This window comes from Yeosuana marina (genome assembly GCF_011762485.1).
GTDB lineage: Bacteria > Bacteroidota > Bacteroidia > Flavobacteriales > Flavobacteriaceae > Yeosuana > Yeosuana marina.
Genome location: NZ_JAAKGI010000026.1, coordinates 1 through 57,671, shown reverse-complemented (window position 1 = coordinate 57,671; position 57,671 = coordinate 1). Strand labels below are relative to the sequence as shown.

Sequence of the window (57,671 nt, the reverse complement as noted above, 5' to 3'; positions counted from 1 at the left end):
ATCAAAAAAAGAGAAAGTTGACACTAAAAAATTATCATTAGAATTATTTAAATCGGGTAAATCTATTGAAGAGATAGCTAATGAACGAGACTTAAATGAAAACACTATTTTTGGTCATTTAGCCAGTTTTATTCCTTCAGGAGAGGTGAAGATTACAGATTTAATGTCTAAAAAACATTATAATGAATTAAAAAAAATGATTCCAAGTAAGACCTTCGATAATCTATCTGATTTAAAACATCAGTTAGATGAGAAATATTCTTATGGTGAATTACGTTTAGTTCTTGAAGATTTAAGTAAGTAAACCCAATCTCTCAAAATACTTCTCACACAGATTTTTTTGTTTACATAAACGGGCTTGATTAAATAAGCTAAATAAACTGTATCTTTATTCTAATTAACAATAAAATCAAATTATGGAACAAAATTTAAAAAACCATAGCCGTTTGGTGCTTGGTTACCATTTAGTGCTCTCAGTAGCGACGATTGCATTATTAATTGGTTCAATAATAAATGTAGTGCATTCAACGAAGGAGAATTTATATTCTGCTACGCTCCTAGTTTTAGTTGCTGTAATCTTGTTACTAATGTTTGTTTTTCTTAGAACGTTTCCATTAAAAGCTCAAGATCGAGCTATTAGAGCAGAAGAAAAATTGCGTTATTTTATTTTAACAGGAAAGGCGTTAAGTAGTAAATTAACAACTAGACAAATTATTGGTTTACGCTTTGCTTCTGATGAAGAGTTGGTGGCTTTGGCTGATAAGGCAGAAAAAGAAAATCTATCAGAAAAAGCTATTAAACTGGAAATAAAGAATTGGAAGGCTGATACTTATAGAGTTTAAGTTAAAAAAAAATCCAACTAATAGTTGGATTTTTTTATTTATATAAGAAATTTCAAGTTATCTATAATAATGCGCAGAGATTGAAATTAAATTTAATCTCGAATGATACTTCTTGAAATGACAATTTTTTGAATTTCAGAAGTACCTTCATAAATCTGCGTAATTTTTGCATCTCGCATCAGTCGTTCTACATGATAATCTTTTACAAAACCATTTCCGCCATGAATTTGAACCGCTTCCACTGTATGCTCCATCGCAACTTTCGAGGCATATAATTTTGCAACAGCACTCGATACATCGTAATTATTGCCTTGATCTTTATCCCAAGCTGCTTTCATCACTAAATGGCGAGCCGCTGTAATGTCTGTATACATATCAGCTAACTTAAAAGCGATAGCTTGATGATTAGATATTTCAGTTCCAAAGGCTTTTCGTTCTTTAGAGTATTTCATAGCTAATTCGTAAGCACCTTGAGCAATTCCTAAGGCTTGAGCTGCAATTCCTATTCTTCCGCCAGACAATGTTTTCATGGCAAATCTAAATCCAAAACCATCGTCACCAATACGATTTTCTTTAGGCACTTTAACATCATTAAATTGAAGTGTATGCGTATCGCTACCACGAATTCCTAACTTATTTTCTTTAGGGCCTATATGAAACCCTTCCATTCCTTTTTCAAGAATAAATGCATTAATTCCATGAGAACCTTTATCTCTATCAGTTTGAGCCATCACTAAGTAAACATCAGCACGACCTCCATTGGTAATCCAATTTTTTGTGCCATTAAGCAAATAATAATCGCCTTTATCAATGGCAGTTGTTTTTTGGGAAGTAGCATCACTACCTGCTTCTGGTTCACTTAAACAAAAAGCACCTATAAACTCACCTGTTGCTAATTTGGGTAAGTATTTTTCTTTTTGAGCCTCACTTCCATAGGCTTCAATACCATAACAGACTAAAGAATTGTTAACAGATACTATAACCGAAGCCGAAGCATCTATTTTAGATAATTCTTCCATAATAAGAACATACGATATGGCATCCATACCGCTTCCACCATATTTCGGATCAACCATAACTCCCAAAAAGCCTAATGCGCCCATTTTTTTAACCAATTGATCTGGGAAATGCTGTTTTTCGTCTCTTTCTATAACGCCTGGTAGTAATTCGTTTTGTGCAAAATCACGAGCAGCGTCGCGAATCATTTTATGTTCTTCAGTAAGATTAAAATCCATAATAAAAAATAAACTGTTGATTTAATAAAAAATGTAAACAAATATAGGTTTTTAATAATATATTTTCAATAATGATTGTTATTTTTGTTGAATATGATAAAATCTGAATATAAGGTTATCGGTGTGATGTCTGGGACGTCATTAGATGGTATTGATTTAGTTTATACGTCTTTCACATTGGATACGAAATGGCATTTTGAAATTATATTTGGAGACACTGTTTCCTATGATTCAGCTTGGTTGCAAAAACTAAAAGATTTGGTTTTATTTTCAGAAACCGAGTTGAAACAAATAGATATAGATTATACAGCATATCTAGCAGATGTCATTAATGACTTTATAGTTAAATACGACATTAAGGATATTGATGCTGTTTGTTCACATGGGCATACCGCATTACATCAGCCACATAAGCAAATAACATATCAAATTGGTAATTTACCTAGTTTGTCGTCATTGCTGCAACAAACCGTTGTTTGTGATTTTAGAGTTCAAGATGTTAAACTAGGAGGACAAGGAGCACCGTTAGTTCCTATTGGAGATGCGTTGCTGTTTTCAGAATTTGATTATTGTTTAAATTTAGGTGGGTTTGCTAATATGTCTACAAGTACAAATAATAGACGTGTTGCTTATGATATTTGTCCTGTAAATATTGTTTTGAATTATTATGTTAGACAATTAAATCTTGATTACGATGATGAGGGTAAAATTGCAGCATCAGGGGCTATAAATCAGGAATTACTTAAAGAATTAAATGATTTAGATTTTTATAAAGAGCCCTATCCAAAATCTTTAGGTTTAGAATGGGTGTATGAAAATGTTATTCCAAAAATAGATTCATACAAACTTGAAACAAATAATATTTTAAGAACATTTGTTGAACATGTCGCTATTCAAATCTCAAAAGAGATAGGTTATAAACATAATGCAACTGTTCTTGTAACTGGCGGCGGTGTGCATAATACGTTGGTAATTAATAAGATAAAAGAGCATACAAATAATACAATTTGTATTCCAACGAAAACGGTTATTGAATTTAAAGAAGCATTAATTTTTGCTTTTTTAGGTGTTTTAAAACTTAGAAATGAAGTTAATTGCCTACAATCTGTTACAGGAGCTTCAAAAGACCATAGTTCCGGTAATATATTTCTTCCTTAAAAATAGCAAAAAAATAATCTTAAAGATTTTTAGTTTTTTATATTTGTTACTTTAATGATTTAACATTTTTATTATGAATCAGCTTTAGCTACGCTTATATCTAACCACAAATTTTTAATGCAAACTAAAAAAGAATCATAATTATATAGAGATGAAAAATTTATTAAAAAAATTCGAAAACAAAGAACCAGAAATAGTATTCAACTGGAAAGATTCTAAAACAGAAGCAGAAGGATGGGTTGTTATTAATTCACTTAGAGGAGGTGCCGCTGGTGGTGGAACGCGCATGAGAAAAGGTCTTGATATGAATGAAGTTTTGTCATTGGCTAAAACAATGGAAATTAAATTTACAGTCTCAGGTCCAGCAATAGGTGGTGCTAAATCTGGAATTAATTTTGATCCAAATGACCCTAGGAAGATAGAGGTGTTAGAACGTTGGTATAGTGCCGTATCACCTTTACTTAAAAGCTATTATGGTACGGGAGGAGATTTAAATGTTGATGAGATTCATGAAGTCATTCCTATTACAGAAGAAAGTGGAGTTTGGCATCCTCAAGAAGGAGTTTTTAATGGCCATTTTAAACCAACAGAAGCAGATAAAATTAATAGAATAGGGCAATTGAGACAAGGAGTTATTAAAGTCATTGAAAATCCGCTTTACTCACCTAGTGTTTCAAGAAAATATACTGTAGCAGACATGATAACAGGTTTTGGTGTGGCTGAAGCAGTTAAGCAATATTATCATATTTACGGCGGTAACATTGAAGGTAAAAAAGCGATTATACAAGGATTTGGAAATGTAGGTGCTGCCGCTGCTTTTTACCTATCTCAAATGGGAGCTAAAATTGTTGGAATTGTAGATGCTGTTGGTGGTTTAATAAATGAAGAAGGTTTTACATTTGAAGAAATAAGACGTTTATTTTTGGCAAAAACAGGAAACACATTGGTAAGTGATCATTTAGTTCCATTTGAAGAGATTAATAAAAGGATATGGTCATTGAATGCAGAGATATTTGCACCTTGTGCCGCGTCAAGATTGGTAACTATTAATCAAATAGATGAACTTATTGATAGCGGTTTAGAAGTTATTTCATGTGGTGCTAATGTTCCTTTTGCCGATAAAGAAATTTTCTTTGGACCTATAATGGAACATACAGATAATCGGGTTAGTTTAATACCAGATTTTATATCAAATTGTGGAATGGCTCGAGTTTTTGCGTACTTTATGGAACGAAAAGTACAGATGACAGATGAAGCTATTTTTAATGATACATCAAATATAATTAGAGAAGCCTTAGAAAAAGTATATAACAAAAAACAAAGTAAAACAGCAATTAGCGAAACGGCATTTGAAATCGCTTTAGATCAACTTATTTAAATAAAATTTATGGAAGCAGCAATTATTTTGGTATTTGTAATGGGGTATTTAGCCATTACTTTAGAGCACAGTTTAAAAATAGATAAACTTATCCCTGCATTAGTTATGATGGCTATTTGCTGGGCACTTATAGCTCTAGGAATAGAAAGCTTCCCCCAGTGGTTTGATTCTGCCAATCATACGCTAATGGAAGGCTTTGCTTCTTTTACGGGAGCAGAAAAGATGGAGCTTATGGAGGAAACTCTATTACACCATCTTGGTAAGACATCTGAAATATTAGTGTTCCTTTTGGGTGCCATGACTATTGTTGAGATTATTGATTATTTTGATGGATTTTCAACCATAAAGGATTTTGTTAGAACAAAAAGCAAAACAAAAATCTTGTGGGTGTTCTCTATTTTGGCGTTTTTCTTATCTGCCATTATTGATAACCTTACAGCAACCATAGTACTAATTTCCATTTTACAAAAAATAGTTAAAGATAGAAATGTACGCCTTTATTATGCTGGACTAATTATAATTGCTGCTAATGCTGGAGGTGCCTGGTCACCAATTGGAGATGTTACCACAACCATGTTGTGGATTGGTAAAAAAGTAACAACAAGTCATTTAATTGGTTATTTATTTGTTCCATCATTTTTATGTATGGCAATACCTTCCTTAATAGCATCCTTTTTACCAATCTTTAAAGGTGATTTGGAGATAGAAGAAGAGATAGAAGAGAAAAAGAAATCAAAATTTAGTGCTACGATGTTATATCTTGGTTTGGGTGCTATCGTATTTGTTCCTGTCTTCAAGATGATAACACACTTACCTCCATATGTAGGAATGATGTTATCATTAGGTGTTGTAGCTACTTTTGCTGAAATTTACAGTAGTTCTAAATTTAGTATGTCAGATTTTGATTCTGGAGAGAGTGATGCTCATGCTTTACATAGTCCTGTACATCATTCATTATCAAAAATTGAATTACCAAGCATCTTATTCTTCCTTGGTATTTTAATGGCTGTTGCAGCTTTAGAATCGTTAGGTATATTATTTGAGTTTGCATCAACATTGCAGGAAAATATGCCTTTGCTTGGTACAGAAACGCATTATGCTTATGAAGCGCATACAGTGTCAGATTTAGTAATTTTATTGCTAGGTGTAGGGTCTGCCGTTATTGATAATGTGCCTTTGGTAGCCGCTAGTTTAGGAATGTTTTCAGAGCCAATAGATAATGAGTTATGGCATTTTGTAGCCTATTCTGCTGGAACAGGAGGAAGTATGCTAATCATTGGTTCTGCAGCCGGAGTTGTTGCTATGGGTATGGAAAAAATTAATTTTTTCTGGTATCTTAAAAAAATATCTTGGATGGCATTAATAGGATTCCTTGTAGGTGCTGCTGCATTTATGGTAACCAGAACTTTATTTTAATTATACTTTAGCAATAAAAGTAGCGTTATATAATCGCTAAGAAACAAAATACTATATGTTAAATACCTTATTACAAAGCACCCAAGAAGGAGCAGACCTGCTTGCAAATGCAGAACCAGTCGAAAAATCACTTTCAATTATAGAATTAATTAGTAGCGGAGGAGTTGCTGGTCAATTAATAATAGCTGTTTTATTTTTAATGCTTGTTTTAGCAACATACATTTATTTTGAAAGGTTGTTTGCTATTAAAGCGGCATCAAAAATAGACTCTAATTTTATGAATCAAATAAAAGACCATGTCAGTAATGGAAAAATTGATTCAGCTCAAATACTTTGTGCCCAAGTAAATTCGCCTGTATCTAGGTTAATAGGAAAAGGAATTTCTAGAATAGGAAAGCCTTTAGCTGATATTAATACAGCATTGGAAAATGCAGGTAGATTAGAGATTTATGGCTTAGAAAAAAACGTAAGTATGTTGGCTACTATTTCTGGTGCAGGTCCTATGATTGGGTTTCTTGGAACAGTAATTGGAATGATTTTAGCCATATTCGAACTCGCAAATGCTGGAGGTACTATACAAATGGATGTTTTGGCAAGTGGACTTTATACCGCTATGACCACAACCGTTGCAGGATTAATAGTGGGAATTGTTGCTTTTATGGCTTATAACCATTTGGTTGTAAAAACAGATAAAGTTGTGTATCAAATGGAAGCGAACTCACTGGAATTTCTTGATCATTTAAACGAGCCATCCTAGTATGAATATTAGAGGAAGAAATAAAGTGTCGCCAGAATTCAATATGTCGTCTATGACAGATATTGTGTTTCTGTTACTTATATTTTTTATGATAGCTTCTACTTTGGTTTCTACGAGTGCTATTGATATTTTATTACCAAAAGCAAGTGGTAAAACAGAGAACAAAAAATCTGTAGCGGTTAGTATCAAGAAAGACTTAACATATTATATTAATGAAAAGCGTGTAGGCGAAAGTGTTTTGGAATCAGAATTGATTGCTGCACTTTCTTCTGAAGAAAAACCTACCGTAGTGTTACGTGCCGAGAAATCCGTGCCTGTAGAAAATGTTGTAAAAGTTATGGATATTGCTAATAGGAACAAGTTTAAGGTGATTTTGGCAGTGAGACCAAATGATTAATTCATAGAAATATTTTATTATTAATCTTAGATAAAATGACTTTAACTAAAGTTTGGGTGCTAAACGAAATCTTTATGGTGCACCTGAAAACTAAAGAATAATACCAAATACTGGATGAAATACTTTGAGACCAAGCATGAAAGGAATTCTGCTAAATTAACAACACTTATCATGGTTATATTGATTTTGTTGTTATTTGTAGTAGGAGCGCCTTATATGGATCCACCAATAGAGTATGGTGTGGCCGTAAATTTTGGTACGTCAGATTTTGGCAAGGGAACAGTTCAGCCATTAAAACCAATAAAATCTGAACCAAAGAAAATCAACGAACCTCCTCAACCAGAAGTTTCAAAACCAGAACCTACAAAGGCTTCAGAAGCCAAAGAGGAGGTGTTAACTCAAGAAAATGAAGAAGCTATTGCTATAAAAAAACAAAAACAGGCAGAAGCAAAAGAGAAGGCTATTGCAGATGCAAAAGCAAAAGCTGAATCAGAAAGAATCGCTAAAGAAAAGCGAGAGCAAGAAGAAAAAAAGAAAAAACTGGATGCTTTAATAGGTGGCGTTAGTAAATCTGAAGGAACTGCAACTGGAGGAGAAGGAAATGATAAAATAGCTGGTGATAAGGGGCAATTAGATGGAGATCCGTATGCACCCAGTTATTTTGGTTCAGGTGGATCAGGAAGTGGTGGTGTTGGTTATGGATTAAATGGACGAGGAAAAGCAACCTATCAAAAAATGAAGCAAGATTGCAATGAGTCCGGACTCGTTATAGTAAAAATAATTGTTAACAATAACGGTAATGTTATTGACGCAGAGCCTGGAGTAAAAGGCACTACTAATACAGCACCTTGCTTGTTGGAACCAGCAAAAAAAATCGCATTATCCCATAAATGGCGACCAGATCCTAATGCCCCAGCAAAACAAATTGGTTTTGTAAAAGTTAATTTCCAATTAGGACAATAAGAAATGACATATCAAGATACTTTAAATTGGATGTTTTCTCAACTCCCAATGTATCAACGGCAGGGAAAAACGGCTTTTAAAAACGATTTATCTAATACGATAAAATTAGCCGAATATTTAAATTTTCCAGAACAGCATTTTAAATCTATTCATGTGGCAGGAACCAATGGGAAAGGCTCCACAAGTCATATGCTTGCTTCAGTGTTAATGGAAGCAGGTTATAAAGTTGGACTCTATACATCCCCACATTTAAAAGACTTTAGAGAACGAATTAAAATTAATGGAAAACCTGTTAGTAAGCAGTTTGTTATAAATTTTATAAAGACAAATAAAGTTTTTTTTGAAAACCAGAGTTTATCGTTTTTTGAAATGACGGTAGGGATGGCATTTGATTATTTTTCAAAGCAGCAGATAGATATTGCAGTTATTGAAGTTGGTTTAGGAGGACGACTCGATTCTACCAATATTATTACTCCAGAAATTTCGGTAATTACCAACATAGGATTAGATCACACACAGTTTTTAGGGGATACTTTGGAGAAGATAGCTTTTGAGAAAGCCGGAATTATAAAGCCAAAAGTACCGGTGGTTATAGGAGAAACCCAAACAGAGACTACCCATGTTTTTAGGAATATTGCTAAAAGGAATGCTTCTAAAATAACCTTTGCAGATAAAGAAGTTACAGACGTTTTTAAAAGTGATTTACAAGGAAGTTATCAATTAAAGAATATCATAACGGTATTACAAACAATCAAAGAACTTCAACAAAAAGGGTATAAAATTTCCAAAAAGCAGATTCAAGACGGGTTATTACATGTTGTTAAGAATACCGGATTATTGGGGCGTTGGCAACAGATACATTCAAACCCTAAAGTTATTTGCGATACGGCACATAATAAAGATGGATTAGCGTATGTTATGAAACAAGTTTCAGAAGAAGATTTTGAAACCTTACATATCGTGTTTGGTGTTGTTAATGATAAAGATTTAGTATCTATTATGCATTTATTACCCAAAAAGGCAATTTATTATTTCTGTAAACCTAATATACCACGTGGTTTAGATGCTCATATTTTAAAGGATGATATGAATAAACATGGCTTTCAAGGTGATGCTTATCATTCAGTAAATGAGGCGTATAAGGAAGCTTTGAGTAGGGCGAACACTCATGATTTTATATTTGTTGGCGGAAGCACATTCGTAGTTGCAGAAATAATTTAATTTTTTGCATAAAAAGTTTTTGCAGATTGAAAATCTAGATTATATTTGCAGTCCAATTATGAGGGCAATTAGCTCAGTTGGTTCAGAGCATCTCGTTTACACCGAGAGGGTCGGGGGTTCGAATCCCTCATTGCCCACAAAATCCTAAAGTAATTTGCTTTAGGATTTTTTAATTTTAAGATGTTTTTAGTTGTCTTAAAACCATCAAAAGGGTCATTAACTCAGTTGGTTTAGAGTGTTACCTTGACAGGGTAGAAGTCACTGGTTCGAATCCAGTATGACCCACTTGTTAGAAATATATTTATTATTTTTTATATATTACCGATTATTTTAATCTGTTTATATGATTGTTGATAATATAAAAAGTATATATAAAGACATTTTCAAATCTTATGACAATCCTTCTCTTGAAGATCACATCAATAAGATTATTGAATTAGATGCTTACTTACCTTATAGTAGTACTTTTTTTTGCATTACTAATACACAGAACCTTACTTTTGAATATATAAGTAAAAATATGTTTTCGTGCTTAGGTTTAGATGAAGGCTTAATGAAGACACAAGGGATGCGCTATTTTTGGAGTAGAATGCATCCTGAAGATGTCGAGCACTGGCTGAATGCTTTGAATGAATTGATGAATTTCACTTTAACTGAAATTACATTTGAAGAACGAAAGAGAATGAGCTACACGTGGAACTATAGGATTAAAAATGCTCATAATGTTTATGTAAATGTTATACAAAACACAACACCTTTAGAATTTGATTTGCACGACAAACCAATTATTGGATTAGCACATTATACAGTTTTAGATTCGAAAATTAATTTACAAGTATCTGCGACAGCGAAGCTTTTAAATGAAAATAAAGAATATGAAACCAAGTATTTTAATAATTTTTCTCAGAAGTTATTATCGGATGGATTGAGTAACCGAGAACGTGATGTGGTAAGACTTTTAATTTTAAATCTTTCTAGTAAAGATATTGCCGAAAGACTTAATATAAGCTCAAATACAGTAGATACACATCGAAGAAATATTTTAAAAAAGCTTAATATTTCTTCTACAGGTGAGCTTATAGGAATGATTAGAACTAATAATTTCTTTGTGTTTTAATACTAAATCAACATCAAAATATTATATAATTTCTTAAAATACTCAAATTGAGTATTGCATGGATTTAAAAAGTTAAGCAACTTTACGGTGCTATTAAATTAATTCTTTGGGAGAATGAAATTAGTGTCCAAACAAAATTGTTTGGGCACTTTTTTTTGAACGTTTATCTCTTTCAAACACTTAATTTACCCTCTTATTTCACGTCTCATAAATAAATAATAAGATATTGCAAAGCAAACAATGGTAGCTGCAAAAAGACCTGTTAATTGAGGCCATACAACAATAAGACTTTCTCTTAAAGGCAATGCTGAAGGGAGAGCTCCATACATTTGGCTCATAGAAAGCGACCCCAAACTTCTGACAGATGGCACCAATAAGGTTGTCGTGGCATCAGAAAATAATTGACTCGGAACAATGCCCATAAATCCCATTATTACTCTTTTATAGCTTTCTAACTGTAAGGGGTTTGAAACATGACTTGGCATCAGAACTTTAGCAACAATATTGACTAAAATTTGGTAAAAAATCGTGAAAAACAACCAAACAGCTATAGATGTTAAAGCCGAGGTTGCTGCTTGTTTGAATTTGATTGAAAATATGATAGATAAATTCAACCAGAACGATACATATAAGATGCTTAAGGCTGTAAATGCTAAAATTCTTAAAAACTCCTCTGGACTAGGGGTTAAACCAGTAATTAAAATACCAGAGCCAACAAACAAAAGGCTTAAGCTTATAAACAAAGTACTTATAGTAATAATTGCAGCAGTAAATTTGGCATTGATTAAATAATCACGATGAATAGGTTGTGCCATAATACGCACTAACGACCCGTTATTCATTTCTGAATTTACGGCGTCAAATCCTAGACTAATCCCTAAAAGAGGACCTAAAAAACCAATAAAAACATGGAAAGGAGGTAAAGTATGATCGGTTACCGTAAGCAATTTTAAAAAGGCAAAGGAATGATTAGGGTCTTTCAGGTTGTTTAGGGCTTCTTGTAAATTGCCAATGGATGTGTAAAGTGATCCAAAGCAGGTAAAAACAATTAAAGCCAAAAGAACAATAAACCGCCAACTGTGTATGTGGTCAGATATTTCCTTTTGTACCATTATCCAAAAAGGACTGGTTTCTTTTTCTTTGAGTTCCTTTTTAAAAAGCACATCTAAAAAAGAACTTTCTTTAATATATAATAAGGGATTATGCAGTCTGTTTAAGGTTTTCATTTGTAGTCTCAAAATAACGTTGATATATATCATCTAAGCCAAACTCGATTTTGTTTAAATGAACGATATTAAAATTGGCTTCAATTAGCGTTTTCGCAATAATGCTAGTGACGTCTTCTGTGCAAGTAATTACAAGTTTTTCTTTCTTTATGTCTATAGATTTAACTTCTTGTAAGTCTTTTAGCAATTTCTGTATAGATGTTAAATTTTTCTCATGACTCTCAAGCAATTGCACTTCAACCATATAAGGGGTTTCGTAAAACAATGTTTTTGATAGTGTAGGAATATCACCTTCAGCTATTAGTTTGCCACCTACAAAGAGGCCAACGCGGTCGCATACTTGTTGTACCTGATGAAGGTGATGTGATGATAATAAGACAGTCAAGTGATTTTCTTTACTTAATTGACTAATTAATAACAAAAAATCTTTAACACCACTAGGGTCGATACCAAGTGTCGGTTCATCTAAAACAATAATTTCTGGATCTTTAATAAGTACATCGGCTAATCCTAAACGTTGTTTCATACCTCTTGAATAGGTGCCCACTTTATTGTTTTTTACCTTTGTTAGACCTACTCTTTCAAGGAGTTGTTCGGCTTTTCGCTTGGCATTTTGTTCAGGTATTCCATTCAATCGAGCCACATATATAAGGTTTTCTAACCCTGTTCTGTTATCATAAAAGCCGAGAGTATCTGGTAAGTATCCAACTTTTTTTTTCACTTCAATAGGATTAGAAGTCGCATCAAAACCACAAACTAAAGCATTCCCATTATTTGGTTCTGTTAAACCCAACATCATTAAAATTGTGGTTGATTTTCCAGCGCCATTGGGTCCTAACAGACCAAAAATTTCTCCCTTTTGTATTTGAAGGGTTAAGCAGTCTACCGCTTTGAAATCTCCATACTTTTTAGTGAGATTTTTTAAACTTATAATTGGTTCCATGGCTATCTTCGTCCGTATTTTCTAATCAGGAAATAAACACTACTTAATGCCATTAAAATAATTAAAATACCAAGCCATCCTGATAGAACAGAAGCATGAACGGTTATCCTAAACACCTTGTCTGTTGATGCATCTTGGGATCTTACGTTTATTTTTGTTTCATAATCACCAGATAAAGCTTTATTGTCTACATCAATTGTAGCCTCTACTTCTTTAATTTTTCCAGCATCTAAATGAGATACGTCTTTAGGATTAAACGTAACAGTCCAGTTTGCCGGCGTTTGGGCTTTTAGTTTAATATTGTTTAGAGGTGTAGAGCCAGTATTTTTAACTAATACTTTTAATTTTTTATTATCACCAGCAGTAACATCGGTGCTTAATAATCCTGTAGGCGTGTCCAAATCAATACTGTAGGTACCTGTTATAACAGTTTCAAGTTCCAAACGAGCTACATTATTATCTGCATTTGCCAGAATTGGTATTTTATAAGTGCCCGATTTAATATAGCTTGGTGGATTGACATCAATCGTAATGTTCTCTGTTTTATTTGCTTCGATGTTTAAAGAAGAAACCTGCTTACCAACAGATTTAAAAACCACATTCCATCCAGGAGGAGCAAGTGCTTTTAAGGCATACACTTGACTTTCAGCGGTGCCATTTCTTAGAGTAGCATTATAGGTGAAGGTTGAATTTGAAGCCCCTTCTATGTTATATTGTTTAGAGGCAAATTCAGTTTGGTAAGTTCCTTCTTTAGAAACAATGATTGTTAATGGGAGTGTTGTGTATCCTTCAGCAAGAATCTTAAAATGGTAAGCCCCTTTGTTAACCTTTAAAGGAACATTGACATTTAAAGTTAGTTTTTCTTCTTTTTTAGGAAGTGTAGAAACCTGTTCAACAAGCCATCCTCCAGATTTAAGTTCATAACTCCAGTCTTCTGGTAGTCCTAAAACTTTAATGTTCGATGTTTTAATACTATTGCTATTATTGATGACTTGAACCGAATAGTTAATAGTTTTTCCAGGAGGAGCCACTATTTTTGTGAAAGGTGTATACAACGATACACTTTGAGCTTGTGCATTTGTTGGGAAAAGAATGTAAAGAACTAAAAAACTAAAACACACACGAAACAGACGTTTTGTACATACTAACATAATTTGGTTTGAATAAAGATTAATATTAATAGTTAGGTACATTGTAAAAATGCGGAAACCAAGCTAATTAAAAAATCAATTGTGAAATCTTAAAAAAATTTTAAAAAATAATTTTTAACATTTTTAGAATTTCAACAAGAAAAAATATATGTAGTATTTTTTTTAAGTAGTTGAATTTTAAAATATTATGATATAAATCGATAGGTTATAGATTTTAATATTTTTAAAAGAAGAGTCTGTATTCATATGGAGTTTTTAACAGGCTCTTAACACGATGAAAATCTGAAGAATCAAATTTATGATTTTAGATGAAGATTTTTTTTGTTTTATAGAATATCCATAATTCTTTCTAAAGCCATACCCCGAGACCCTTTAATTAAAAGCGTAGAATTTTTAATATTAGATAGGAGAAAATTTGCTTTAAAGTCTTCAAAAGATTCGAATTTAGTTGTGTTTTCTGATTGAGCTTTTATCTTGTAAAAATTACTTCCAATTAATACAATTTGGTTAAAAGGCATTTTTGATGCTAAATCCGCTATATATTGGTGTTCTTTTGGAGCATCTTCGCCTAGTTCAAACATATCACCAAGGATTGCTATCTTGTCTCCTGATTGTTTTTCAAAATTTTCTAAAGCTGCTTTCATGCTTGTAGGATTGGCATTGTAAGCGTCCAGAATAATTTTGTTAGACGCTTTTATTAAAACTTGAGATCGATTATTAGAAGGTACATAACTTTCAATACCTTCTTTAATATCCCTAAGTTGTACTTTAAAAAAGGCGCCAATAGTAATTGCAATAGCAATATTAGTGAAATTATAAGAACCTATTAATTGACTCTTTATAATTTGATTTTGATAGTTAATGAAAACATATGGTTGCGCTTCAATAAAGTGAATCTCTACATCAAAATCTGATGTATTTCCAAATTTATAAGTCTTAGCCTTTTTTGATTTTTCAATTTGAATAGGGTCTAATCCGTTTATAAATGCAAGTTTGTCATACTCTATTAAGTGCGTATATAATTCAGACTTTCCTTTAATAATACCTTCTACACCTCCAAAACCTTCAAGATGAGCTTTGCCGTAATTTGTTATCAATCCGTAATCTGGTTTTACAATGTTGGATAAAAACTCAATTTCTTTCTGGTGATTAGCTCCCATTTCTACAATGCCTAATTCTGTCTCTTTAGTCATAGACAACAAAGTTAAAGGCACTCCAATATGATTGTTTAAGTTTCCTTTTGTAGCCGATGTTTTATATTTTTTGGATAGAACAGCATTGATAAGTTCTTTCGTGGTTGTTTTTCCGTTACTTCCTGTAAGAGCTATAATAGGAGTTTTTAAATACTCTCTATGAAAAGTAGCTAATTGCTGGAGTGTTTCCAAGACATTACTAACCAATATAGTTTTTGATGAATGCATATATTCTTTTTCATCAATTACAACATATTTTGCACCTTGTTTGATTGCTTGTTCAGCATAGGTGTTGCCGTTAAAATTTTCGCCTTTTAAAGCAAAAAACATGGCGTTAGGTGTTATTTTTCTAGTATCTGTTGAGGCTGATGAGCATTTTAAAAAACGGGCGTGTAATTCTTTTATTTTCATAAATTAAAAGTATTAAAAAAGTCCTAACTAATGCTAGGACTTTTTTAATATATCAAGAATTATTTTAACTCTTTGTTTTGTTTTTTTCTTTTGATTTTGAACCTACTCTTGACATAGCACATCTAAAACCAATGTAATCTGTTGCCATATCTTGAGGGAAATAACGTCTTTGAGCTGGATCTAACCAATATTCTCTGTCTTTCCAAGAACCACCTTTATAAACTCGTACTTTGTCATTAATTAAAGATGTTCTGTTGTTGTTTTGATCGTACTCTCTAATAAGTTGTCCAGTAGAATCTCTTGAAACCATATTTCGTGGTGAATTATACATGTCTTTAGTAGTTGAACCTTGCTTATTGCCAGATTCATCATCGTTAAAACTTGTATCAAACTTACGAGATGAACGTCTGTCACCATCTCTAAAGTTTATTTCATCACTTTTATCAAAATTGGTTCTTAAATAAGTTTCGTTTTCATCAACTGGTACTTGCATTATCTCACCAGGTAAGTTTCTAGCAATTAATTTTCCGTTAGATAATGTGTCATAAACGATATCTTCTGCTGTGACAATTTTTACACTACCATCATCATTAATTGCATTTTTTGTGTACACATTTCCGCGATAGTAATTAAAATCATTAAACTCATCATCAATAATAGGTCTATATACGTCAGCTACCCATTCCGAAACGTTTCCAGCCATATCATACAGTCCAAAATCATTTGGCGCATAAGATTTTACTTTGTTTGTTATATCAGCACCATCATCAGACCAACCTGCAATTCCGCCATAATCACCTTTACCTTGCTTAAAGTTAGCTAATTGATCACCACGATTTTTTCGTTTTCCAGATCGTGTATATTGTCCTTCCCATGGGTATTTTTTACGGCCACGATATAAGTTGTAACTACGTATTTCGCTCATGCCTAAAGCAGCATATTCCCATTCTGTTTCAGTTGGTAGTCTGTACTTTGGAGAAATAATACCGGTTTCTCTGGTTGCATAAATATTAGTTTCGTTGCCATCTGCATCAACCTGAACGTTTCTTTTGTTACGACCATCACCATTAATAATCTCTTCATTACCTCCATAAGTTAATGTTGGAGCATTAATGTATGTATCTGTACTAAACGTTGATTCAGCATTTACATCTGTTATTCTGGCATCTCTTTTTAAATACCCCGCTTTTTCTAAATAAAGTTCGTTAACACGGTCTGATCTCCAGTTAGAGAATTCAACAGCTTGAATCCAACTTACACCAACTACTGGATATTCCGCATAACCAGGGTGACGTAAATAGTTTTCAGTCATTACTTCATTAAAGCCTAAACGATTTCTCCAAACTAATGTATCTGGTAACGCACCATTATAGATAGCTCTGAAATTTTCGTCTGTTGGCGGGTATACACGTTTTATCCAGTCTAGGTATTCGGTATACATCATATTTGTAACCTCAGTTTCATCCATATAGAATGACTGAACGTGTTGCTGATTTGGCGTGTTATTCCAATCGTGCATTACATCATCTTGAACTCGTCCTTTTGTAAAAGTTCCTCCTTCAATAAAAACTAATCCAGGAGATGTTTCTTGTTCTTGAAAGTTGGTGTTATATTGAAAACCACCCTCTTTGCTGTTAATTTGCCATCCTGTAGCTCTAGAACTATTCTTTGAACTTGTTGATTTTTTACAACTAATTGTGGCTAAAGATAACGTCAGGACTATTAAAGTCTTGAATGCTAATACTCTTTTCATATCCATATGTTTAAGTAAGCTAATATGTTTTGGTGGTGCAATATAAGAATTAAACCCAATACTGCAAGCGATTTTTCACATTTTCATCAAAAAAAAGTGTATTTCACCCTATTTTTTTAACATTACAACGATGATTTTGCTGTTTTTCGCTGTTCTTTTGTGGTATAATAACGCTTATTTTGGAGAAATATTATTGTATTTTTGAATCAGTTTTCAAATTTGTTATTTTATTTAATAATATGAATAAATTTATAACGTTTATCTAGTCAATGAAAGAGAGATTTTTACTTTTTACCTTTTTTATATCGTTTTTTGTCTTTTCACAACAAAAAAGATATGATATTGTTTGGGAAGCTTCTCAAACCATATCAACAGGAAATTATTCAATGAAGATTCCTGCGTTTAATAAAGATAATTTAAGTTATAATTTGGATCAAGGCTTGCTATTTGTTGCTCAATGGGAGGAAAATAGTTATATAGATGAAACAAATGTAGTTTTAAGTGATATAACGTATTCTAATATTTCGGTTAGTGAGCTACAGGATTTAGATTTAAAAACAATTCCAAATAAATTAACTTATAGTTTAAAAAATTCTAAGGCTAGAAATAAACAATTCGCTTTTTTTCAATTATCTCCTATTATTAAGGATGTAAATAGCGGTTATAAAAAAGTGATAGGGTTTACTATAAATTATAAAACAGCTGCTTTTAGCAACAAATTATCTTCAAGTAAAGCCAGTAATTCAACAAGTGGGATTACAAATTCAGTATTAAATTCAGGAGAATGGTATCGTTTTTATGTTGATACAACAGGTGTTTTTAAACTTTCAAAAAGCTTTTTAAAGCAATTAGGCGTTAATGTTGATAAGGTTAATCCAAGAAATATTAAGCTTTTTGGTAATGGGGGGGATATGATACCTTATTCCAATAGCATCTCTTATCCGTTGGATATTCAAGAAAATGCCATAGAATTTATTGGTGAAGAAGACGGTGTTTTTAATAATGATGATTATATATTGTTTTATGCCAAAGGTCCGAAAGGCTATCAAGCAGACAGTAATACAAACATTAATTGTTATACAGATAAAACCTATTATTATATTAATGTAAGTTCTGGGCCTGGTAAACGTATTCAGTCATTTGTTCAGCCAACAGGTCCTGTTGATATGACTATAAATACATATCAAGATTATAAGTTTCACGAACGTGATGACTATAATATAGCTTCATTGGGCAGGCGCTGGTTTGGAGATCGATTTGATATTGAAAATAACAAAACATTCACATTTGATTTTCCTGGTATCATTACAAATGAACCTATAAATCTTAAGGTTTACACCGCTGTAGCATCTTCTAGCCAAAGTTCTATGAGTGTTAGTGTAAACGGGAATAATGTAACAACATTATCAATAGCAGCGGCCTCTGCACCCATTGTCGCAAATGGTGCATCATATATTGGGAACGTAACTGTAGGATCTCCAACTATTACGGTGAATCTTAATTTTGATAATTCTGGCAATCCTAGTGCGCTAGCGTATTTAGATTATATTTCTATTGAAGCGACTAGAGCCTTAAATTTTTTGGGAGAGCAATTTCAGTTTAAAAATAATAATGTTGCTTTAACCTCTGGTATTGGTCAATATACTATTACTAATGCAACAGGAGTGTCTGAAGTTTGGGATGTCACCGATATTTATAATGTCTCAAATGCTTTAAATTCTGAAGGGCAAGCTAATTTTAGTTTTACAGCACCGCTAGGAACCTTAAGGAATTATGTGGCTGTAACATCGTCAGATTATTTTGAGCCTCAAAAAGATTCTAATACCTCCGTGGCTAATCAAAATATAAAAGGAACTATTTTTTTAAATAGTCAAGGACAATTTCAAGATGTAGATTATATTATTGTTGCTCCAAATGCGATGTTAAGCGAAGCAGAACGTTTGGCACAAATTGATAGAAATCAATACAACCTAAATGTAAAAGTAGTTGGGTTAAATCAAATTTACAACGAATTTAGTACAGGTAATCAAGATGTAGGCGCTATTCGGAATCTAATTAAATATGTTTATGATAACGCCAGCACACCTGAAAACAGAGTAAAATATGTTTGTTTGTTTGGTGATGGCTCCTTTGATTATAAAGATAGAATTCAAAATAATACCAATATAATGCCTTCATGGTATGCCTATAACAGCTTTAGTTTAACAAATTCTTTTGTGTCTGATGATTTTTACGGAATGATGGATACCAATGAAGGAACCATGGCTAATAGTGACAAATTGGATATTGCTGTTGGTAGAATATTAGCCGATACGCCACAACGAGCCAAAGAACTAGTTGATAAAATAGAATCCTACTATAACAAAGAATCTTATGGTAGTTGGAGGAATAATTTTGTCGTTGTTTCAGATGATGTGGATCAAGATTGGGAGGGCATTTTAGAACAAACGACCGATAATGTTGGTAATTTGGTTACCCAGAATAAACCGTTTATGAATGTTGTAAAAATTCATTCAGATGCATACAAACAAGAATCCTCTGCAGGAGGGAATACCTATCCTCAAGTTACCGAAGCTATGATAAATGCCATTGATAACGGAACTTTGGTTATTAATTACTTTGGCCATGGTGGTGAAGATGGTTTGGCAAGTGAACGAATCTTAACAAAGCCAAACATAGAAGATCTTAGAAACTCTTACAAGCTTAATTGCTTTGTTACAGTAACTTGCGAATTCACCAGATTTGATAATCCTTTGAGAGAAACTGCTGGAGAGTTTGCCTACTGGAATAAACAAGCAGGAGCTATTGGTTTGATAACCACAACGAGACAGATTTTTGTTACCACAGGAATTTCCTTTAATAATGCGTTGGGACAATATCTATTTTCATATAATACTAATGGCGCCTATCAAGATGGTGAGTATCCTTCAATGGCTGAAGCGTTGAGGTTAACAAAAATTGATCCTGCAATTTCAGGAATCAGTCAAAGGCGTTTAGTATTTTTTATTGGAGACCCAGCCATGAAATTAGCATTTCCTAAACCTAATATCAGATTAACACAATTAAATGATGTGCCTATTGGTCAAGCTACAGATACTCTAAAAGCCTTAAGCCATATTAAGTTAGCAGGAGAAGTAACAGATGTTAATGGCAACCTTTTAAGTAATTACAACGGTAAGCTTTCAACAACTATTTACGATAAGCAAATAGACAGACAAACTTTGGCTAATGATGGAACAAGGTTAAATGGTCAACTTATAAAACTAGATTTCACAACACTTGGAGAGATTATATTTAGAGGGCAAGCATCAGTTAAAAATGGAGCTTTTGAATTTGATTTCGTGGTTCCTAAAGATATTGGTATTCCAGTTGGATTTGGAAAAGTAAGTTTTTATGCTAAAGACGACCAAGTTCTTGAAGATCAAACAGGTTACAATATTAATGCTGTTAAAATAGGAGGCGTTAATGAAAATGCTGAAACTGATGATATTGGTCCGGTCATTTCTTTGTATATGAATGATGAAAACTTTGTTTCTGGTGGAATAACCAATGAATCTCCAACATTAATAGTAAAGCTTGAAGATACTAACGGAATTAATACAGCTAGCGGTATAGGGCATGATATTGTTGCTATTATTGATGGTGATGAAACTAATCCTTATATATTGAATGATTACTATCAAACAGAATTGGACAATTATCAAAAGGGAGTCGTTAGTTTCCCTTTTAGGGATTTATCGCCCGGGCTTCATACATTAACCCTAAAAGCATGGGATGTTTATAATAACTCATCAACAGCCGAAATTCAATTTATTGTATATGATAAAGATCAGGAGTTGGTTATAAATAATGTATTAAACTATCCAAATCCCTTTGTTAATTATACAGAATTTTGGTTTAATCACAATAGTTCAGCCCCTTTAGACGTTTCAATACAAATATTCACGGTCTCAGGAAAATTAGTTAGAACCTTAAATGGTCAAACTAGTGCGGGAGCAACTATAACAAGTTCGCTTTCAAGAGATATTGTCTGGGATGGAAGAGATGATTTTGGAGATAAAATAGGAAAAGGAGTATATATTTATAAGTTGACAGTGTATTCTAAGTTACTAAACAAAAAAGTAGAGAAAATTGAAAAGCTTGTAATACTTTAAAATAATTTATATTTGTTAAACTAAATAGACTAGATGAAGACCACGTTATTATCTATATCAATCTTTTTTTTGATTGTGAAAGTAAACGCTCAAACAACAATAATCCCTAATTCTAATGATAGTAGAGTTATTACAACAGGAATTCCTTTTTTGTTAATTTCTTCCGATGCGCGAGCGGCAGGTATGGCCGATATGGGAGTTGCTACTTCTGTTGATGCTTTTTCTCAGCAGTGGAATTCTTCTAAATATGCTTTTTCTGAGGCTAAATCTGGAATAGGTGTGAGTTATACGCCTTATTTGAGCAAATTAGTAAATGATATTTTTTTAGGAAGCTTTACGTATTTTAATCGATTAGATGAGAAGAGTGCTTTTGGGACCAGTTTAAGGTATTTTTCGTTAGGTGAAATTGAATTTGTTGATAATGAAACAGACACACCGAGAATACAAAAACCAAGTGAACTTTCTCTTGATATATCCTATGCGTTACGTTTATCAGATCAATTTGCTATGTCTGTTGCCATGCGTTATTTACGTTCCGATTTACGAATTCAAGGTCTGGGTGGAGATGTGTCACCTGCAAATACATTTGGTGTAGATATTTCTGGATATTATCAATCTGAAGAAGAGGCTTATACCGATTTTAATGGACGTTGGAGACTAGGATTTGCCATTCAAAATTTAGGTCCAAAATTTAAATACGATCAGGGAGGATTAGATAATTTCCAACCAACTAATTTAAGATTAGGAGCAGGGTTTGATTTTATTTTTGATAATTATAACAAAGTAGCTGTGACAGCAGAAGTTGCTAAGTTATTAGTGCCAACGCCTCCAATTTATGGAAATGAATATAATTATACGGATAATAATTCAAATGGTACTTATGATGAAGGAGTTGATGACTTGGTTGGCTATCCAAATAGTCCAGTTAATGATGAGCCTATAATTATTAAAGGTAAAGACCCAAATGTGGACTTTTTATCTGGTGTTTTTCAATCTTTTGGTGATGCGCCAGGCGGTTTTAGCGAAGAGTTAAAAGAATTCACATGGGCTTTAAGTGCAGAATATACTTATGAAGATTCATTTGCTTTTAGAGCAGGATATTTCAATGAGAGTGAAGAAAAAGGGGCTAGAAAATTTTTGTCTTTAGGAGCAGGATTTAAATATAATGTTGTCAATATAGATTTATCATATTTATTTTCTGCCTCTAAAATACAGAGCCCTTTAGAAAATACGTTACGATTTTCACTAACCTTTAATATTGGAGCTGGAGAGTATAACGAATATTAATTAACTATTAAACGTTAAATAAAAACTATTGCTCTCATGGAGGCAATAGTTTTTTTGTCTAAAATTGTTTCTTAACTTTATAGGTTAGAATAGGAAATAAAATACATGCGAAAAAATTTTAAAAAACAGCTAGAATGTTTCTCAAGAGCATTTCATCTGACCTATAAAAACACAAATTAACAGATGAAAGAAGTAAAAATTGAATCGACACTTTATCTTTATGATACTCTCGATGAATTACCAAAGGATGTTGTTTTATTAATGAATAAGGCTATTGAAGCTAGAGAACGTGCGTATGCTCCCTACTCAAACTTTTATGTAGGAGCCGCTTTACTTTTAGATAATAACAAAATTATTACTGGTAATAATCAAGAAAACGCATCATATCCATCAGGGTTGTGTGCGGAGCGTACTGCAATATTTTATGCTGGATCTAAATATCCCAATGCTAAAGTGATAAGAATGGCTATTTCAGCAGGTTCTAAAAATAACCAAACAACAAGCCCTATTCCACCTTGCGGTTCATGCAGACAAGCTATTGCAGAATATGAAATAAAACAAGAGACCCCTATTGAGATTTATTTTATGGGTGAAGTAGGTAAAATTGCAAAATCAAATTCTTTAGCAAATTTATTACCCTTAGTATTTGATAAAAAAGTTCTCTAGTTTTATAAGAAATCTAATAAATTTTGATAGAAGCAGCCTCTTAATTTTTTTGATATGACATTATTTTTGATCAAAATTATTAAAAATTCAATGTTGAAGGTCTACACCTTTTTTTTAAATATTTTTTAGACTTTAATTAATTAAGACTTTTTCAATAGGAGACAAAGTATTACTTTTGTACTCTTTATAAGTAAAACATAAAATAGTCAATGCAAAAAATCACTAAAAATACATATCTTAAATGGTATGAGGACATGCTGTTCTGGAGAAAATTTGAGGACAAGTTGGCAGCTGTATATATCCAACAAAAGGTAAGAGGGTTTCTTCATTTATACAATGGTCAAGAGGCTGTATTAGCTGGTGCTTTACACGCTATGGATTTGACTAAAGACAAGATGATAACCGCTTATAGAAATCATGTACAACCAATAGGAATGGGTGTAGATCCTAAACGTATTATGGCTGAACTATATGGAAAGGCAACAGGTACCTCTCAAGGTTTAGGTGGCTCTATGCATATATTTTCTAAAGAACACCGCTTTTTTGGTGGTCATGGTATTGTAGGAGGACAAATTCCGTTGGGTGCTGGTATGGCATTTGGAGATAAATACCATGGTAGCGATGCTGTTACTTTATGTTGTTTTGGAGATGGCGCTGCTCGTCAGGGTTCTTTGCATGAAACGTTTAATTTAGCAATGTTATGGAATCTACCTGTTGTATTTGTTTGCGAAAACAATGGATATGCTATGGGTACTTCTGTTGCTAGAACGGCAAATCATACTGATATATGGAAATTAGGAAAAGGATATGAAATGCCTTGCGGACCAGTTGATGGTATGAATCCTGTAAAAGTTGCTGAAGCTTTTGATGAAGCCATCCAAAGAGCACGTCGTGGAGAAGGGCCAACATTTTTAGAGTTAAAAACATATCGTTACAGAGGGCATTCAATGAGTGATGCGCAGCATTATAGAACTAAAGATGAGGTTGAAGAGTACAAGAAAATTGACCCTATTACTCAAGTAAAGGATGTGATATTAGAAAAGAAATATGCGACTGAAGATGATTTAAAAGTTATTGACAAACGCGTTAAGAGTTTAGTTGCAGAATGCGAAAAATTTGCAGAAGAATCACCATTCCCAGACAAAAGCGTCATGTACGATGTGGTTTATGAGCAAGAAGATTACCCATTTATAAAACATAAATTATAAACTATGGCTATAGTAGTAAATATGCCGCGTTTAAGCGACACCATGGAAGAAGGAACTGTTGCCACTTGGTTAAAGAAAGTTGGTGATAAGGTTGAAGAAGGAGATATATTAGCAGAAATTGAAACCGATAAAGCTACCATGGAGTTTGAATCTTTTAACGAAGGAACCTTACTTCATATTGGAGTTCAAGAAGGAGAGACAACCAAAGTAGATGAACTTTTAGCAATTATTGGAGAGGAAGGTGAAGATATTTCAGATTTAGTTAACGGATCATCTTCTACTGAAACAAAAAAAGAAGAATCAAAAGAAGTTGCTCAAGAACCTACAGAATCTAAAGAAAAAACAACTGCGGATGTTGATTTACCTGAAGGTGTTATTGTTGTAACAATGCCGCGTTTGAGTGACACTATGGAAGAGGGAACTGTTGCTAAATGGCTTAAAAAAGTTGGTGATGAGGTTTCTGAAGGTGATATTTTAGCAGAAATAGAAACCGATAAGGCAACTATGGAGTTTGAATCGTTCCAATCTGGTACCTTACTACAAATAGGATTAAAGGAAGGTGAATCTGCAAAAGTAGATTCTCTATTAGCTATTATTGGTCCTGCAGGAACAGATGTTTCAGGAGTTGCTGCTAATTTTAATAAATCTGTAGATAAAATAGAAGAAGCTCCTAAGAAAGCTGAAGCTCCAAAAGCAGAAACACCAAAAGTTTCTGATACTCCAAAGCAGGAGACTCCTAAAGCATCAAAACCTGTTGCTTCGGTATCTTCAAACGGACGATTATTTGCATCTCCTTTAGCTAAAAAAATAGCAGAGGAGAAGGGTATTGATTTATCACAGGTTCAAGGATCTGGAGATAACGGACGTATTGTAAAGTCCGATGTTGAGAATTTTGTGCCAGCCGCTTCTTCAGCTGCATCTGTTGGTAAATTTGTACCAATGGGTCAAGAAGATTTTGAGGATATAACAAACTCACAAATGCGTAAAGCCATAGCAAAAGCATTAACAAATTCTAAATTTTCTGCCCCTCACTATTATTTAAGTGTGGAGTTTGATATGGATAATGCTATAGCGTTTCGTGCTCAGTTTAATACCATTCCAGATACCAAAATATCTTATAATGATATGATTGTTAAAGCATGTGCTTTAGCATTAAAACAGCACCCACAAGTAAATTCACAATGGTTTCCAGATAAAATGCGCTTAAATCACCACGTGCATATTGGTGTGGCAGTTGCCGTTCCAGATGGATTGGTTGTGCCTGTTGTTAAGTTTGCAAATGAGCAAAGTTTACCACAAATTGGTGCTGCTGTTAAGGATTTAGCTGGTAAAGCAAGAAATAAAAAATTAACGCCAGCTGATATGGAAGGTAGTACATTTACCGTTTCGAATTTAGGAATGTTTGGTATAGATACTTTTACATCAATCATTAATCAACCTAATTCAGCAATTCTTTCTGTTGGAAATATTGTTGAAAAACCGGTGGTTAAAAATGGTCAGATTGTAGTTGGTAATACTATGAAATTATCGTTAGCTTGCGATCATAGAACAGTAGATGGAGCAACTGGGGCCCAATTTCTTCAAACATTAAAAGGATATATTGAAAATCCTGTAACTATGTTAGTGTAAAATGAAATTTTGAGGTTATCACGATTTTAGTACTTAATAAATTTTTTAAAAACTGTTTCATAATAATAAATGAAGCAGTTTTTTTATGTAATAGTTTAAACCTCTACGGTATTAAAAACTAAGCCGTTATACTTTTATTTTGATTTTGACTACTTTTTTTTGTGCTTTAACTATTAATTTTTAATCAAAGAATCTATTTTATTAATTTTGAATACAGATTTATATATTCTTAAAAAAAATCAAGTTTTTTTGAGAAAAATTAAATTTTAAATATTTTAATTAATTAATTTCATCCCTCACCCTCATGGAAAATGGTTATGTCATTTTAGGAATTGTAGCATTACTCTTCATATGTATGTATGGTTATGCATATGCGTCTGTCGTTTTAGAAAAAATTCAAGAAAAAAAGTTAAAAAAAATTGAACTTAAAAAAGAACAATTATTACTTGAAGAAAAAATTCTAAAACAAAAAAGTAGAGAAGAGAAAATCGGACAATTAAACAAGCGTAGTCAAGAAATTAAGCTTGAATTAGAAAGATTGGAGCAAAAAAAGCAAGAAAGAGAAATGAAAAATCTCAAAATAAGTTAGAGAGATTTCTTGTGAATTACTTTACCAGGCTAAGGCAATAAATTTAAATTTTGTTAGTGGTAAATTAGCGCTTTAAATCTTATAACTTATAGAATAGAGTTGCACTTTTTTTTTGGAATTTCACGATGCATGTAAGGTTATAATTATATAATATTTTACGAATATTTTTTAGTTTTAAAAAAATATGAACCCGTACTAATTTTTAGTATGGGTTTTTTTTATTGGAAATTATTTAGTTAATTGCTTGACGAACAATGGTGTAAAAGTATTTTATGGTAGGGTTTTTTTAGGGTTAATTGTATTACATAAAGCATATAAACTCTTGAAAAATCCAAACACAGATATATTGTCGTACATAAGTTAACCCAAATTAAAACTAACCATTGAATAAACAGATACATAGTGCTTATATAGCCTTAATGGTATTAATTATTTTAGTTGTTACTGCCTACCTTAGTTATATAGGCTACACATATTATAATACCCCTTTAGAAGAACGCTTTTATCATCCAGAACACAAGTGGTTTAAACCCAGCGGAGTCTATGGTCATGGCTTAGGTATTGTAGGAACACTTCTTATCCTTTTTGGCGTAACAATCTACATAGCCAGAAAGCGATATAATTTTTTATCAAAAATAATTCGTTTAAAATATTTATTAGAGTTTCATATTTTTTTATGCACTTTGGGCCCTATCATGATTTTATTTCATACGGCTTTTAAATTTGGAGGGATTGTGTCTATTGCATTTTGGAGCATGGTAGCGGTTGTTTTAAGTGGTGTGGTAGGACGGTTTATTTATATTCAAATACCAAGAACACTTGAAGGAAGAGAACTAACTCTTAACGAAGTAAAAGGTTTAAAAACCGATTTGGCCACAACGATACAGGATGAGATTGAAGTGGATGACCAAACCAAACAAGTTATTCTCAATATTTCAAATGCAGAAAAACCATCTTCCAAGGATGTTAGAAAACTTAAAAGAGAACTTAAAAGGAAAAATTTCCCAAAAGAGGATAGGCATTACATTTTAAAATTGGTAAAGGATGATATGTCTTTATCCAAAAAGATAGATAGACTATTACTCATGCAAAAGCTTTTTAAATACTGGCATGTAGCACACTTACCGTTTGCATTAATTATGCTTGTAATTGTGGTCATTCATGTTGGAGTTACGTTGGCTTTTGGTTATAAATGGATATTCTAATGGAAGATGAAGTATTTTTAGAACAAGTTATTGTGTATGGTATAGTCTTCTTACTATGTGCCATTGTGATTTTTTTCTATACACGGAAAAAACGAGTTAAGTCTGAAGATGTTGAAAAAAAAGTTCACATAGCCAAAGAAGAAGGCTTGTTTGAACCTGTGTCTTTATATCCTCACATCGATTTAAAATCCTGTATAGGAAGCGCAGCATGTGTAGCAGATTGTCCTGAAAAGGATATTTTAGGAATTGTTGATGGCGTTGCTACAGTTATAAATACAGCTAATTGTATTGGTCATGGGGCATGTTTTCATGCCTGTCCAGTTGAAGCTATTTCTCTTAGAATAGGAACAGAAACAAGAGGTGTCGACTTACCTCATGTTAATCAAAATTTTGAAACTAACACAAAGGGAATTTATATAGCAGGTGAACTTGGAGGCATGGGACTTATAAAAAATAGTGTTGAGCAAGGTCAGCAAGCCATAGATAGTATTGTTAAAAGTAAGAAACCATCAAAACCTAATGTTATTGACGTACTTATTGTTGGAGCAGGGCCAGCAGGAATTTCGGCAACGCTCGCTGCTAAAAAACATGGATTAACCAGTGTTACTCTAGAACAAGATTCGCTTGGAGGAACTGTTTATACCTTTCCTAGATCAAAAATTGTCATGACCGCACCAATGGATTTGCCTCTTTATGGTAAAGCCAAGTTATACGATACTTCAAAAGATGAATTATTACAACTGTGGAAAAAAGTTATAACAGAGCATGATATAAAAATAACAGAAAACACAAAGGTCGAGCAAATTATTCCTATTGAAAATGATACGTTTAAAGTTATAACTTTAATGGGGGACGAATATATTTGTAATCATATATTATTAGCTATAGGTAGACGCGGAACCCCAAGAAAACTTAATGTACCTGGAGAAGAATCAACCAAAGTGGCTTATAGACTTTTAGAACCAGAAAGAATAAAAAATAAAAAAGTTTTAGTAGTTGGAGGTGGGGATTCTGCTATTGAAACTGTTCTATTATTAAAGGATGAAAATGAAGCTATTTTATCCTATAGAAAAGACAAGTTTTCAAGGTTAAAACCGAAAAATAAAGAAAAAATAGAACAAGCTATTAATGATAAAAGCGTTAAGGTTATTTATAACTCAAATCTTGTGTCCATTCATGACGATCATGTCATGATTACGATAAATGAAAATGATCAACCAGAAAAGTTAGATAATGATTTGGTGTACATTTTTGCAGGTGGAGAATTACCAACAGGATTTTTACAAAAGTCTGGTGTTAATATTACCAAGCGTTTTGGTTACGTTATGAAAAGGCACGATTAGTTAATATGAAGATATTTCTTAAAAATAGCATTCTTTTATTTCTGTTCCTTTCGGTAATATGTGGTTACGGACAAATATCTCCTGGAGATTTGTCTCAAGCTCATGCCAAACTAGAAGGGATGACTAATTGTACCCAATGCCATGAAATAGGGGAAAAAGTACAGGATAGTAAATGTTTAGAATGCCATAAAGAAATACAGTCTCTTATAAATAATAAAAAAGGTTTGCACGCCAATCCTACTGTTATTAAAAAGGATTGCTTTCAGTGCCATAGTGACCATAACGGGCGCAAGTTTGAAATGGCTCGTTTTGATCAAGATAATTTTAAGCATGACGATACAGGTTATAAACTTGAGGGAAAACACAATACAATTGATTGTAATCAATGCCATAAACCAGACTTTATTGAAGACTCAGAGATTAGAAAGAGAACCAATACCTTTTTAGGGTTAAATCAAGAGTGTTTAACTTGTCACGATGATTTTCATCAAAATACACTTCCAAAAGATTGTAAACAATGCCATGATTTTGAGTCTTTTAAACCTGCTTCAAAGTTTAACCATGATAAAGCAGATTTTAAACTACTTGGTAAGCACGTTGAAGTTGATTGTATTAAATGTCATAAAAAAACAACACGTAACGGGGAAGATTTTCAAGAGTTTACAGGGATTGCTTTTCAAGACTGTAAGTCCTGTCATGAAGATCCTCATGAGAGTAAGCTTCCAGGAGATTGTAAATCCTGCCATACAGAGACCGACTTTAAATTATTTAATGGTCAAACTACCTTTGATCACAGTACTACAAATTTCACGTTAAAAGGAAAACACGCTGAGGTTGATTGTTTTGCTTGTCATAAAGAAACAACTAATCCTCTTTTAGTGTTTCAAGACAATCTTAGAATAAAAGAAAATAATTGTGTGAAATGCCATAAAGACCAACATGAGGGTAAATTTGGATTAGACTGTGCCAAGTGCCACAATGAAACGAGTTTTTTTGCGTTAAAAAGTATGAAGTCTTTTAATCATGATTTGACGGATTACCCTTTGGAAGGCAAGCATTTACAGGTAGATTGTAAGCAATGTCATAAAGGAAGATATACAAAAGCCATAGACTTTTCAGCATGTAATAAGTGTCATGTTGATTATCATAAAGGAGAATTTAAGGAAAATGGGATTGTTCCAGATTGTGTTACTTGTCATTCCTTACAAGAAGGATTTGATTATAGTCTGTTTACACTTGAAAAGCATCAAGAAACAGAATTTCCTTTAAAAGGAGCTCATGTAGCAACACCGTGTTTTGCATGTCATGTAAGTGAAAAAGAAGAACGATGGACATTTACAAATTTAGGATCCGATTGTAAGGATTGTCATAATGATATTCACGATGGATTTATTAGTAAAAAGTTTTATCCAGATAATGATTGTAAAACGTGTCATATCAATGAAAGTTGGTCTAAAATAAACAGTTTTGACCATAACAAGACAAAATTTAGATTGGATGGGAAACATACAGAAGTTGATTGTAGAGCATGTCATTTCATCGAAAAGTCTGATAATAATGTAGTTACAATTCAAAAATTTGCTAATTTGGACACCAAATGTGAGTCTTGCCATGAAAATAAACATGGAGATACCTTTGCAATAGAAGGGGTCACAGACTGTAAAAGGTGCCACGTTACAAGTAGTTGGTTTCCTGAAAATTTTGATCATAATACTACCAATTTCCCTCTTGAAGGTAGACATGCCGAAATAGATTGCAAAGCTTGTCATATAAGCGAAACTATAAACGGAAAAGCTCAAGTAATATATAAATTAAACAAGTTTGAATGCGTAGACTGTCACTCATAATAGGTTTATTTTTAATAGTCGTCATGCCAATTATGGCACAATCACCAGCGCAATCGCCACATGGTGACGATTTTAAAATAAACTGTAATCAATGTCACAACCCCTCAGGTTGGGAGTTGGATATTTATTTAATGAGATTTGATCACAATAAAAAAACCAATTTTAAATTAGAAGGTGCTCATACGCAAACAGATTGTAAAGCATGTCATGAAAGTTTAGTTTTTAATCAAGCTCCTGATCAATGTGCTTCTTGCCATAAGGATATTCATAGTATGTCTGTAGGGAATGATTGCGCTCAATGCCATACTACAAATACTTGGATTGTTAATAATATACCTGAGATACACGAAGAAAACGGGTTTCCGTTAATTGGGTCTCATGGAGGGTTAAGTTGTAATGAATGCCATACGTCTGAAACTAGTATACGATTCGATAGAATTGGTAATGATTGTATTAGTTGTCACAAACAAGATTATGATGCAACACAAAGTCCGAATCATAGTGAATTAGGATTTTCAACGGATTGTATTGAATGCCATACACCTTTAGGAACAGGTTGGGATTCTCAAAATATCAATCATGACTTTTTCCCATTAACGCAAGGGCATGATATTCAGGATTGCAAACAGTGTCATAAAACAAATAATTATTCCGATGCATCACCAGAATGTATAAGTTGTCACCAAACAGATTTTAATAATACTCAAAATCCTAATCATTCAAGTGTTGGTTTTTCAACCGATTGTGCATCATGTCATACTACGAATCCAGGATGGACACCAGCAAACATCAATCATGACTTTTTTCCATTAACTATGGGGCATGATATACAAGATTGTAAAGAATGTCATAAAACAGATAATTATGCCGATGCCGATCCTAATTGTGTAAGTTGTCATCAAACGGATTATGACAATACTCAGAACCCAATACACAGAGATACGGGATTTTCAACCGATTGTGTATTGTGTCACACTACAAATCCGGGATGGACACCAGCGAACATTAATCATGACTTTTTCCCATTAACTATGGGTCATGATATTCAGGATTGTAAACAGTGTCATAAAACTGATAACTATGCAGATGCCGATCCTAATTGTGTAAGTTGTCATCAAACGGATTATGACAATACTCAGAACCCAATACACAGAGATACAGGATTTTCAACCGATTGTGCATCATGTCATACTACAAATCCGGGATGGACACCAGCAAACATCAATCATGACTTTTTCCCATTAACTATGGGTCATGATATACAAGATTGCAAAGAGTGTCATAAAACTAATAACTATGCAGATGCCGATCCTAATTGTGTAAGTTGTCATCAAACGGATTATGATAATACTCAAAATCCAATACATAGAGATGCTGGTTTTTCAACGGACTGTGTAACATGTCACACCACAAATCCAGGATGGACACCAGCAAACATAAATCATGACTTTTTCCCATTGACTTTGGGTCATGATATACAGGATTGTAAACAATGTCATAAAACAAACAATTATGCAGATGCCGATCCTAATTGTGTAAGTTGTCATCAAACGGATTATGATAATACTCAAAATCCAATACATAGAGATGCTGGTTTTTCAACGGACTGTGTAACATGTCACACCACAAATCCAGGATGGACGCCAGCAACTATTAATCATGACTTTTTCCCATTAACTATGGGTCATGATATACAGGATTGTAAACAGTGCCATAAAACTAATAATTATGCTGATGCCGATCCAAATTGTGTAAGTTGTCACCAAACAGATTATAATAATACAAATAATCCAAATCATAGCACAAATGGATTTTCAACAGATTGTGCGTCGTGTCACACCACAAATCCAGGATGGACGCCAGCAACTATCAATCATGACTTTTTCCCGTTAACCTTAGGCCATGATATTCAAGACTGTAAACAATGTCATACTACAAATAGCTATGCAGATGCATCGCCAGAGTGTATAAGTTGTCATCAAACGGACTATAATAATACTAATGATCCAAATCATCAAGCAGCTCACTTCCCAACCGATTGTTCAACCTGTCATACAACAAACCCTAATTGGAAACCTGCTCAATTTGATCATGATGGGCAATATTTTCCAATTTACTCAGGAAAACACAGGCAAGGGGAAGCTTGGAATGACTGTGTGGAATGCCATACTAATCCTAATGATTATTCAAGTTTTTCTTGTATTACTTGTCATGAGCATAGTAATAAAAATGATGTAGATAACAAGCATAGAGGTGAAAATGGATATGTTTATGAAAGTAACGCATGTTATGAATGTCATCCAAACGGAAGAGGATAAGGAGAAACACTACCATGAGATATAAGTTTTATTTTATTTCCATATTATATATGGTATTGTCGGGTAGTGCATTAGCCCAAGATAATCTTCAAACAATCATAGGAAAAGTGACCTTTGTCACGTCTAAAAATGCCTATGTAAAATTTGATAATACGACTGTCATTAAAATTGGAGACACGCTTCAAGCACCTAATAAACAAAAATGTTTGGTGGTTACAAATAAGTCGTCAAACTCGGTAGTTTGTCTTAAAATAAATGATTGTCAGGTTAATAAAGATGATAAAATTTCATATGTGTATGAATTTGAAACAACAAATAAAGTTTTAGAGACTGAAGAGATTCAAGAAAATATAGGCATTAGTTTTAATGATTCTATACAAGCTATTGAAGATACCTCTAAGAAAACCAATTATGTAGAAGAAATTACAGGACGTTTATCAGCGGCCAGTTACAGCAATTTTTCTAAAATTAGGGATGATAATCACAGATTGATGACTCGGTTTTCTTTAGAAGCTAATCACATCAATAATTCTAGAGTTTCAGTAGAGACGTATCTTAATTACAGGCAAAACATCTATCCCAAGGACACCACTAGAAACTTAAATAATAGTGATTTAAACGTGTATAATTTAGCTGTAAAGTATGATGTAGATTCAACGCTATCCATAACTGCTGGCAGAAAAATTAATTATAAAATATCATCGCTCGGTGCTATTGATGGTTTACAAGCAGAAAAGTTCTTTGGAAACAGTTATGTTGGTGTACTCGCAGGATTCAGACCAGATATTTATGATTATGGACTAAATACCAATTTGTTACAGTACGGTGGTTACGTAGGACAACTCACAGATCATGAAAATTTTCGTTCTCAAACAACCTTAGGTTTTGCCGAACAAAAAAATAATAATGAAATTGACAGGCGTTTTACATATCTGCAGCATTCAAGTACTATTTTTAAAAAACTAAATGTGTTTTCAACTTTAGAGGTTGATTTATATAATAAGGTCAATGACTCGGTTAAGGATAATTTACGGATTACTAACTTGTATGTGTCTGGTCGTTACCGTTTTAACAGTAAATTAAATGTAGCATTGTCCTATGATTCCAGAAAGCGGATTATTTATTACAAAACCTACGAAACGGATATTGAGCAACTATTGGATGAAGATATTGCTAGACAAGGATTAAGAGCTAGGTTAAATATAAAACCTTTTAAGTATGTATTTACAGGGTTTAGTTATAGCAAAAGATTCCAAAGCGATAGTCAAAACAAATCTGATAATATGTATGGTTATGTCAGTTTTTCAAAGTTACCGATAGATGGTCGGTTGTCTTTAACATATAATTCCAATGCCTCTAATTATTTAAAAAGTAATATTGTATCTCTTAGGTATTCAAGAGAATTTTGGGATAGCAGGTTAAGTACCGATATTTATTATAGATTTGTAAATTATAAATATGAAACAAATGTGCCTGATTTTAATCAGCATTATCTCGGTGCCTATTTATCATATTATATTGATAGATCATTTACCATTAGTTTTTCGGGTGAAGTATCAAAATATAATGACGAAACAAATTATAGAGTAAACACTCAAATTATTAAACGCTTTTTTAGAAGCAGAAAAAAGAAATAAATTATGAAACTTAAAATTGTAGTAGCAGCACTTGTTACAGTTGTTTTTATTGGATGTAAAAATGAACCTAAAGTTATTCCCATAACTTCTAATACTGAAAATTCACCTAATGCACCAAGCGTGTTTTCTAATTCAGATTCCTCAGGAACTGATCAAGCAATGTCTAATGAATTTCATTCAGTAGTTGTCAATGAAATTCTTCCAACATCAAAATATGTATATCTTAAAGTGACTGAAGGAGCAGATAATTACTGGATTGCTACTCGGAGTATGGATGCAAAGGTTGGAGAGACCTATTATTACAAAGGAGGACTTTTAAAAACTAATTTTGAAAGTAAAGAATATAATAGAGTATTTGATAAAGTGTATTTAGTAGGAAGTTTAGTTTCTGCCAATCATGCAAGTATGGCAAAATCAGGAATGACTGGAGATTTAGCGAGCGCACCACAAAATGATGTGCAAAAAGAAGATATACCTATGCATGCTGAAAAAATAGTGCAACATAAAGGTTCTATAAAAATAGCCGAATTGGTTAATAATCCTAAAAAATATGAAGGCAAAACAGTTCAGTTAGATGGTATTTGTACTAAAATAAATGCTGGAATTATGGATAGAAATTGGATACATATTAAAGACGGAAGTAAGGATGATTATGATTTAGTTGTTACGTCTGATGATTACGTGCCAGAAGGAGCAGAATTTACTATTAAAGCGGTCGTTGTGTTAAATAAGGATTTTGGTGCAGGTTATAAATATGATATTATTTTAGAACAGGGAACTCTTGTAAAATAGCAATATCAATACTTGTAAAAAAGAGCATGAACTTCACGAAGTTTATGCTCTTTTATATTTCAAAGGTTTTTATGTTATGATATAACCTTGTATTTACGCTTTTTTAAATACGCTAAGGCAGTAATTGCAATTATACACGCAACTACAATATACACCCAACTTGGTATAGGAATAGGATCTCCTGTTGCATAAGAGTGTAATCCCGACAAATAATAATTCACACCATAGTATGTCATGATAACTGTGGCTAAACCAAAAATGGTAGAAACATTATAAACAAATAGCCCTGTTAATTTCGGAATGATTCGCATGTGTAGAATAAAGGCATATACTAAAATGGTTACCAGAGCCCATGTCTCTTTAGCATCCCAACCCCAGTAACGACCCCAAGATTCATTGGCCCAAACACCACCTAAATAAGTTCCTATGCTTACCATTATCAAGCCGCCAGTTATCGTTAATTCGCTTATATAAGACATTTCAGTTATGATGGTTTTTACACGTTCTTTATTTTTGGATGTAGTGAAAATCATTAATGACAAATTAATTAATCCAATAATGGCACCTAACATTAAAAACCCGTAGCTACCAGCCTCTAACGACACGTGGATTGTTAGCCAATACGATTTTAAAACCGGAACCAAAGGCGTAATTTCAGGATCTAAAAAACTCAACATAGATACTAACAGAATAGTAGCTGCCAAAACCATTGTTGCTGCCAAACCACCAAAGGATTTTCGTGTAAAAAGAATACCAGCTAAGGTGGTTGTCCATGCAATGTAGATCATAGATTCATAGCCATTACTCCATGGCGCTCTTCCTGAGATATACCATCGTAAGCCTAATCCTAGGGTGTGGAATACAAATCCTGTTATAACTAAAGCAAATAAGACTTTATAAATAGTTTTTAATTTGATTCTGGGTTTAAAAACCGATAAGAATAAGAAGAATAAAAAGGCTATACCTAATAAAAAATAAAGTAAAGCTAACCTGTTGAAAATATTTAGTTTGTTTAACAATATTTCAGCATTAATTTTAGCTGCACTAGGCATAATCTCACCACCGTTTTTAAATTGATAATCTTTTAATTCCGCTAGCAATCTATTGGCATCACCATAATTTTTAGTGTCAATACCTTTTTTAAGTGCCATGGTGTACGAACTGAAAAAGTCTGATGCTATTTGGCTATCATGCCCGTTTCCGTGACTGTGATTGGAAATCCAGGTATTGTTTTCATCGTTAGTAACAGGGATTATTTTTAGCATGCCACCAGAAAACATCATATTTAAAATATTTAGACGCTCATCAACTTTCAACAATTCCTTTTCATAAACACCTCTGTCTTTCGGAATTAAATCATATACACGGCTTACTTCATCTCTTAATTTGTAATTGCCATTGGTGTCAAAAAAGTCTTGGTAAGAGGCATAGCTGCCCGTAACCCCAATTTTATTTAATAAATCTTGATGTTTTCCTAGTTTTATAATTTTTTCACCATACCAATCTTGACTATTAACAAAAATACTTAGCAAGATTTGATCGGCGTTGAGCCCTTTGTAACTCTCTTTTTTGTAAATTTTTCGCATTAATTCTCTTGATAGTGTATGTACAGGTTTCATTCTGCCTTTATAATCTTGAACCACCAGTTTACTAAAAGCCTCAGCATGTTCTGCACTCACCGCCGAATGCGTAATATGCGATATTTGATTTTGAGATTGTACTAATTGTGAGGTCATTAAAAAACCTAAAACAAACATAAATGTAGAACTTGAAGCTCTTATTTTTTTAATTTTCTTAATGACTTGATGAAACCTTGTCTTTTTACTGAATAAGGTCCAAATCATACCTGCAGTGAGCAAGATATAACCTAAATAAGATATTGTTGTTCCCCAAAAATCATGATTAACACTTAAATAAGTTCCTTTTTCATCTTTATCAAATGACGACTGAAAAAAGCGATACCCACCATAATTTAAAATATTATTCATGAAAATTCTGAAATCCATGTTTACACTATTATTGCTATCCATTAAAGTAACTTCACTAGCATACGAAGAAGCGCTTTGAGTACCTGGATATTTGTCTAGAATGAATTTATTAAGTTTAATATAAAATGGTAAATAGATATCTTTTGAACCATACGATATGGCCAGATTTAAATCATTAAAGTTTAACAGTTGAGGTCTGCCTGGGTTGCCTTTAGCACCATAAACAATGGTTTCTTGTGTATCTCCATTTACTGTAACATCAAGGACTAATGCAGTTATACTTTCATTTTTAACTTTCGTACTTTCAGATTCCATTTTAGCAACCCCTTTAGGATTAAATTCGGGAAATACAACATTGTTAATACCATTGGAGTATAGCGCACGTAATTTTAATGATTGGTAGGAGCCTGAAGGATAAATGGTATCGCGAGTTTGCGTAGCCATAACCATTTGTGAATATGTGGTATTAGTTTTAAAAGATAAGGAATCACCTTTAAACAGAATGTTAAAGGCATTCGGTACCTCCTGATCATTGAAGTTGTATAGGATATTGTTTATACGTTTACTTTCTCCTTCGCTAATAAAATATTCTTCTCTACCATTCATGCCCGAAACCACTATTTTAAGGGAGGGCTTTCCATCAATGCTAGCTTGTAGTACTTGTTTTGGGTTTGGAATAAAATCTTTAACCTCTACTTCGATTAAATCGTTATCAATAATATATGATTCTTTAAAATAATTATTGCCTAGCGATGCAAATAATACGTCTTCATCAAAGTTGTAGGTTTGATTATTTTTGGTTACCCGAAATTTCAAATACGTGTTAGAAGATAAAAAATTATTTGAAGAATTATTTTCTCGAATATGCATGATACCTTCATAGCCAAAATAACGTGTAACTCCTGCACCGATTAAAATGATAATGATTGCAGCATGAAATATGACTAAGGGCCATTTTTTTTGTTGAATCATTCTAAATTTAAAGATGTTTACAAGAATAGAGATTCCAAAAAGAATCAGTAGCAATTCAAACCACCACGATTTAAAAATCACTTTTTGCGCAGCACTTGTTCCAAAATCATTTTCAACAAAGGTTGCAATGGCTATAGCAGCAGCAAATAGCAAGATATATAATCCGGCAGCTCTAGTATTAAATAAGTAGCTTGTAAATTTTTTAAGAAATTTAAAAAGTCTTTTCATAAAAAGGGAATAAAAGTAAAGCTTAAAAATAAAATTATTATTTAGTTATAATATATATTACTTCAATAAATCGATTAACTACTAACAAATTGATTAATAATACTCTATAAAACGTTTCATTCTTAATTTAGTATATAAAAATTAATTATTTATAAAAACAGATTTATAAGTCTATGCACATGACTTTTATCATAAAAAACCTCTATTAAATTTATTACATTGTTAGATTAACTAATTCTTTTCAATATGTCAAAGACTGAAAGTATTTTTCTTCAAAAATTAGATATTCTTAAACAATCGGAATATTTAAAAAATGATGCTATTCAAGCACAAAAGACGTATACTAGCTATTCAAGTCAATATTTTAATGCAAGCGAAGATCAAAAAGCGTGGATGGATAAAAATTCTGATTATATTTTGAATAAAATCAGGACACTAGAAAAAAAATATTGGTAATTGTAAGAAGTTTTTCTTAAAAGACCCATAATTATAAATTTATAATTATGGGTCTTTTAACTGTTAAATACAGAAAATTTATAGTAGTTTAAGTAACATTTTTATTATATTCTATACACATTCAACAAGTAAATAAAACGAATAACAAACCCTATTTAAAAGAGGGTTTTTATAACCTTTGAGTAAAAGAATTGTTTTATTTTTGAACTATACAATTACAATTAAATAAAAAGACAAATACATTACAGATTTGTAAACCCCAATTATCTTAAGTTTTTTTATGACTAAATATGTTTACTTCATTCTTTTTTATTTAGGCTTATCTTTAAATTTATTTTCACAAGAAATAAATATAGAGACTGAGTTTTCTCAGGACGGGGCTTTATATGAAAATATTGATAATTTTTCCAATCCATTAGTTGAATTTGAAAATCATGAGAAATGTATTGTTATTGATTATTTAGGTAAGGATAAATACAAAATAAAGTATAAAGAGTGGGAAGGTTTTGTCGATTCACAATATTTAGTGGTCACTGAAGACATGATGGATTTGTTTTATGCTTATCAAGAAAAACAAAGAATAGAGGCTTTAAAACAAGAAGAAGATAGAAGACGTAAAATACAGGAAATTGTAAGAAAGAATCGAGGGTTTGAAGAGAGAACACAACATGAGGATTCCATAGCTAAAGTAGTAGAAGAGAAAAAGAAACAACAAGAACTTCAGGAACAAGCTAAAAGGAAAAAGATAATACAAGATTCTATAGCTAAAGTTGAAGAATCAGAGAAGAAACAGCAAGACTTAGAGGCGTTAGCTAGACGAAATCAAGAATATCTCATGGAAACAAGACGTAAAGACTCAATTGCCAAAGCGGCAGAAGAGCAAAAACGTCAACAAGAGCTTCAAGAGTTGGTAAGAAAGAACGAAGAATACATTAAAACTAAGAGACGAGAGGATTCTATAGCTAAAGTTTTAGAAGAGAAAAAACGTCAACAAAAACTTGAGGAGCTAGCTAGACGAAATCAAGAGTATCTAAAGGAAAAGGGACGTCAAGATTCCATTGCCATGGTAGTAGAAGAGCAAAAGAAGCAACAAGAGCTTCAGGAACAGGCTATAAGAGAAAAGCAACGACAAGATTCCATTTCTAGCGTTAAAGAATCAGAAATGAAACAACAAGAACTTGAGGAGCTAGCTAGACGAAATCAAGATTATTTAAAGGAAAAACGACGTAAAGACTCAATTGCCAAAGTAGTAGAAGAGCAAAAGAAACAACAAGAGCTTGAAGAACTGGCAAGAAAAAACGAAGAGTACATAAAAACTAAGAGGCTAGAGGACTCTTTAGCTAAAGTTTCACAAGATAAAAAACGTCAGCAAGAATTACAAGAGGCATTAAGAAAGAACGAAGAAGCGAGAGAGGAAAAACAACGACAAGATTCTATAGTTAAAGTTAAAGAAGAAGCACAAAAGAAGCAACAAGAACTTCAAGAGCTTGCAAGAAGAAATCAAGAGTACCTTAATGCCAAAAGAAGTGAAGATTCTATAGCCAAGATTAAAGAAGAAGCAAAGAAACAACAGGAGCTTGAAGAACTGGCAAGAAAGAACGAAGAGTACATAAAAACTAAGAGGCTAGAGGACTCTTTAGCTAAAGTTTCACAAGAGAAAAAACGTCAGCAAGAATTACAAGAGGCTTTAAGAAAGAACGAAGAAGCGAGAGAGAAAAAACAACGACAAGATTCTATAGTTAAAGTTAGAGAAGAAGCAGAAAGGAAGCAACAAGAACTTCAGGAGCTTGCAAGAAGAAATCAAGAGTACCTTAATGCCAAAAGAAGTGAAGATTCTATAGTCAAGATTAAAGAAGAAGTAAAGAAACAACAAGAATTAGCAAGAAAGAAAAAAGAGGCTAAGATTGAACAGCAACGAGTAGATTCCATTTCTAGAGTCAAAGAAGAACAAAAGAAGCAACAAGAACTTCAAGAGCTTGCAAGAAGAAACCAAGAGTATCTTAATGCCAAGAGACGAGAGGATTCTATAGATAAAGTAAAAGAAGCAGAAAAGAAGCAACAAGAACTTCTGGAACAGGCTATAAGAGAAAAGCAACGACAAGATTCAATTTCTAGAGTTAAAGAATCAGAGAAGAAACAGCAAGAATTAGAGGAGTTAGCTAGACGAAATCAAGAATATCTCAAGGAAATAAGACGAAAGGACTCGATTGCCAAAGCGGCAGAAGAACAAAAGAAGCAACAAGAGCTTCAAGAGTTGGCAAGAAAGAACGAAGAATACATAAACGCTAAGAGGCTAGAGGACTCTTTAGCTAAAGTTTCAGAAGAGAAAAAACATCAGCAAGAATTACAAGAGGCTTTGAGAAAGAACGAAGAAGAGAAAAGAGAAAAACAACGTCAAGACTCTATTGCCAAAGTAGTAGATGAGCAAAAGCATCAACAAGAGCATCAAGAATTAGTTAGACAAAATCAAGAGGACATAAATGCAAAAAAACATGAGGACTCTATTGCTAAAGTTTTAGAAGAGAAGAAGACGCCAGAATCAGATACAACGGGCCTTCGTAATACATGTAATTATAGCATGAATGAATTTGATGATATTGACAATGTCAAGATCATTAGAACCATTCCCTATAAAGTGAATGATAACCTTACTATTGAGTTATATAAACAAGGACAGCGTGAGTATGTGTTTTTTAATTTAGAACAAGATTTGGGTTGTGTAAGTTATCTTTCAAACAATAGATCTTATGTTAGAGTGAAGCTTGAAAATAATCAAGTAGTAACTTTTTATCATTCTTGGGATATTGATTGTGGTAACTTTAAATTGAAAGGAAAGTTATCCAGTTCGCAAATAGCCATATTAAAAAAATCACCAATTAAATCATTAAAATTTAGAGGCACGAAATATCCCTTTGAAATAAATAGTGTTAAATACAAAGAATTTTTTATTGATAAATTACATTGTCTTGATTGATACTCTACGTAAGAACAAAGACCATAAAACACCTTTTATAATAAAAAATAAAAACGTGTCATTCATTGGGGTCTGGTTCTCCATTAAATAATACTTAACTTGAAGAATTACTACAAACAAACAAGCAATAAAAGAATAAAATTGATTTTAAGCTTTTAAAATCGTTTCAATAGCTTGTAATTCTTCCGATGAGAATTCAAGATTGTTTTGGATACCAACCGCATCCGTAATATGTGACACTTTACTTGCTCCAATAATAACAGAAGTCACTCTTTTATCTCTTAAAACCCATGCTAATGCCAATTGAGACATTTTTTGTCCTCTTTTTTTAGCGATTTCGTTTAAAGCGATTACTTTGCCAATGTTTTTTTCGTTAATATCTGCTGAGGTTAAGAAACTATTTGGTTTTGATGCTCTTGAACCTTCTGGAATACCATTTAAATACTTATCGGTTAAAAGCCCTTGAAACAACGGACTAAAAACAACCGAACCAACGCCGTGGTCTTCCAAAACATCTAATAGGCCATCTTCTATCCATCTATTAAACATGCTGTAAGATGGTTGATGTACTAAACAAGGCGTTCCTAATTCTTTTAAAATTTCGAAGGCTTTTTTAGATTGTTCTGGGCTGTAGGATGAAATTCCGGCGTATAGTGCTTTTCCAGATCGCACAATTTGGTCTAAAGCCCTCATGGTTTCTTCAACAGGTGTACTAGGGTCTGGTCTATGGCTATAGAAAATATCTACATATTCTAATCCCATACGTTTTAAACTTTGGTCGCAACTTGCAATTAAATATTTTCGAGAACCAAAATCACCATAAGGTCCCGGCCACATGCCCCAGCCAGCTTTAGATGTAATAATCATTTCGTCTCTGTAAGCTTTTAAGTCGGTGTTTAATACCTTTCCGAAATTTTCTTCAGCTGAACCTGCTGGTGGTCCGTAATTGTTTGCTAAATCGAAGTGTGTAATTCCTAAATCGAAGGCTTTAAGAATCATTTCTCGTCCATTTTCAAAAACATCAATACCTCCAAAGTTATGCCATAAACCTAGTGAAACTAAAGGTAAATTTATACCGCTTTTTCCACAACGGTTGTATTGCATCGTATCGTATCGTTTTTCGTCTGCTATGTAACTCATGTTATTCTGTTTTAGTTTATATTATTTTTATATTAGATTGATTTAAAAATCAACACTGTTTTTTGCGGTGACGTCTCTAAACCAAAGTGCCGATTTTTTCGGGATGCGTTCTAATGTTTTAAAATCAACGTAATGTAAACCAAAACGCATTTTATAGCCAGAAGCCCACTCAAAATTATCCATAAACGACCAGGCAAAATAGCCTTTAAGTTTAACACCTTCGCTTATGGCTTCTTGACAGGATTCTAAATAGTGCTTATAAAAGTTTAATCGCTCTTGGTCATCAACTTCACCATTAATCAATTCATCCGAGTAAGAACATCCATTTTCAGTAATATAGATATTTGGATTGTCATACCTGTCTTTTATCCAATGTAACATTTTTTTACATCCCCAAGGAACTACAGCCCATTGCATGAGTGTGACTTTCCATTCTGGGTCTAAAGATAAATCAACATCTTGGTCTTCAGAAATACCACCATTACCATACACATTAGTGTCTTTATTGGTTCCATCTGAATGGGCAGCATACATAGTTGTATAATGGTTAAGGCCGAAGAAATCGGACGTTCCTTTAATCATTACCTTTTCTTCTTTAGAGAATTTCGGTAATCTATCACCCAAACGCTCTTTCATAACCTGTGGATAATCACCTTTGTAGATAGGATCTGCGAACCAAGCCAAGAAAAATTCAAGAGCTCTTTCTGCGGCATCTTTATCTTCTTGACTATCTGTTAGTGGCTCTCTCCAATCACAATTATTAGTAATACCAATTCGTCCATTTTGATGGGCATAGCTATTTCTAAAAATTTGTACTGCTTTGGCATGAGCCAAAATTAAATGGTGTGCTGCTAAATAAGGTTCGGAAGTTGATATTCTTCCTGGAGCAAAAACGCCTTGTCCATAACCTAAAATAGCTACCACCCATGATTCGTTCAAAGTAATCCAGTTTTTAACACGATCACCAAAACGTTCAAAACAAACATTTGCATAGTTTGCAAAATAATCAGTAATATTTTTTCCCAGCCAACCATCATCCTCAAGCTGAAGCGCCAAAGGTAAATCCCAATGATATAAAGTCACCCAAGGTGTAATATCAGCTTCAAGTAAGTTGTCAATTAATTCATTATAAAAAGCAATACCTGCTTCGTTAATAGTGTCTTTTCCCGTAGGCATAATTCTAGCCCATGCTATAGAAAATCGATAAGCTTTAACACCCATGTTTTTCATTAACTGGATATCTTCTCTAAATTTATGATAATGGTCACAAGCAATTTCTCCTGTTTCGCCATTAAAAGTCTTACCTGGAATACTTGAAAAGGCATCCCATATAGATGGTCCTTTGCCATCAGCAGCTGCTGCTCCTTCAATTTGGTAAGATGAGGTTGCAGTACCCCAGATAAAATCGTTTGGAAATGTTTTCATTTTATATAAATACAATTTTTAATCTGTTAGTTGTGCTTTTCTCTTAGCGTTTAAATCGGATGTTATGAGATCCATTTTTTCTTTATCAAGAGGATAGAGCATCATGATACCTGCGGCTCCGAATGCTATAACAGCAGGAATCCAACTCATAAGCATAATTATACCAGGAATGGCACCTTCAATGGCTGCGGCATCCTGACCACTATAATTAAATGAAGATAACACAAAGCCGATGATAGCACCCGCAATACCGCCGCCAAATTTGGTTGCAAGTGACCCTGCCGAATATATTAAACCAGTGGCGCGTCTTCCGTTTTTCCATTCGGAAAAATCGGCTGCATCACCTAACATAACAAATAATAGGGTAGGGAACATGGCTGATGCGGCTTCAGAAATAATACCTATTGTAAAAATAGCTGTAGTATCCTGAGGACCACAAAATATAAACAAGCAGTTTACGGCTGCAGAAAATATTAAAGCGTAAATAAACAACTTCTTTTTACCCCATTTTTTACCTAAAGGAGCTACTAGCATGGCACCGCCTATAGATGCTAACGTTAACGCAATCATAAAGCTGGCAGCCAATAATTCTTTATGTAAATAGTGTGCAAAGTAAATAACTACCATACCTTGTTTTATCGCCGTGTAAATATTAAACAATAAACCAATAACCAATAAAACGGCCCAAGGTTTATTTTTAAATAGTTGTTTTAAATCTTTCTTAATATCACTTTCTTGATTTTTAGGTGGTAGAACACGTTCTTTAGTTGATAAAAAGGTTATAATCATAAAAATAGCTAAAAACACGGATAGTAAATACATGGATTGACTATAGCCTTTTTTCTGATTAATAATTGTGATATTTTCGGGCGTAAGATTTTTAAAATTAGAAACTATAAAATGATAATCTTTATTAGCTTCCATTTGGAAACTCTTTGTTGCTGTTGGTTCGTTGTCTTTAACTGTAGTGTCTGCATATTCAAACTTCCCTAAGCCTTCATCTAGTTTTATTCGCGCACTTTCAACATTTAAAGGGGCAGATACAGTAACTTCATAGTTTGAAGAGTTTGGAATGTCAGTTACATGAATTTTAGGGTTTACATTTCCGAAGAAAACAACTAAATACAAAAGTGCTCCTTGAACGAGCATTCCACCGGCGAAAGCACCAACCATACGGTAAGAGCCTAAACTTGTTCGTTCTTTATCATCGCCTGTCATTACCGCCATAAGGGCGCCATAAGGAATATTATTGGCTGTATAAATAAGTGTAAAAAGTATGTAGGTTATATAGGCATATACGATTTTACCTTGCTCACCTAATTCTGGAGCTGTAAATAACAGCGATAAAATAAGTGCTAATGGCACTGCTGTCCATAGAATCCAAGGTCTGAATTTACCATATTTTGAATTAGACCTATCACCAATAACACCCATTAAGACATCACTGATACCATCACTAGATCTGGCAACTAACATTAATAAACCAACAGAAACTGGGTCTATACCAAAAACGTCTGTATAAAAAATAAACAAGAAGGTAGAAACACCTCGCCATGCTATATTTGCTGCGCCATCTCCTAGTGCGTAGCCTATTTTTTCTTTTACTGAAAGCTTAGTGTTTGTAATCATTTTTTAGTTTTTGCGTTTTAAGAATTTTGATTAATCTACAATTTCAAATTTTACTTTTTGGTCATTTACAATAACAAAGTAATCACCGGTTTCTAAATGGTTGTTTCCAAAACTGTCGACGTAACTTAAATCACGCATAGGATCTATTTCAAAACGATAGGCTACTTTTTCTCCAGATTTGATTAATTTTTTCTCAAAGAATTGAAGCTCTTTCATAGGTCTGGAAATATTGGCGACAGGATCGTTTATGAACCACAACACGGTTTCTTTGCCATCTCTGTTACCGGAGTTTGTGACATCTACTTCGGCTATTAAATGTTCATTCTTTTTAATTTGAGTTGCCGATAATTTAATGTCACTATAATCATAAGTTGTGTAGCTTAAACCATCACCAAACCAATATAAAGGATCTCTGGGAATATCTTGATAGTGCCCTAATTTTGGTCTTGCAGATTGTCGCATATTATAATAAATAGGAATCTGGCCAGTTGTTTGTGGGAAGGTTATTGATAATTTCCCTGAAGGATTGTGTCTGCCAGATAAAATACCAGCAACGGCAGAACCAGCCATTGTGCCTGGTTGCCATATTTCTACTATCGCATCAGCTATTTTATTTAATCGGATAAGCTCTAATGGTCGCCCACTGGATAGCATTAAAATAATAGGTTTTTTAGCTTTTAGTAATTCTACAACCAAATCTTCCTGAATTTTAGGTAAGGCAATGGTTGAACGTGATCCATTTTCACCACTCCAATGTTTTTTTTCACCTAAGAAAATAATGACAGCGTCTGATTTTCTTGCGGCTTCAAGAGCATCTTTAAATCCGTTTCGGTCCTCGCCATCAAAATCACATCCTAAGGCATAATTTAAAGTTGCTTTATCTTTAAATTCTTTTTCCAAACCTTCGTAAATAGTTTCAACATTTTTAGGTTGTCCTTTGCCCTCCCAAGAGCCCATAATATTTATGGAATCTTTAACCATAGGACCAATAATGGCTAAGCTTTTATATTTTGAAGTAATTGGCAATGTTTCTTTTTCGTTTTTTAACAACACCATGGATTCTGAGGCTAATTCTTCAGCAGCTTTTAGATATTCTGGTAATAGGTACCGTTTTTCCTCAGGGACCACATCTACGTAAGGGTTTTCAAAAAGCCCTAATTTCATTTTCACACGAAGAATTCTTCTAACGGCTTCATCAATAGCTGTCATAGGAACTTTGCCTTCGGCGACCAATTCTGGTAAATAATCAACATAAACATTATCAACCATATCCATTTCAACACCTGCTAAAAAGGATTTCATTCCAGCTTCTTTTTTGTCTTTAGCAACACCTTGTTCTACTAAATTACGAACAGAACCCCAATCTGAAATCACAAAGCCATCATGTCCCCATTTGTTTTTTAAAACCTCTGTTAAGGTATAATGATTAGCAGATGCAGGCACACCTGTGATGTCATTAAACCCACTCATTACAGTAGCTGCTCCTGCCTTAATACCCGCTTCAAACGGTGGCATAAAAGTTTCCCAAAGTGTTTGCATAGAAACATCGCTGTAATGGTAATCTCTACCTCCTTCAGACAAACTGTAACCTATATAATGTTTTAAACAGGCTGCAATGGTATATTTATTGGCTAAATTAGTGCCTTGATAGCCTTCAATCGCAGCAATAGCGTACTGGGATGTTGCATAAGAATCTTCGCCATAGCCCTCTGCAACACGTCCCCAACGAGCATCTCTGGCAACATCAAGCATAGGTGAAAACGTCCAGTCTAAACCAGAAAGCCAGCTTTCTTTGGCTGATATTTCGCAAGATTCTTTTACCAAATCCGTATTCCAAGAACAGGATTGTGCTAATGGAATTGGAAATACCGTTCTGTACCCATGAATAGCGTCAAAACCAAAAATGATAGGGATGCCCAATCTTGATTCAGTCATTGCCTTTTTTTGAATTTGATTACGGTATTCAGGATTGGTGCTTCTGTAAAGTAGAGAACCAATTAAAGGACTTACAGCTCTCATTTGATCGCCTATATTGTTTGGATTGGCATTTTTACCATACGTCCATTGATTCATTTGCTTGATTTTCTCATCTAAGGTCATTAGACTCAATAAATTATCAATACGTGCTTCTACGGGAGCGTTTTTATCTTTATAAATGGGTTGTTTAGTTTGTGAAAAAGTGCTTGTTTGATAAGCTGCTAACAAGATTACAACTAAAATTCTTCTCTTCATTTGCGTTTTTTAGGTATTAGGTATTTGAATTAATGTATTGCTAAAATAACATCTTTATATAATTTTCTTACTTTAATTGTTAGATTGTCTGCTTTTAATGTTTCTGTTGGAATATAACCTTGATAACCAGTGAGATTTATATCGTATTCTTCGGTAAGGATTTTAAGTTCTACTGGAGTTTTTGAGTAAGCTCCTTCTGCGTCTATGCTGGCGCTAAAAATACGTTTTCAAGTTTAACTTTTAAGTCTTTATGGTGTTCTACAGATATTTCGTAAATCTTTCCTAGTATATTGGTATTATTCATGTAAAATGATAGTTTTGGCTTTCTGTCGTTAATCCAGAAGTTTATAAAAATACCACCACTTTTGGTTACCCAAATGGTGTGTAATTGTCCGATGACAAAGTGAGATCTATCATGTTTGCTTGAAAAAAGACCGTCATTTATATAGGAATTGGCTTCTGCCATTCATTTAACGCCAATAATTCCAGGGTTATGCCCTTGGTTTAATCCAATGCCACTTATACCATTTGTTCCATTTTTAGGAGCGATAATTAATGGTTTTCCGTTGTCAACTTTTTCAAAACCTTATGATATTACTTAATTTGTGGTCTTTTTAGTTAATATTACTTCTTCGACTGTGGATGATAAAGTAATGGAGAAAATTCAACTTCAACATCGCTTTTATCCAATCCAAAGTAGGTTTCATCACTTAAACTTAACCATTTTAAAAGGAATGTGATTTTTATCTAGTATATATTAGTCTACATAAGAAAAATCAGCTTCTAATGATGTTACAGAACTTCCTCCGATAAATACTTTAAAATCTCCAGGTTCTGCTTCCCATTTATTGTTTGCTGTATAAAACTGAATTGTTTTGGTATCAATAGTAAAAGAAACCTCTTTAGATTCACCGGGCTTAAGATTAACTAACTCAAAGCCTTTTAGTTCTTTAATAGGTCTTGTTGTACTTCCTACCATATCTCGAATATACATTTGAACAACTTCTCGTCCTGCATAATTACCTGTATTTTTTAATGTGAAAGACACCTTTAATGAGCCTTCTTTATTAAATGACTCTGAACTTAATTTAATGTTTTCATAGGTAAATGTTGTGTAACTTAAACCATATCCAAATGGATATAAAGGCGCATTGCTAACATCTGAGTAGTGTGCCCAGAATACTTGATCAGGTCCTTTGGCTTGAGGTCTTCCTGTATTTTTATAATTATAATAAATAGGAATTTGACCTACATTTTGAGGAAAACTCATGGTTAATTTTCCACTAGGATTGTAGTCGCCATATAATACTTGAGCAATGGCATTACCACTTTCTGTTCCTAATTGCCAAGCTTCAACAATTGAAGGAATATGATCATTGGCCCAGTTTATAGCCAATGGGCGTCCATTCATCATAACTAAAACGATGTTTTTATTTACTTTATAAACAGCTTCGAGCAATTCTTCTTGGAAACTAGGTAAATCTAAATTTGTTCTACTTCGTGCTTCACCAGATTGAAATCCGTGTTCACCTAATACCATAATTACAACATCCTTGTTTTTGGCAGCATTTACAGCTTCACTAAATCCAGATTTATCTGTTGTGTTAATTTTAATCTCATTAACAAAATTTGGTGAATCTTCAAATAATTTTGGTCCAGAAGCGTAAGTAATTTTATTGTCAGGATACGCTTGAAGACCTTCAATAACAGAAACAGCCGTATTGTCATCCGCTGCTAATCTCCAACTTCCTAACGGACTTGATTTGTCATCAGCTAAATCTCCAATAACAGCAATATTTAAACCTCCTTTTTTAAGCGGTAATAATTGATTGTTATTTTTTAACAATACAATAGATTTTTTTGCTATATCCAAAGAAGCATCATGTAATTTATTGTTGCCAATAATTTCTTTTTCTCTTGCTTCATTGCAATATTTATAAGGATTATCAAAAAGACCTAGCTCAAATTTTACTTTTAAAATTCTACCTGCAGCATCATTAATTAAAGATTCATCAACTAGACCTTCTTTAACTAAATCGGCTAAATTTTTTACATAGGCATAGGATTCCATATCCATATCACATCCAGCTAAAACGGCTAATCTAGACGCATCTTTCATATCTTTAGCATAGCCATGAGTTCGCATTTCTTCAATTGAACCCCAATCTGAAATTACAAAGCCTTTAAAATCCCAATCCTTTTTTAAGATATCTCGTTGTAAATACACATTACCCGTTGCCGGAATACCGTTAAAGTCGTTAAATGCAGTCATAAATGTTTTTACACCAGCATCTTTAGCGGCTTTAAAAGGAGGTAATACAACGTTATGCAACATGGTTAAACTCATATCTACAGTGTTATACTCTTTAGCCGCTATGCCAAAACCATAACCAGCAAAATGTTTAGCACAGGCCGCTATCGTATTATTTGCTGATAAATCTTCTCCTTGAAACCCTTCAACTCTTGCTTTTGCTATTAAGCTACCTAAATAAGTGTCTTCTCCAGCGCCTTCCATAACTCTTCCCCATCGTGCATCTCTTGAAATGTCTACCATGGGAGCAAATGTCCAGTTAATACCAGCCGCAGAGGCTTCAATTGCAGCATTCTCTGCAGATTTTTTAATAGCTTCTAAATCCCAGCTAGCAGATTCTGCGAGTGGTATTGGCGTTAATGTTTTGAAACCATGAACAACATCAAAACCAAATAACAAAGGAATACCTAATCTAGTTTTTTCAACAGCTATTTTTTGAAATGCTCTAACTTCTTTAACACTTTTGATATTTAGCATAGAGCCTACTAAACCTTGTTCTAAATGTTTGTATTTATTGGCAGCGTCTCCTGCTGAAGGTGCAGGACCCGTAACATCATAAAAACCACTGTACTGATTCATTTGTCCAATTTTTTCTTCAAGAGTCATGATGCTCAATAAAGAGTCTACTTTTTTGTCTACGGACTTTTTTGATGAATCTTTTGTAGTAGTTTGACAACTAATTATTGATAAAAAAAGCGTAGTAATGCAAGCAAATGTAAATATGTGTTTGTTCATTTTTGTTTGTTTTGTAAAAAATTATTGATAAACTCTAACATAATCAACTTCCATTGTAGATTCTGTGAAATTAGGATCTATTGTAAACCATGATCCGCCCATGGCTACATTTAGTATAATAAATTGATTTGCAGTGTAAGGATAATTATCATTGGTTTTTGTAGCTGGTGCATATTTGTATTTAAATACACCGTCAATTAAAAATCGTATTTCATTTTTATCCCATTCAATGGAATATACATGAAATGCAGTTGAAAAATCTGGTAAATTTGTTGTGCCCACCCTTGCACTAGTGCAAGCTCCTGAGCATGCTGTAGTGTGTGTTGCACTATGAACTTTTCCTGGGTCGTATCCCCAGTGCTCCATAATATCAATTTCTCCACAAGCTGGCCAGCCTACAGTATTAATATTAGCGCCCAGCATCCATATAGCCGGCCATGTGCCATCACCTTCTGGTAATTTTGCTCTCACATCTACGCGGCCATAGGTAAATTCATATTTGCCTTGAGTTAACAAACGCGCTGAAGTATATTCTGAACCACTATAGCTTTCTTTTTTTGCTGTAATTTTTAACAAGCCACCTTCTACAATTACATTGTCACTTCTATCTGTATAGTATTGACTTTCGCCATTTCCCCAACCATTAGATCCTGTTCCAATATTATACCCCCAGTTATTGGGATTTGGACTTCCATCTACATCAAATTCATCAGACCAAACTAGTTGCAGTTCGGGTTCAGTTACATATACAGTAGTTATCTTAAATGTGCTAACTGTATTGTTTGTACTTGAATAAGCAATTACCGAAATGGTATAATTATTAGTTCCAGGCTCAGTAAATGTATAATCTATGGTGCCTGTAGTATTTTGTATTTCTGAAGCATTACCAAATATAAAACCGTATTTAACAGCATTATCTGCAGTTGCTGTACATTGTATTTTTCCGGAACCATCTCCATTTGGATTTGTGGCATCAGTATTTAATACCGTTACATTTAGCACTAAATTTGCTGGAAGTATTTCTTGCGTTGGATTATCAATAGGGTCATCAGGAGGTGAATCTGAATTACTACAAGAAAGATATGTCAAGCTTATGAAAACAAGTAGTAATATTTTGGAGATAGGTTTATCAATTAGTTTCATCTTTTTGATTTTTTTTTAATTTCTCACATGAATGCAAAAAAAGGTTAAAGCAAACCACTGAAAACGGAATTTTTTGAGCCGCTTAAAAACTCTTTTCATCCTAAGCTATTAAAAGGATTTACAATAATTATTGCTATGATCACTTTCATCACCTTGTCCGACCTATCCCGTTGTATCATGAGTTTTAGATATCACTAAAATTACATAAAAAAATGTCAACTATATTGTCAACTAAAAATAATAACCCTCGTATATATTGACTATACAAGGGTTATTTGTGGAGTCGGAGACAACGACCATAAATTTAACTTTCTAGTGTTTATAGGGCTTAAGAAAGGTCCGGTTTTTATAGGTCACCGAATTGGTCTCGATTTAACATACTTTAACATTTGGGTTTTGATAAGAAGGTCAAAACGACATAATACTATTCAAAGTTTATTTTGCAATTATCCATTGACGAATTAAAAACAAAAAGTAATAGTGTATTACTTTTTGTTTTTAATAGCCTTCATCAATATGGAGTAGCAGTATTTAATCTCTAAGAGTTAGTATTTTTATTAATCTCTCATTAACATAATAGTTTCCAGTACCTAATTTTTCTTTTTTTAGTACATTGTCTTTAGCTAATAGATTTAAATATTTTGAAGCTGTTATCCTGGAGACACCTAAATCATTTTCTATAAACTCGATTTTTGTATATGGATGCTTAAATAAATTATTTAATAAGTCTTGGCTATAAAATTTGTAATTGTTTCTCAATAAATTTTTATATTCATATATTAAATCTCTAATTTTTCCAATTAAAACGATAGTTTCCTTTGAAATTTGTTCCACCGAATCTAACATGTACAAAACCCAATTTTCCCAATTATCAGTTTCTCTAACCTCCTGTAAAAGCTTATAATAATCTACCTTATGTTCAATAATGTAACGACTTAAATAGAGTACAGGTAAATTGAGTAAGTCATTCATTACTAGGTATAATACATTAATGATACGTCCAGTTCTTCCATTACCATCATAAAATGGATGGATACTTTCAAATTGATAATGGATAATAGCCATTTTGACTAACGTGTCAAAATCAGACATTGTTGGATCGTTTATATATTGTTCAAGATTTTTCATTAAATCTCTTATAGTATTATAGTCTTGAGGTGGTGTATATACAATTTCTCCTGTTGTTGCATTTTTTAAATTTGTTCCTGGGACTTTTCTGAAACCAGCATTGTTTTTTTCTAATTCGGATTGAATTGTAATAATATCATTGTTTTTTAATATTCTATTTTTTTTAATTAATTCAAATCCTTTTTTTAATGCAGAAATATAATTCTGGACCTCTTTTGCATTTAAAGACTTAAAACCATCTAAATTTAATTCAGCTTTAAAGATATCATCATGAGTTGTAATAATATTTTCGATAGCAGAACTGTCCTTTGCTTCCTGAAGACCTAATGTGTTTATTAAAATATTTTCATTAGGAATACTTGATACAATACCTTTTAATTCAGCTAATGCCCTGTGTGCTGAAGCTAATTTTTTTAGTACTTTTTTGCTTTCAATATCCTGTTTTAGAGGAAGAGGTCTTAAATTTTCAGATTCCATTATGTATAAAAATGTTAATTTTGTTTACAAAGATAACTTGTTATGATAAGAAAATGCATTTTTCTTATCATAATTTTAATTAATGATAAAATTTTTAAATTAATTTATCATTCTAAGGATGTTGTATTTGAAAAATTTTGATGATTAGATGGAGGTAAAGTTGATGTTTACACTTTCAAAATTTTTATTATACCTTTTTTAACTGTTAATAACTCTAATTCTATTCAAAAACTGTCATTTTTTGGTCATTTAGTTTTGTGGTAAATGATACCAAATGATATCATTCAAAATATATTTGTCATTAAGTCATAAAAATTGATTTATTTTATTTTAACAAGTTGTTTATCAAATATTTGTGAATAACTAATTGATTTTATTTTTTCTTTCAATAGCCACATTTTATACTTTTATTACCATAATCCCATAAGGGAAGGCAAAAGCGCTTTTGTTCATTTTATAAATTTAAAAACAATAAAAATGGACACTATTTTAATTCTTGAACGATTAAATCGTTTAGAAAAACTACTCATTGGAAACAAAGAAGTTTTGACTTTTGACGAAGCCTGTGACTATACAGGTATATCCAGAAGCTATCTTTATAAACTAACGGCTTCCGGAAAAATTCCACATTCTAAACCCAACGGAAAAATGCTCTTTTTTGAGAAGAAGAGACTTGTGGAATGGTTACTGCAAAATAGTCGTAAATCTAAGAATGAGATTGAGGCGGAAGCCATTGCATACACTTTTAGAAATAAAAGAAGGTAAAGAAATCCAATTCCAAAAACATTTTTTTAATTCAATGGCAACACTTTTCGCCGTTTTCTAGACCGTATGACATGGCTTCAACAAACAATGGTCTTTATCTTGTTAAAGACCCCAAAAAGAAAACAATTTATGATTATACCTACGAATATCTATGTTCAAAATATGACATTTTTTATAATGAAATATCACATGATTTTCAGATATCGTTGAAAGGGGACAAATCATGGCATTATCTCAATGTGAACTCTTTGATCATAGAGTTGGCCAAAGCAGGAGTTGATATTAGTTCCGCTAGGCTTGAGATCTTGATCAAGTCAGAGCTTATCAAAAAACACAACCCTATTAAAGCGTATTTTCAAGTCCTCCCTGAATGGGACGGGTTGGACCATATTGCTAAATTAGCTTCCTATGTACCTACCTATGACGATGATGCTTTCTTATACCACTTAAGGAAATGGTTGGTTCGGGCCATACGATGCGCCTTTGAACCCAATTATTTCAATAAACAGGCCTTGATAATCAGCCATAAAGGCCAAAGTTCAGGGAAGTCGACCTGGTGCAGATACTTATGCCCTCCTGAATTGAGCGAATATATGGCCGAGGATATCAGTAATGATAAGGATGCAAGAATTCAACTGTGCAGAAATTTTCTTTATAACCTGGATGAATTGGCGGTGCTTTCCAAAAAAGATGTCAATGCTCTTAAAGCCTTTTTCTCTAAGACCTTTATCAATGAAAGATTGCCCTATGATAGAAAAAACACAACCCTGCCCAGAATATGTTCTTTTGTGGGATCAACCAATATGTCTTCCTTTCTTAATGATGAAACGGGTTCTGTGCGTTGGTTGTGCTTTGAGCTAAAGGATCAAATTGATTTTGCGTATTCAAAAGAGGTTGATATCAAAAAGGTATGGACGCAAGCATATCATTTAGCTTACAAAGACACTACGTTTAATCCAGAACTATCCATTCAGGATATTTGCGAAAACGAAGAACGTAATAAGAAATATACCAATCTCACCACAGAACAAGAACTGGTTGCCAAGTATTATGAAAAATCGACCGACATCGAAGATTTTGTAACGGCATCCGATGTCATGGTCGCATTGTCCTGTTTAAATGTAAGATTGAACCAAGTAAATATAGGCAAAGCTTTTACGGGTTTTAACTTTCAGCGCGTGAAGCATTCCAAGAGACAGGTTTATGGATATTTGGCAAAATCAACTTTTAAAAGCAGTCCATGGGAAGTGGAATTACCTATAAACAGGTAAAACAACCTACCTAGTTACCTAAGAGGTTTAAATGTCTTATAGATACAGAGAATTTCTTAGGTAAGATTAATAAAAACTAGGTTACCTATTTCCCTTCCAACTTACCTGATTGGTAGGAAAGGTAAGGTGAATTTCGAACTAACCTAAGGCCTTAACCCTTATGAATAGCGGCTTAGGTAACTAGGTAGGTGAAAATAGAAAAAAGAAATTATTTAGCTGATGAAAAGAAAAAAATTAAATTGTGAAACAGCCCGAGATTTTTCAGTGGAAAAAGCACTGGAAAAATTAGGGCACTTTCCCAAAAGGACAACGGAAAAAGAAGCTTGGTTTCTGAGTCCTTTCAGGTCAGAAACCCAAGCCTCTTTGAAAGTCTCCAGAACCAAGAACAGATGGTACGACCATGGTGAGGGTGTTGGAGGAAACGTGATAGATTTAGTAAGTAGAATTTTAAAATGCTCTATACAAGACACCCTGGTGTATTTAAGTGACTCCATTCCAATTAACATAATGGAACAACGACATCAGTGGGATACAACGGCTATTAACATAATGACAGGTGCTCATATTGAAATCATTAAAGTTCAAGAAATCATACATCCTGCTTTAGTCCAATATGTAAAACTTAGAGGGATTTCGTTAAAGATTGCCAGAACCCATTGCAAAGAAGTTTGGTACAGATATAATCAGACCCAGTATTTCGCCATTGGGTTAAGGAACGCTAAAAACGGTTGGGAGTTACGCAATAAGATTTTTAAAAACAGTAGCAGCCCCAAATCCTATACCTACATCCAAAAAAACAGCAAGCAATTAATCATATTGGAAGGTATGTTTGATCTGTTAACGTTGGCCACTTTAAATGAAGACCCATTAAAAACTTCAGATATCCTTGTGTTAAACTCCATAGCATTTATAAAAGCTATTGAGAGACATATCCCCAAATATGAATCAGTCCACCTCTATT

The 57,671-nt window shown here is 33.1% G+C and carries 42 protein-coding genes and 2 tRNA genes (1 of these 44 running past the window's edge); 29 read left to right on the top strand and 15 right to left on the bottom strand.

Annotated features, from left to right (window positions below; translation table 11 throughout):
* Both G5V56_RS14310 and G5V56_RS14305 read left to right on the top strand, forming a co-directional pair.
* Positions 1-304, top strand: partial view of a helix-turn-helix domain-containing protein gene (locus G5V56_RS14310; protein WP_166966226.1) — the 3' portion only. 2,132 nt of this gene lie to the left of the window's left edge; 304 of the gene's 2,436 nt are visible here — the last part of the coding sequence; its start codon lies off the left edge, out of view; the stop codon is at positions 302-304.
* Positions 305-416: 112 nt separating this feature from the next.
* A complete protein-coding gene (locus G5V56_RS14305; protein WP_206285909.1) occupies positions 417-842 on the top strand; it encodes a DUF6526 family protein in 426 nt (141 codons plus the stop codon).
* A 92-nt stretch (positions 843-934) separates the two neighbouring features.
* Here the strand turns inward: G5V56_RS14305 and G5V56_RS14300 are convergent, their stop codons facing one another.
* Complete coding sequence (locus G5V56_RS14300; RefSeq protein ID WP_166966224.1) at positions 935-2,077, bottom strand: acyl-CoA dehydrogenase; 1,143 nt, start codon at positions 2,075-2,077, stop codon at positions 935-937.
* A 93-nt stretch (positions 2,078-2,170) separates the two neighbouring features.
* Here G5V56_RS14300 and G5V56_RS14295 point away from each other — a divergent pair, with 93 nt between their 5' ends.
* The 10 genes from G5V56_RS14295 to G5V56_RS14250 all read left to right on the top strand — a co-directional run bounded on the left by G5V56_RS14295 (position 2,171) and on the right by G5V56_RS14250 (position 10,484).
* Positions 2,171-3,235: an anhydro-N-acetylmuramic acid kinase gene (locus G5V56_RS14295; RefSeq protein ID WP_166966221.1), complete on the top strand. Its 1,065-nt coding sequence runs from the start codon at positions 2,171-2,173 to the stop codon at positions 3,233-3,235.
* 151 nt (positions 3,236-3,386) lie between these two features.
* On the top strand, positions 3,387-4,613 hold the full coding sequence (locus G5V56_RS14290; RefSeq protein WP_166966219.1) for a Glu/Leu/Phe/Val dehydrogenase dimerization domain-containing protein: 1,227 nt from the start codon (positions 3,387-3,389) through the stop codon (positions 4,611-4,613).
* A 9-nt stretch (positions 4,614-4,622) separates the two neighbouring features.
* On the top strand, positions 4,623-6,029 hold the full coding sequence (gene nhaD / locus G5V56_RS14285; protein WP_166966217.1) for a sodium:proton antiporter NhaD: 1,407 nt from the start codon (positions 4,623-4,625) through the stop codon (positions 6,027-6,029).
* A 55-nt stretch (positions 6,030-6,084) separates the two neighbouring features.
* Positions 6,085-6,786: a MotA/TolQ/ExbB proton channel family protein gene (locus G5V56_RS14280; RefSeq protein WP_166966215.1), complete on the top strand. Its 702-nt coding sequence runs from the start codon at positions 6,085-6,087 to the stop codon at positions 6,784-6,786.
* A 1-nt stretch (position 6,787) separates the two neighbouring features.
* The gene (locus G5V56_RS14275; RefSeq protein WP_166966213.1) at positions 6,788-7,183 is read left to right on the top strand and encodes an ExbD/TolR family protein; all 396 of its coding nucleotides are present in this window, start codon (positions 6,788-6,790) and stop codon (positions 7,181-7,183) included.
* A 114-nt stretch (positions 7,184-7,297) separates the two neighbouring features.
* A complete protein-coding gene (locus G5V56_RS14270) occupies positions 7,298-8,146 on the top strand; it encodes an energy transducer TonB (RefSeq protein WP_166966211.1) in 849 nt (282 codons plus the stop codon).
* Between the two features lie 3 nt (positions 8,147-8,149).
* Positions 8,150-9,367, top strand: a complete 1,218-nt coding sequence (locus G5V56_RS14265) for a bifunctional folylpolyglutamate synthase/dihydrofolate synthase (protein ID WP_166966209.1) — start codon at positions 8,150-8,152, stop codon at positions 9,365-9,367.
* Positions 9,368-9,429: 62 nt separating this feature from the next.
* A tRNA-Val gene (locus G5V56_RS14260) sits at positions 9,430-9,504 on the top strand.
* A gap of 73 nt (positions 9,505-9,577) precedes the next feature.
* Positions 9,578-9,652: transfer RNA gene (locus G5V56_RS14255), tRNA-Val, on the top strand.
* Positions 9,653-9,710: 58 nt separating this feature from the next.
* Entirely contained in the window at positions 9,711-10,484 is a 774-nt protein-coding gene (locus G5V56_RS14250) for a response regulator transcription factor (protein ID WP_166966207.1), read from the top strand.
* A gap of 185 nt (positions 10,485-10,669) precedes the next feature.
* Here the strand turns inward: G5V56_RS14250 and G5V56_RS14245 are convergent, their stop codons facing one another.
* From G5V56_RS14245 to gldJ, 5 genes are all read right to left on the bottom strand, one after another.
* Complete coding sequence (locus G5V56_RS14245; protein ID WP_166966205.1) at positions 10,670-11,710, bottom strand: ABC transporter permease; 1,041 nt, start codon at positions 11,708-11,710, stop codon at positions 10,670-10,672.
* The gene (locus G5V56_RS14240) at positions 11,685-12,653 is read right to left on the bottom strand and encodes an ABC transporter ATP-binding protein (RefSeq protein ID WP_166966203.1); all 969 of its coding nucleotides are present in this window, start codon (positions 12,651-12,653) and stop codon (positions 11,685-11,687) included. Before G5V56_RS14240 ends, G5V56_RS14245 begins: the two co-directional genes overlap by 26 nt.
* Positions 12,654-12,655: 2 nt before the next feature.
* Positions 12,656-13,804 (bottom strand): COG1470 family protein, encoded by a 1,149-nt coding sequence (locus G5V56_RS14235; RefSeq protein WP_166966201.1) that lies wholly within the window; start codon positions 13,802-13,804, stop codon positions 12,656-12,658.
* Between the two features lie 326 nt (positions 13,805-14,130).
* The gene (locus tag G5V56_RS14230; protein WP_166966199.1) at positions 14,131-15,408 is read right to left on the bottom strand and encodes a UDP-N-acetylmuramoyl-tripeptide--D-alanyl-D-alanine ligase; all 1,278 of its coding nucleotides are present in this window, start codon (positions 15,406-15,408) and stop codon (positions 14,131-14,133) included.
* A 64-nt stretch (positions 15,409-15,472) separates the two neighbouring features.
* Positions 15,473-17,167, bottom strand: a complete 1,695-nt coding sequence (gldJ, locus tag G5V56_RS14225; protein ID WP_206285908.1) for a gliding motility lipoprotein GldJ — start codon at positions 17,165-17,167, stop codon at positions 15,473-15,475.
* A 263-nt stretch (positions 17,168-17,430) separates the two neighbouring features.
* On the opposite strand from gldJ, the gene porU reads away from it, so the two are divergent.
* From porU to G5V56_RS14165, 12 genes are all read left to right on the top strand, one after another.
* Entirely contained in the window at positions 17,431-21,315 is a 3,885-nt protein-coding gene (gene porU, locus G5V56_RS14220) for a type IX secretion system sortase PorU (protein ID WP_166966195.1), read from the top strand.
* 33 nt (positions 21,316-21,348) lie between these two features.
* Positions 21,349-22,602, top strand: a complete 1,254-nt coding sequence (gene porV / locus G5V56_RS14215; RefSeq protein ID WP_166966193.1) for a type IX secretion system outer membrane channel protein PorV — start codon at positions 21,349-21,351, stop codon at positions 22,600-22,602.
* A gap of 183 nt (positions 22,603-22,785) precedes the next feature.
* Positions 22,786-23,268: a cytidine deaminase gene (gene cdd / locus G5V56_RS14210; protein ID WP_166966191.1), complete on the top strand. Its 483-nt coding sequence runs from the start codon at positions 22,786-22,788 to the stop codon at positions 23,266-23,268.
* 209 nt (positions 23,269-23,477) lie between these two features.
* Positions 23,478-24,476 (top strand): pyruvate dehydrogenase (acetyl-transferring) E1 component subunit alpha, encoded by a 999-nt coding sequence (gene pdhA / locus G5V56_RS14205; RefSeq protein WP_166966189.1) that lies wholly within the window; start codon positions 23,478-23,480, stop codon positions 24,474-24,476.
* A gap of 3 nt (positions 24,477-24,479) precedes the next feature.
* Positions 24,480-26,105 (top strand): pyruvate dehydrogenase complex dihydrolipoamide acetyltransferase, encoded by a 1,626-nt coding sequence (locus G5V56_RS14200; RefSeq protein WP_166966187.1) that lies wholly within the window; start codon positions 24,480-24,482, stop codon positions 26,103-26,105.
* A gap of 304 nt (positions 26,106-26,409) precedes the next feature.
* The gene (locus G5V56_RS14195; RefSeq protein WP_166966185.1) at positions 26,410-26,694 is read left to right on the top strand and encodes a hypothetical protein; all 285 of its coding nucleotides are present in this window, start codon (positions 26,410-26,412) and stop codon (positions 26,692-26,694) included.
* A 383-nt stretch (positions 26,695-27,077) separates the two neighbouring features.
* A complete protein-coding gene (locus G5V56_RS14190; RefSeq protein ID WP_240911326.1) occupies positions 27,078-27,899 on the top strand; it encodes a hypothetical protein in 822 nt (273 codons plus the stop codon).
* On the top strand, positions 27,899-29,242 hold the full coding sequence (locus G5V56_RS14185) for an NAD(P)-binding domain-containing protein (protein ID WP_166966183.1): 1,344 nt from the start codon (positions 27,899-27,901) through the stop codon (positions 29,240-29,242). Before G5V56_RS14190 ends, G5V56_RS14185 begins: the two co-directional genes overlap by 1 nt.
* A gap of 5 nt (positions 29,243-29,247) precedes the next feature.
* Entirely contained in the window at positions 29,248-31,089 is a 1,842-nt protein-coding gene (locus G5V56_RS14180) for a cytochrome c3 family protein (RefSeq protein WP_166966181.1), read from the top strand.
* A complete protein-coding gene (locus tag G5V56_RS14175; RefSeq protein ID WP_166966179.1) occupies positions 31,068-33,407 on the top strand; it encodes a hypothetical protein in 2,340 nt (779 codons plus the stop codon). Before G5V56_RS14180 ends, G5V56_RS14175 begins: the two co-directional genes overlap by 22 nt.
* 14 nt (positions 33,408-33,421) lie before the next feature.
* Positions 33,422-35,044: a hypothetical protein gene (locus tag G5V56_RS14170; protein WP_166966177.1), complete on the top strand. Its 1,623-nt coding sequence runs from the start codon at positions 33,422-33,424 to the stop codon at positions 35,042-35,044.
* 3 nt (positions 35,045-35,047) lie between these two features.
* A complete protein-coding gene (locus tag G5V56_RS14165; RefSeq protein WP_166966175.1) occupies positions 35,048-35,836 on the top strand; it encodes a hypothetical protein in 789 nt (262 codons plus the stop codon).
* 74 nt (positions 35,837-35,910) lie between these two features.
* Here the strand turns inward: G5V56_RS14165 and ccsA are convergent, their stop codons facing one another.
* Positions 35,911-39,024: a cytochrome c biogenesis protein gene (gene ccsA / locus G5V56_RS14160; RefSeq protein WP_166966173.1), complete on the bottom strand. Its 3,114-nt coding sequence runs from the start codon at positions 39,022-39,024 to the stop codon at positions 35,911-35,913.
* Between the two features lie 246 nt (positions 39,025-39,270).
* Here ccsA and G5V56_RS14155 point away from each other — a divergent pair, with 246 nt between their 5' ends.
* Both G5V56_RS14155 and G5V56_RS14150 read left to right on the top strand, forming a co-directional pair.
* Entirely contained in the window at positions 39,271-39,480 is a 210-nt protein-coding gene (locus G5V56_RS14155) for a hypothetical protein (protein ID WP_166966171.1), read from the top strand.
* A gap of 280 nt (positions 39,481-39,760) precedes the next feature.
* Positions 39,761-42,454 carry a hypothetical protein gene (locus G5V56_RS14150; protein WP_166966169.1) on the top strand — a complete coding sequence of 898 codons (2,694 nt, stop codon included), beginning with the start codon at positions 39,761-39,763 and terminating at the stop codon, positions 42,452-42,454.
* A 147-nt stretch (positions 42,455-42,601) separates the two neighbouring features.
* On the opposite strand, the gene mgrA is transcribed toward G5V56_RS14150, so the two are convergent.
* From mgrA to G5V56_RS14110, 8 genes are all read right to left on the bottom strand, one after another.
* On the bottom strand, positions 42,602-43,594 hold the full coding sequence (mgrA, locus tag G5V56_RS14145) for an L-glyceraldehyde 3-phosphate reductase (protein ID WP_166966167.1): 993 nt from the start codon (positions 43,592-43,594) through the stop codon (positions 42,602-42,604).
* Positions 43,595-43,636: 42 nt separating this feature from the next.
* Positions 43,637-45,019, bottom strand: coding sequence for a GH1 family beta-glucosidase (locus G5V56_RS14140; protein WP_166966166.1), 1,383 nt, complete (start codon positions 45,017-45,019; stop codon positions 43,637-43,639).
* A gap of 18 nt (positions 45,020-45,037) precedes the next feature.
* On the bottom strand, positions 45,038-46,648 hold the full coding sequence (locus tag G5V56_RS14135; protein WP_166966164.1) for an MFS transporter: 1,611 nt from the start codon (positions 46,646-46,648) through the stop codon (positions 45,038-45,040).
* A 30-nt stretch (positions 46,649-46,678) separates the two neighbouring features.
* Positions 46,679-48,880 carry a glycoside hydrolase family 3 N-terminal domain-containing protein gene (locus G5V56_RS14130; protein WP_166966163.1) on the bottom strand — a complete coding sequence of 734 codons (2,202 nt, stop codon included), beginning with the start codon at positions 48,878-48,880 and terminating at the stop codon, positions 46,679-46,681.
* 202 nt (positions 48,881-49,082) lie between these two features.
* A complete protein-coding gene (locus G5V56_RS14125; RefSeq protein WP_166966161.1) occupies positions 49,083-49,346 on the bottom strand; it encodes a hypothetical protein in 264 nt (87 codons plus the stop codon).
* Positions 49,347-49,637: 291 nt separating this feature from the next.
* Positions 49,638-51,926 carry a beta-glucosidase BglX gene (gene bglX / locus G5V56_RS14120; protein ID WP_166966160.1) on the bottom strand — a complete coding sequence of 763 codons (2,289 nt, stop codon included), beginning with the start codon at positions 51,924-51,926 and terminating at the stop codon, positions 49,638-49,640.
* 21 nt (positions 51,927-51,947) lie between these two features.
* The gene (locus tag G5V56_RS14115; protein WP_166966158.1) at positions 51,948-53,069 is read right to left on the bottom strand and encodes a glycoside hydrolase family 16 protein; all 1,122 of its coding nucleotides are present in this window, start codon (positions 53,067-53,069) and stop codon (positions 51,948-51,950) included.
* 531 nt (positions 53,070-53,600) lie between these two features.
* Positions 53,601-54,674 carry a Fic family protein gene (locus G5V56_RS14110; RefSeq protein WP_166966156.1) on the bottom strand — a complete coding sequence of 358 codons (1,074 nt, stop codon included), beginning with the start codon at positions 54,672-54,674 and terminating at the stop codon, positions 53,601-53,603.
* A gap of 477 nt (positions 54,675-55,151) precedes the next feature.
* Here G5V56_RS14110 and G5V56_RS14105 point away from each other — a divergent pair, with 477 nt between their 5' ends.
* From G5V56_RS14105 to G5V56_RS14095, 3 genes are all read left to right on the top strand, one after another.
* The gene (locus G5V56_RS14105) at positions 55,152-55,439 is read left to right on the top strand and encodes a helix-turn-helix domain-containing protein (protein ID WP_166966154.1); all 288 of its coding nucleotides are present in this window, start codon (positions 55,152-55,154) and stop codon (positions 55,437-55,439) included.
* A gap of 71 nt (positions 55,440-55,510) precedes the next feature.
* Entirely contained in the window at positions 55,511-56,710 is a 1,200-nt protein-coding gene (locus G5V56_RS14100) for a VapE domain-containing protein (RefSeq protein WP_166966152.1), read from the top strand.
* Between the two features lie 219 nt (positions 56,711-56,929).
* The coding region (locus G5V56_RS14095; protein WP_166966150.1) for a CHC2 zinc finger domain-containing protein at positions 56,930-57,671 on the top strand (742 nt) is incomplete at its 3' end.

Bases quoted from the DNA above. Each gene is read 5' to 3' on its own strand.
- G5V56_RS14245 (WP_166966205.1), bottom strand. From the start codon at position 11,710: ATGAAAACCTTAAACAGACTGCATAATCCCTTATTATATATTAAAGAA.
- bglX (WP_166966160.1), bottom strand. From the start codon at position 51,926: ATGAACAAACACATATTTACATTTGCTTGCATTACTACGCTTTTTTTA.
- G5V56_RS14290 (WP_166966219.1), top strand. From the start codon at position 3,387: ATGAAAAATTTATTAAAAAAATTCGAAAACAAAGAACCAGAAATAGTA.
- G5V56_RS14175 (WP_166966179.1), top strand. From the start codon at position 31,068: ATGCGTAGACTGTCACTCATAATAGGTTTATTTTTAATAGTCGTCATG.
- G5V56_RS14230 (WP_166966199.1), bottom strand. From the start codon at position 15,408: ATGAAAATAAAAGAATTACACGCCCGTTTTTTAAAATGCTCATCAGCC.
- porV (WP_166966193.1), top strand. From the start codon at position 21,349: ATGAAGACCACGTTATTATCTATATCAATCTTTTTTTTGATTGTGAAA.
- pdhA (WP_166966189.1), top strand. From the start codon at position 23,478: ATGCAAAAAATCACTAAAAATACATATCTTAAATGGTATGAGGACATG.
- gldJ (WP_206285908.1), bottom strand. From the start codon at position 17,167: ATGGATATGAAAAGAGTATTAGCATTCAAGACTTTAATAGTCCTGACG.
- G5V56_RS14280 (WP_166966215.1), top strand. From the start codon at position 6,085: ATGTTAAATACCTTATTACAAAGCACCCAAGAAGGAGCAGACCTGCTT.
- G5V56_RS14295 (WP_166966221.1), top strand. From the start codon at position 2,171: ATGATAAAATCTGAATATAAGGTTATCGGTGTGATGTCTGGGACGTCA.
- G5V56_RS14135 (WP_166966164.1), bottom strand. From the start codon at position 46,648: ATGATTACAAACACTAAGCTTTCAGTAAAAGAAAAAATAGGCTACGCA.
- nhaD (WP_166966217.1), top strand. From the start codon at position 4,623: ATGGAAGCAGCAATTATTTTGGTATTTGTAATGGGGTATTTAGCCATT.
- G5V56_RS14170 (WP_166966177.1), top strand. From the start codon at position 33,422: ATGAGATATAAGTTTTATTTTATTTCCATATTATATATGGTATTGTCG.
- G5V56_RS14165 (WP_166966175.1), top strand. From the start codon at position 35,048: ATGAAACTTAAAATTGTAGTAGCAGCACTTGTTACAGTTGTTTTTATT.
- G5V56_RS14150 (WP_166966169.1), top strand. From the start codon at position 39,761: ATGACTAAATATGTTTACTTCATTCTTTTTTATTTAGGCTTATCTTTA.
- G5V56_RS14100 (WP_166966152.1), top strand. From the start codon at position 55,511: ATGGCTTCAACAAACAATGGTCTTTATCTTGTTAAAGACCCCAAAAAG.
- cdd (WP_166966191.1), top strand. From the start codon at position 22,786: ATGAAAGAAGTAAAAATTGAATCGACACTTTATCTTTATGATACTCTC.
- G5V56_RS14200 (WP_166966187.1), top strand. From the start codon at position 24,480: ATGGCTATAGTAGTAAATATGCCGCGTTTAAGCGACACCATGGAAGAA.
- G5V56_RS14270 (WP_166966211.1), top strand. From the start codon at position 7,298: ATGAAATACTTTGAGACCAAGCATGAAAGGAATTCTGCTAAATTAACA.
- G5V56_RS14140 (WP_166966166.1), bottom strand. From the start codon at position 45,019: ATGAAAACATTTCCAAACGATTTTATCTGGGGTACTGCAACCTCATCT.
- G5V56_RS14235 (WP_166966201.1), bottom strand. From the start codon at position 13,804: ATGTTAGTATGTACAAAACGTCTGTTTCGTGTGTGTTTTAGTTTTTTA.
- porU (WP_166966195.1), top strand. From the start codon at position 17,431: ATGAAAGAGAGATTTTTACTTTTTACCTTTTTTATATCGTTTTTTGTC.
- G5V56_RS14155 (WP_166966171.1), top strand. From the start codon at position 39,271: ATGTCAAAGACTGAAAGTATTTTTCTTCAAAAATTAGATATTCTTAAA.
- mgrA (WP_166966167.1), bottom strand. From the start codon at position 43,594: ATGAGTTACATAGCAGACGAAAAACGATACGATACGATGCAATACAAC.
- G5V56_RS14180 (WP_166966181.1), top strand. From the start codon at position 29,248: ATGAAGATATTTCTTAAAAATAGCATTCTTTTATTTCTGTTCCTTTCG.
- G5V56_RS14250 (WP_166966207.1), top strand. From the start codon at position 9,711: ATGATTGTTGATAATATAAAAAGTATATATAAAGACATTTTCAAATCT.
- G5V56_RS14275 (WP_166966213.1), top strand. From the start codon at position 6,788: ATGAATATTAGAGGAAGAAATAAAGTGTCGCCAGAATTCAATATGTCG.
- G5V56_RS14130 (WP_166966163.1), bottom strand. From the start codon at position 48,880: ATGAAGAGAAGAATTTTAGTTGTAATCTTGTTAGCAGCTTATCAAACA.
- G5V56_RS14110 (WP_166966156.1), bottom strand. From the start codon at position 54,674: ATGGAATCTGAAAATTTAAGACCTCTTCCTCTAAAACAGGATATTGAA.
- G5V56_RS14195 (WP_166966185.1), top strand. From the start codon at position 26,410: ATGGAAAATGGTTATGTCATTTTAGGAATTGTAGCATTACTCTTCATA.
- G5V56_RS14185 (WP_166966183.1), top strand. From the start codon at position 27,899: ATGGAAGATGAAGTATTTTTAGAACAAGTTATTGTGTATGGTATAGTC.
- G5V56_RS14115 (WP_166966158.1), bottom strand. From the start codon at position 53,069: ATGAAACTAATTGATAAACCTATCTCCAAAATATTACTACTTGTTTTC.
- G5V56_RS14240 (WP_166966203.1), bottom strand. From the start codon at position 12,653: ATGGAACCAATTATAAGTTTAAAAAATCTCACTAAAAAGTATGGAGAT.
- G5V56_RS14265 (WP_166966209.1), top strand. From the start codon at position 8,150: ATGACATATCAAGATACTTTAAATTGGATGTTTTCTCAACTCCCAATG.
- G5V56_RS14105 (WP_166966154.1), top strand. From the start codon at position 55,152: ATGGACACTATTTTAATTCTTGAACGATTAAATCGTTTAGAAAAACTA.
- G5V56_RS14305 (WP_206285909.1), top strand. From the start codon at position 417: ATGGAACAAAATTTAAAAAACCATAGCCGTTTGGTGCTTGGTTACCAT.
- G5V56_RS14125 (WP_166966161.1), bottom strand. From the start codon at position 49,346: ATGGCAGAAGCCAATTCCTATATAAATGACGGTCTTTTTTCAAGCAAA.
- G5V56_RS14300 (WP_166966224.1), bottom strand. From the start codon at position 2,077: ATGGATTTTAATCTTACTGAAGAACATAAAATGATTCGCGACGCTGCT.
- ccsA (WP_166966173.1), bottom strand. From the start codon at position 39,024: ATGAAAAGACTTTTTAAATTTCTTAAAAAATTTACAAGCTACTTATTT.